At 64.1% G+C, this 41982-nt stretch carries 53 protein-coding genes and 3 tRNA genes (1 of these 56 only partly in view); 7 read left to right on the forward strand and 49 right to left on the reverse strand.

Annotated features, from left to right (window positions below; translation table 11 throughout):
* Positions 1–4, reverse strand: the beginning of a protein-coding gene (locus ACEN96_RS26480) for a branched-chain amino acid ABC transporter permease (protein ID WP_495585984.1). 1031 nt of this gene lie to the left of the window's left edge; 4 of the gene's 1035 nt are visible here — the first part of the coding sequence; its start codon is at positions 2–4; the stop codon falls past the left edge of the window.
* 168 nt (positions 5–172) lie between these two features.
* On the opposite strand from ACEN96_RS26480, the gene ACEN96_RS26485 reads away from it, so the two are divergent.
* Positions 173–931, forward strand: coding sequence for an enoyl-CoA hydratase/isomerase family protein (locus ACEN96_RS26485; protein ID WP_495585985.1), 759 nt, complete (start codon positions 173–175; stop codon positions 929–931).
* Between the two features lie 45 nt (positions 932–976).
* Here ACEN96_RS26485 and ACEN96_RS26490 read toward each other — a convergent pair whose 3' ends face one another.
* Entirely contained in the window at positions 977–1525 is a 549-nt protein-coding gene (locus tag ACEN96_RS26490; RefSeq protein ID WP_495585986.1) for a GAF domain-containing protein, read from the reverse strand.
* Between the two features lie 304 nt (positions 1526–1829).
* Between ACEN96_RS26490 and ACEN96_RS26495 the strand changes: the two genes are divergently transcribed.
* Positions 1830–2069 carry a hypothetical protein gene (locus tag ACEN96_RS26495; protein WP_091728029.1) on the forward strand — a complete coding sequence of 80 codons (240 nt, stop codon included), beginning with the start codon at positions 1830–1832 and terminating at the stop codon, positions 2067–2069.
* Positions 2070–2153: 84 nt separating this feature from the next.
* On the opposite strand, the gene ACEN96_RS26500 is transcribed toward ACEN96_RS26495, so the two are convergent.
* Positions 2154–2714 carry a thymidine kinase gene (locus ACEN96_RS26500; RefSeq protein WP_495585987.1) on the reverse strand — a complete coding sequence of 187 codons (561 nt, stop codon included), beginning with the start codon at positions 2712–2714 and terminating at the stop codon, positions 2154–2156.
* 201 nt (positions 2715–2915) lie between these two features.
* Between ACEN96_RS26500 and ACEN96_RS26505 the strand changes: the two genes are divergently transcribed.
* The 4 genes from ACEN96_RS26505 to selD all read left to right on the forward strand — a co-directional run bounded on the left by ACEN96_RS26505 (position 2916) and on the right by selD (position 5858).
* Positions 2916–3119, forward strand: coding sequence for a hypothetical protein (locus ACEN96_RS26505; protein WP_091728034.1), 204 nt, complete (start codon positions 2916–2918; stop codon positions 3117–3119).
* A 129-nt stretch (positions 3120–3248) separates the two neighbouring features.
* Complete coding sequence (locus ACEN96_RS26510) at positions 3249–4097, forward strand: ProQ/FINO family protein (RefSeq protein WP_495585988.1); 849 nt, start codon at positions 3249–3251, stop codon at positions 4095–4097.
* Between the two features lie 25 nt (positions 4098–4122).
* On the forward strand, positions 4123–4770 hold the full coding sequence (locus tag ACEN96_RS26515; RefSeq protein ID WP_495585989.1) for a tRNA-uridine aminocarboxypropyltransferase: 648 nt from the start codon (positions 4123–4125) through the stop codon (positions 4768–4770).
* Between the two features lie 11 nt (positions 4771–4781).
* Complete coding sequence (gene selD / locus ACEN96_RS26520; protein ID WP_495585990.1) at positions 4782–5858, forward strand: selenide, water dikinase SelD; 1077 nt, start codon at positions 4782–4784, stop codon at positions 5856–5858.
* 50 nt (positions 5859–5908) lie between these two features.
* Here the strand turns inward: selD and ACEN96_RS26525 are convergent.
* From ACEN96_RS26525 to rpsL, 37 genes are all read right to left on the reverse strand, one after another.
* Positions 5909–5985 (reverse strand) — tRNA-Met (locus ACEN96_RS26525).
* 125 nt (positions 5986–6110) lie between these two features.
* Positions 6111–6187 (reverse strand) — tRNA-Met (locus ACEN96_RS26530).
* A gap of 68 nt (positions 6188–6255) precedes the next feature.
* Positions 6256–8151, reverse strand: coding sequence for a protein-disulfide reductase DsbD (gene dsbD, locus ACEN96_RS26535; protein ID WP_495585991.1), 1896 nt, complete (start codon positions 8149–8151; stop codon positions 6256–6258).
* Between the two features lie 190 nt (positions 8152–8341).
* Positions 8342–8728, reverse strand: a complete 387-nt coding sequence (gene rplQ, locus ACEN96_RS26540; RefSeq protein WP_495585992.1) for a 50S ribosomal protein L17 — start codon at positions 8726–8728, stop codon at positions 8342–8344.
* A gap of 93 nt (positions 8729–8821) precedes the next feature.
* Entirely contained in the window at positions 8822–9814 is a 993-nt protein-coding gene (locus tag ACEN96_RS26545) for a DNA-directed RNA polymerase subunit alpha (RefSeq protein ID WP_067278809.1), read from the reverse strand.
* Positions 9815–9956: 142 nt separating this feature from the next.
* Complete coding sequence (gene rpsD, locus ACEN96_RS26550) at positions 9957–10580, reverse strand: 30S ribosomal protein S4 (protein WP_343642436.1); 624 nt, start codon at positions 10578–10580, stop codon at positions 9957–9959.
* A gap of 258 nt (positions 10581–10838) precedes the next feature.
* Positions 10839–11243: a 30S ribosomal protein S11 gene (gene rpsK, locus ACEN96_RS26555; RefSeq protein WP_056194196.1), complete on the reverse strand. Its 405-nt coding sequence runs from the start codon at positions 11241–11243 to the stop codon at positions 10839–10841.
* Positions 11244–11269: 26 nt separating this feature from the next.
* Positions 11270–11635: a 30S ribosomal protein S13 gene (gene rpsM, locus ACEN96_RS26560; protein WP_088404620.1), complete on the reverse strand. Its 366-nt coding sequence runs from the start codon at positions 11633–11635 to the stop codon at positions 11270–11272.
* 36 nt (positions 11636–11671) lie between these two features.
* Positions 11672–11785 (reverse strand): 50S ribosomal protein L36, encoded by a 114-nt coding sequence (gene rpmJ / locus ACEN96_RS26565; RefSeq protein ID WP_058933616.1) that lies wholly within the window; start codon positions 11783–11785, stop codon positions 11672–11674.
* A 62-nt stretch (positions 11786–11847) separates the two neighbouring features.
* On the reverse strand, positions 11848–12066 hold the full coding sequence (gene infA / locus ACEN96_RS26570; RefSeq protein ID WP_009855680.1) for a translation initiation factor IF-1: 219 nt from the start codon (positions 12064–12066) through the stop codon (positions 11848–11850).
* A gap of 51 nt (positions 12067–12117) precedes the next feature.
* A complete protein-coding gene (gene secY / locus ACEN96_RS26575; protein WP_495585993.1) occupies positions 12118–13428 on the reverse strand; it encodes a preprotein translocase subunit SecY in 1311 nt (436 codons plus the stop codon).
* Positions 13429–13454: 26 nt separating this feature from the next.
* Entirely contained in the window at positions 13455–13886 is a 432-nt protein-coding gene (gene rplO, locus ACEN96_RS26580; RefSeq protein WP_495585994.1) for a 50S ribosomal protein L15, read from the reverse strand.
* 25 nt (positions 13887–13911) lie between these two features.
* Positions 13912–14094 (reverse strand): 50S ribosomal protein L30, encoded by a 183-nt coding sequence (gene rpmD / locus ACEN96_RS26585; protein ID WP_088385516.1) that lies wholly within the window; start codon positions 14092–14094, stop codon positions 13912–13914.
* A gap of 16 nt (positions 14095–14110) precedes the next feature.
* Positions 14111–14629 (reverse strand): 30S ribosomal protein S5, encoded by a 519-nt coding sequence (gene rpsE / locus ACEN96_RS26590; RefSeq protein WP_343642433.1) that lies wholly within the window; start codon positions 14627–14629, stop codon positions 14111–14113.
* Positions 14630–14647: 18 nt separating this feature from the next.
* Entirely contained in the window at positions 14648–15007 is a 360-nt protein-coding gene (gene rplR, locus ACEN96_RS26595) for a 50S ribosomal protein L18 (RefSeq protein WP_279757533.1), read from the reverse strand.
* Positions 15008–15018: 11 nt separating this feature from the next.
* Positions 15019–15552: a 50S ribosomal protein L6 gene (rplF, locus tag ACEN96_RS26600; RefSeq protein WP_495585995.1), complete on the reverse strand. Its 534-nt coding sequence runs from the start codon at positions 15550–15552 to the stop codon at positions 15019–15021.
* Between the two features lie 18 nt (positions 15553–15570).
* Positions 15571–15966 carry a 30S ribosomal protein S8 gene (rpsH, locus tag ACEN96_RS26605; protein WP_058933609.1) on the reverse strand — a complete coding sequence of 132 codons (396 nt, stop codon included), beginning with the start codon at positions 15964–15966 and terminating at the stop codon, positions 15571–15573.
* Positions 15967–15989: 23 nt separating this feature from the next.
* Complete coding sequence (gene rpsN, locus ACEN96_RS26610; protein WP_067065192.1) at positions 15990–16295, reverse strand: 30S ribosomal protein S14; 306 nt, start codon at positions 16293–16295, stop codon at positions 15990–15992.
* An 8-nt stretch (positions 16296–16303) separates the two neighbouring features.
* Positions 16304–16843 (reverse strand): 50S ribosomal protein L5, encoded by a 540-nt coding sequence (gene rplE / locus ACEN96_RS26615; RefSeq protein WP_343642431.1) that lies wholly within the window; start codon positions 16841–16843, stop codon positions 16304–16306.
* Positions 16844–16853: 10 nt separating this feature from the next.
* The gene (rplX, locus tag ACEN96_RS26620) at positions 16854–17171 is read right to left on the reverse strand and encodes a 50S ribosomal protein L24 (protein ID WP_343642429.1); all 318 of its coding nucleotides are present in this window, start codon (positions 17169–17171) and stop codon (positions 16854–16856) included.
* A gap of 25 nt (positions 17172–17196) precedes the next feature.
* The gene (gene rplN, locus ACEN96_RS26625; RefSeq protein WP_088484485.1) at positions 17197–17565 is read right to left on the reverse strand and encodes a 50S ribosomal protein L14; all 369 of its coding nucleotides are present in this window, start codon (positions 17563–17565) and stop codon (positions 17197–17199) included.
* A gap of 258 nt (positions 17566–17823) precedes the next feature.
* On the reverse strand, positions 17824–18333 hold the full coding sequence (locus ACEN96_RS26630; RefSeq protein ID WP_495585996.1) for a peroxiredoxin: 510 nt from the start codon (positions 18331–18333) through the stop codon (positions 17824–17826).
* A gap of 150 nt (positions 18334–18483) precedes the next feature.
* Entirely contained in the window at positions 18484–18753 is a 270-nt protein-coding gene (gene rpsQ / locus ACEN96_RS26635) for a 30S ribosomal protein S17 (RefSeq protein WP_279757537.1), read from the reverse strand.
* A complete protein-coding gene (rpmC, locus tag ACEN96_RS26640) occupies positions 18750–18947 on the reverse strand; it encodes a 50S ribosomal protein L29 (protein WP_495585997.1) in 198 nt (65 codons plus the stop codon). The genes rpsQ and rpmC overlap by 4 nt, the downstream gene beginning before the upstream one ends.
* Before the next feature lie 14 nt (positions 18948–18961).
* Entirely contained in the window at positions 18962–19378 is a 417-nt protein-coding gene (gene rplP, locus ACEN96_RS26645) for a 50S ribosomal protein L16 (RefSeq protein WP_088385524.1), read from the reverse strand.
* A gap of 12 nt (positions 19379–19390) precedes the next feature.
* A complete protein-coding gene (gene rpsC, locus ACEN96_RS26650) occupies positions 19391–20200 on the reverse strand; it encodes a 30S ribosomal protein S3 (protein WP_067065181.1) in 810 nt (269 codons plus the stop codon).
* A gap of 15 nt (positions 20201–20215) precedes the next feature.
* Positions 20216–20545, reverse strand: a complete 330-nt coding sequence (rplV, locus tag ACEN96_RS26655) for a 50S ribosomal protein L22 (protein ID WP_058937144.1) — start codon at positions 20543–20545, stop codon at positions 20216–20218.
* 11 nt (positions 20546–20556) lie between these two features.
* Positions 20557–20835 carry a 30S ribosomal protein S19 gene (gene rpsS / locus ACEN96_RS26660; protein ID WP_343642423.1) on the reverse strand — a complete coding sequence of 93 codons (279 nt, stop codon included), beginning with the start codon at positions 20833–20835 and terminating at the stop codon, positions 20557–20559.
* Positions 20836–20848: 13 nt separating this feature from the next.
* Positions 20849–21673, reverse strand: a complete 825-nt coding sequence (rplB, locus tag ACEN96_RS26665) for a 50S ribosomal protein L2 (protein WP_495585998.1) — start codon at positions 21671–21673, stop codon at positions 20849–20851.
* Entirely contained in the window at positions 21673–21987 is a 315-nt protein-coding gene (rplW, locus tag ACEN96_RS26670; protein WP_495585999.1) for a 50S ribosomal protein L23, read from the reverse strand. Before rplW ends, rplB begins: the two co-directional genes overlap by 1 nt.
* A complete protein-coding gene (gene rplD, locus ACEN96_RS26675; RefSeq protein WP_495586000.1) occupies positions 21984–22604 on the reverse strand; it encodes a 50S ribosomal protein L4 in 621 nt (206 codons plus the stop codon). Before rplD ends, rplW begins: the two co-directional genes overlap by 4 nt.
* Positions 22604–23275: a 50S ribosomal protein L3 gene (gene rplC, locus ACEN96_RS26680; protein WP_495586001.1), complete on the reverse strand. Its 672-nt coding sequence runs from the start codon at positions 23273–23275 to the stop codon at positions 22604–22606. Before rplC ends, rplD begins: the two co-directional genes overlap by 1 nt.
* Before the next feature lie 312 nt (positions 23276–23587).
* Positions 23588–23902, reverse strand: coding sequence for a 30S ribosomal protein S10 (gene rpsJ, locus ACEN96_RS26685; RefSeq protein WP_067065169.1), 315 nt, complete (start codon positions 23900–23902; stop codon positions 23588–23590).
* A 133-nt stretch (positions 23903–24035) separates the two neighbouring features.
* On the reverse strand, positions 24036–25226 hold the full coding sequence (gene tuf / locus ACEN96_RS26690; protein ID WP_495586002.1) for an elongation factor Tu: 1191 nt from the start codon (positions 25224–25226) through the stop codon (positions 24036–24038).
* Positions 25227–25384: 158 nt separating this feature from the next.
* Positions 25385–27487: an elongation factor G gene (gene fusA, locus ACEN96_RS26695; RefSeq protein ID WP_495586003.1), complete on the reverse strand. Its 2103-nt coding sequence runs from the start codon at positions 27485–27487 to the stop codon at positions 25385–25387.
* A 69-nt stretch (positions 27488–27556) separates the two neighbouring features.
* The gene (gene rpsG / locus ACEN96_RS26700; protein WP_091728098.1) at positions 27557–28027 is read right to left on the reverse strand and encodes a 30S ribosomal protein S7; all 471 of its coding nucleotides are present in this window, start codon (positions 28025–28027) and stop codon (positions 27557–27559) included.
* Positions 28028–28181: 154 nt separating this feature from the next.
* Positions 28182–28559 carry a 30S ribosomal protein S12 gene (rpsL, locus tag ACEN96_RS26705; protein WP_058933591.1) on the reverse strand — a complete coding sequence of 126 codons (378 nt, stop codon included), beginning with the start codon at positions 28557–28559 and terminating at the stop codon, positions 28182–28184.
* Between the two features lie 234 nt (positions 28560–28793).
* Between rpsL and ACEN96_RS26710 the strand changes: the two genes are divergently transcribed.
* Positions 28794–29291 carry a PIN domain-containing protein gene (locus ACEN96_RS26710; RefSeq protein WP_495586004.1) on the forward strand — a complete coding sequence of 166 codons (498 nt, stop codon included), beginning with the start codon at positions 28794–28796 and terminating at the stop codon, positions 29289–29291.
* A 91-nt stretch (positions 29292–29382) separates the two neighbouring features.
* Here ACEN96_RS26710 and rpoC read toward each other — a convergent pair whose 3' ends face one another.
* The 9 genes from rpoC to ACEN96_RS26755 form a co-directional block, all read right to left on the reverse strand.
* Positions 29383–33606 carry a DNA-directed RNA polymerase subunit beta' gene (rpoC, locus tag ACEN96_RS26715; RefSeq protein WP_495586005.1) on the reverse strand — a complete coding sequence of 1408 codons (4224 nt, stop codon included), beginning with the start codon at positions 33604–33606 and terminating at the stop codon, positions 29383–29385.
* Between the two features lie 18 nt (positions 33607–33624).
* Entirely contained in the window at positions 33625–37746 is a 4122-nt protein-coding gene (gene rpoB / locus ACEN96_RS26720) for a DNA-directed RNA polymerase subunit beta (protein ID WP_495586006.1), read from the reverse strand.
* Between the two features lie 380 nt (positions 37747–38126).
* Entirely contained in the window at positions 38127–38507 is a 381-nt protein-coding gene (rplL, locus tag ACEN96_RS26725; RefSeq protein WP_091728117.1) for a 50S ribosomal protein L7/L12, read from the reverse strand.
* A 49-nt stretch (positions 38508–38556) separates the two neighbouring features.
* Positions 38557–39084: a 50S ribosomal protein L10 gene (gene rplJ / locus ACEN96_RS26730; protein ID WP_495586007.1), complete on the reverse strand. Its 528-nt coding sequence runs from the start codon at positions 39082–39084 to the stop codon at positions 38557–38559.
* 288 nt (positions 39085–39372) lie between these two features.
* Entirely contained in the window at positions 39373–40080 is a 708-nt protein-coding gene (rplA, locus tag ACEN96_RS26735) for a 50S ribosomal protein L1 (RefSeq protein WP_495586008.1), read from the reverse strand.
* A gap of 1 nt (position 40081) precedes the next feature.
* A complete protein-coding gene (gene rplK, locus ACEN96_RS26740; RefSeq protein WP_091728125.1) occupies positions 40082–40513 on the reverse strand; it encodes a 50S ribosomal protein L11 in 432 nt (143 codons plus the stop codon).
* 220 nt (positions 40514–40733) lie between these two features.
* Entirely contained in the window at positions 40734–41318 is a 585-nt protein-coding gene (gene nusG, locus ACEN96_RS26745; protein ID WP_091731642.1) for a transcription termination/antitermination protein NusG, read from the reverse strand.
* Positions 41319–41340: 22 nt separating this feature from the next.
* On the reverse strand, positions 41341–41724 hold the full coding sequence (gene secE / locus ACEN96_RS26750) for a preprotein translocase subunit SecE (RefSeq protein ID WP_495586009.1): 384 nt from the start codon (positions 41722–41724) through the stop codon (positions 41341–41343).
* 149 nt (positions 41725–41873) lie between these two features.
* Positions 41874–41949 (reverse strand) — tRNA-Trp (locus tag ACEN96_RS26755).
* Positions 41950–41982: the final 33 nt, after the last annotated feature.

The raw sequence follows: 41982 nt of genomic DNA on the forward strand, positions 1-41982 counted from the left end.
CCACCTTGTCTCCATCTCCGAGGTTGCGCGACCGACTCTAGCGGCAAGCCCTGGGCGTTCCGTCAGTGGATGCCGCATTGACAATTCGTCAGGGATTAAGCCGACCGGTCGGTCGAAGTTGAGCGCGTGACCGCGGTTCGTGGCCGGCGCGCCTTCGCTAGACTGCGCCGCCATGCCCCACCACCTCCCTTCGCTGACGATCGACGGCGCGCTCGCGACGGTCACGCTGCGCCGGCCGCATGTCGCCAACCGGCTCGAACTGATCGACCTGCAGACGCTGCAGGCCCATCTGCGCCAGATCGACGCGACGCCCGCCGTGCGCGTGCTGCTGCTGCGCGCCGAAGGCCGGCATTTCTGCAGCGGCTTCAACATCGACGCGGTGCCCGGCGTGGACGCGGGCGCGCTCTTCGAGGCGCTCGCCGATGCCTGGGAGCAGGCCAGGCCGGTGACCGTCGCGGCGATCCAAGGCGGCGTGTATGGCGGCGCCACCGACCTCGCGCTGGCCTGCGATTTCCGGCTCGGCGTGCGGCGCTGCGAGATGTTCGTGCCCGCGGCGCGGCTGGGGCTGCACTTCTATCGCGGCGGCATGGAGCGCTACGTCAACCGGCTGGGGCTGTCGATGGCCAAGCGGGTGCTGCTCGCCTGCGAGACCTTCGATGCCCAGGCGATGCGCGATGGCGGGTTCCTCGACCAGTTGCTGGAGGATGGCCCGGCGCTCGAGGCGGCGGTCGATGCGCTCTGCGAGCGGCTGTGCGGCTACGCGCCGCTCGCGCTGGCCGGCATGAAGAAGCACTTGAACGCGATCGCCAACGGGCGGCTCGACGTGCAGGCGCTGCGCGCGGACATCGCGGTGTCGAACGGGTCGGAGGATCTCGCCGAGGGCGTGCGCGCCTGGCAGGAGAAACGCGCGCCGAAGTTCGTCGGGCGCTGAATCGGAGAGGCGCCCTTCCCGCTGCAGGTCGTGGCAGCCAGCCGTTCAGACGGTTTCGAGTTCGTGTCGCAGGCCGTGCAGGTGCAGGCAGGCCTTGGCGGTGGCGCGGCGCAGGTCGAGCTCCTCGCGACGGGTCCAGACGCGGGCCTCGTCGCGCTGTCCCAGCGCGAGCACGCCCACGGTCCTTCCGTTGATCTGGCCGCTGACATCGAGCATCGCGCGCCAGGTCGGCGGCGAAGACAGCGCGCTCAAGCGCGGATCGACCCGCGCATCGGCGCAGTTGAAGACGCCCTCCTGCAGCAGCGCGTCGAAGTAGCCTTCATAGGCGCGTTGCTCGCAGACCGGGCTCTGATGACTGGGGCCGTCGGTCGCGTGCGCGCCCAGGCAGCGCAGCCGGTAATCACCGGGCTCGCCGTCCAGCAGCCAGAGGCTGGCGTGCGAGCAGCGGAAGTGCTCGCACAGGGCCTGGCTGACGGCACGGGCGTAGCCCTCGGCAACGGTCTCGAGGCCGCTGTCCCGGCTTTCGGTGGCTGGCCATGCCATGTCCTGGCTGGCCGCCCTCATGGTGGCAAACAGCCCGTCGATCCTGTCCATCGATGCGCTCGCTCCCTGATGTGTCTTTGTCATTGACGCCACCGTGAAACGGCGCGAAGGGCGGATTCTAGGTGTTTTCCCTAGATCACGCCAAACCACCCGAATGGGCGAGAGCGGGCGCCGCGGCAGGCGCTGAATGTCTCCTGCCGCCGATTTGGGCGACCTTCGCGCGAGGTCATTAGCGATGCCCCGGTACGAGGAGGGCTCGGCTTATAGGAAAATACGGGTTTCGCCGTCTGCCCCTGGGGGGAACTTGGGGTGGCCGGCGCGGCATTTCATACTCTTATTCAGGATCAGGATCAGCGTGGCCAAGGATACGACCAAGACGACCATCGAAGCCGATGGTTTGCGCTATCGCTCTAAAGCTCCCGGTTCGCCGTTCGCGGCGACCTCTTCGTTTGGCGCGGCGACCATGTCGTGCTTCCTCTGCGGCAAGCATCGCCCCCGCGCGCTGCTGAAGTCCCGCAAGCTGCTGGGCAAGTCCCAGCCAGTCTGCGCGCCGTCCTGCAAGGAACTGGAAGAGCAGCTGGCAACGAAGAAGTAAGCCCAGGCTCACACGGCGCCGGGCCAGGCCGCAGGGCATGGCTCCGGCGCCGCGTTCGTTTGAGCGTTCGCTGCGGAGACCGGGTCAGGACGCCCGGAAGCAGCGCCCACAGACCGCGCGGTAACGGGAGTTGCCGCCGATCTCCACTTGCGCGCCCTCGGTCAGCTTGCGGCCGGCAGCGTCGACGCGCATGTTCATCGTGGCCTTGCGGCCGCAGTCGCAGATGGTCTTCATCTCGTCCATCTCGTCGGCCAGCGCCAGCAACACCGCCGATCCGGTGAAGAGTTCCCCCCGGAAGTCGGTCCGCAGCCCGTAGCAGATGACGGGCACGTGGCGCATGTGGGCGATCTCGTGCAGCGACCACACCTGATCCTGGGTCAGGAACTGCGCCTCGTCGACCAGGATGCAGGCAATGGCCGGCGACTGCGTGATCAGCGCGCGGAAGTCCGTCTGGGCGTTGAACACCTCCGCCACCCGCTGCGGTCCCAGCCGCGAGGTGATGAAGCCCTTCCCATACCGGTCGTCGACCCCCGCCGTGAAGAGACGCACCGCATGGCCGCGCTCCTCATAGTTGTGCGCCACCTGCAGCAACGCGGTGGATTTGCCGGCATTCATCGCGGCATAGCGGAAAAACAGTTTGGCCATGGTCCTGGGACGCCCGAAGCGCCGGGCAAGCGGGCGATTGTCGGCGCAAACGCCGCCGTTCGTCGGGTGACGCTTTCACCCCCGGGCAAGCGATGTAGCGGGCGGTCACATGCCCCACCTAATATGGATCGAGAGGGAATCGAGGCGCCGCCGGGACACGACCCCGCCGGCGCGACCAAGAGCGCCAAGCGAAGCGAGACCATGAGCAAAGACACCAGCACCGCCGTTCGGGAAGACGGCCTGCGCTACGCCTCCAAGCTGGGAGGGTCGCCGTTCCAGGGCAGCGGCCAGACCCGTTCCTGCTTCAAGTGCGGACGCCACCGTCCCCCGAGCAGCCTGCAGTCCAAGCGCATCCTGGGCCGGACCGAACTGGTCTGCAAGCCCGCCTGCGAACCGAAGACCTGATTCCCCCTCACGGCGGGCGCCATCAGGCAGGACGGGCGCCCACCGTCGATCGGCGCGAATTGCCACGCCCGCGCGGCTATGGGCACAATCCCCCTTTTTCCCGAAGGCCGGCCCCGCGCCGCTTGATGCATGTCCTCCAGCACCCCGCCGCAAGGCGAAGTGACCTCCCCCCAGTCCCCCCATCCGAAGGCCCCCGCCGCCGAAGCCGTTGATGCGACGCCGGCCGACGTGGCGCCGGACGCCGCTTCGCCCGAGGCTGGCGAGTCGCCGATCGTGGCGGACACGGCCCCCACGCCGGCCAGCGCGACCGCGAAGGCCGACGGCCGCGTCGACGTCCAGGCGGTCGCCGCGAAGCTGAAGGAACTGTTCCCGGCGCTGTTCGGTGGCGGCGCCAAGCCGCTGAAGCTGCGCGTCCAGGCCGATATCCAGGAGCGCGCGCCCGGGCAATTCACCAAGGCCCAGTTGTCGGCCTTCCTGCGCCGCTACACCGGCGGCACCGGCTACCTGATCGCGCTGACACGCGCCAAGACCCGCTTCGACCTGGACGGCCAGCCGGCGGGCGAACTCAGCGACGAGCACCGCAACGCCGCCCAGGAAGAGCTGACCCGCCGCAGAGGCATCACCGAGGCCCGCCGCGCCGAGGAAGACCGCGGCCGCCTGGAACGCGCCCAGCTGCTGCGCGACTTCTCCCGCACGACGCTGACACCGGCGAATTTCTGCGCGCTGAAGGGCCTGACACAGGAAGCGCTGGACGCCCAGCTCAAGCTGGCCCGGGAGGAAGAAGCGCAGCAACCGCCCCGGCCCGAGCGAAACGACCGCCCGCCGCGTGGCGGTGACCATCGCCGCGGCGGCCCGCGCGGCGAAGGCCGGCCCGGCGGTCCGGGCCAAGGTCCGCGTGGCGATCGTGGCGACCAGCCCCGCCGCGAAGGCGCCGGCCGCCCCAACGACGGGCGCAAACCTCAACGTCCGCCTCGCTGACGTCACGCTGACCCAATCCCCCTTGATGACGGCCACCTCGATCAATCCCGGTGGCGGCACCCGCGGTCGACGGCCCCTTTGCGAGGGATGCCGTCGGCCGCTTTCTGCTTGCTGGTGCGCCTGCGTCCGGCTCGTCGAGAACCGGTCTCCGTTGCTGATCCTCCAGGATCCCGGCGAGGCGGAGCAGGCCAAGGGCACGGCCGCGCTGCTGGCCCGCTGTCTCGGCCAAGCCGAGTTGCGCGTCGGCGAACGATTCGAAGCCCCAGCGTCGGTGGAGGGCTTGGTCCTGCTGTATCCCGAAACGCCGGGGAACGTCACGCTTGCGACGCCAGCGCCCTGGCTTGCCGGCCCTTCGTCATCGGCCCGCGCGGTGACGCTGATCGCGCTCGATGGCACCTGGCGCCGCAGCCGGCGCCTGCTCCATCTCAACCCCTGGTTGCAGACCTTGCCTCGTCTGGCGCTGGATGCGCCGCCACCGTCCCGTTACCGGATCCGCAAGGCGCAAGCGCCCCTGCAGCGGAGCACGCTCGAGGCCTGTGCCCTTGCTTTGGCCGCGATCGACGGCGACGAGGCGCGCTATGCGCCGCTCTGGGACGCGATGGATGATTTCGTCGCCTTGCAGCAGCGCTTGGCCGACGCCCCTCCCCCGCGTGGAGGAGGCGGCGCGCGGTAAGCTGCGGCGCCATGAACACCCCCCTCGAATCCACTGCCTCAGGTACTGAACCGCGCCTGACCTCGCTGTCGCATGGTGGCGGTTGCGGCTGCAAGATCGCGCCCGGCGTGCTGTCCGAGATCCTCAAGGGCACCAGCGCGCTGCCGGTGCCGAAGGAGCTGCTCGTCGGCATCGAGACAGCCGACGACGCCGCCGTCTACCGCCTCAACGACGAGCAGGCACTGATCGCGACCACCGACTTCTTCATGCCGATCGTCGACGACCCGCATGACTTCGGCCGCATCGCCGCCACCAATGCCATCAGCGACGTCTACGCCATGGGCGGCACCCCCATCATGGCGCTCGCGCTGGTCGGCATGCCGATCTCGGTGCTGAGCACCGGCACGATCGGACGAATCCTCGAGGGCGGCGCGTCGGTCTGCCGCGAGGCGGGAATCCCCATCGCCGGCGGCCACACGATCGATTCCGTCGAGCCGATCTACGGGCTGGTCGCGCTCGGCCTGGTCCACCCTTCCCGCATCAAGCGCAATGCCGACGCCAAGCCCGGCGACGTGTTGGTGCTGGGCAAGGCGCTGGGCGTGGGGGTGATGTCGGCGGCGTTGAAGAAGGGTCAGCTCGACGATGCGTCCTATCGACGGATGCTCGCGACGACCACCCAGCTCAACACACCGGGGCCGGCGCTGGCCGCGCTGGACGGCGTGCATGCGCTCACGGATGTCACTGGCTTCGGGCTGGCAGGCCACGCCTTGGAGATCGCGCGTGGATCGGCCTGCACCGTGGAGATCGATTGGTCCGCGGTGCCGCTGCTGGAGGGCGTCCGCGCGCTGGCGGGCGAGGGATTCGTGACCGGCGCCTCCGGAAGGAACTGGGCCGCCTATGGCTCGGAGGTGGCGCTCGGGAGCGGCCTGCCACTGGAGGCTCAGGCGCTCCTGAGCGATCCGCAGACCAGCGGCGGCTTGCTGGTGTCCTGTGCGCCGGAAAGCGCGGACCAGGTGCTCGCCATCTTCAAGCAGCATGGCTTCGATGCGGCGAGCGTCGTGGGCCGCGTGGTCGCGCGGACCGGCGGGGAGAAGCTCCGCATCGCTTGAAGGCGACGCGCCAAAAACAAAGGGCCCTCGCGAGAGGGCCCTTGTTCGATTGGTTGCGGGGGCCGGATTTGAACCGACGACCTTTGGGTTATGAGCCCAACGAGCTACCAGACTGCTCCACCCCGCGGCTGTGTTTTCCGCGTAGATCGACTTGTGAGCCGATCCTGCTTTTCGTCGATCGCATCGCACGCGGCCAAGGCACTTCGTGTCGATCCGATCAACAACGCCGTCAGATGACGGCGTTCGATGTTCTGGTTGCGGGGGCCGGATTTGAACCGACGACCTTTGGGTTATGAGCCCAACGAGCTACCAGACTGCTCCACCCCGCGATCGAAGAAAGAGAGTGTAGCACGGAATGGGTCACTGTCTCAACTTCCGGCGACCGTCTTCATGAGAATCAGAGACCGGCCGCTTGCAGCGATTGCAGGAAGCGGTCCGCGTCCTGGAAACCGATCACCCGCACGCCGGCTAGTTCATCGCCCTTCGGGTCGAAGAAGATCGTCCCGGGCGGTCCGAACAGCTTGAAGCGCTTGAGCAGCTCGCGATCCTCGGCGTTGTTGGCCGTCACGTCGGCCTTGAGCAGCAACGCGCCGCCCAGCTTCGCTTGCACGCGCGCGTCGGTGAACGTGAAGCGCTCCATCTCCTTGCAGGACACGCACCAGTCGGCATAGAAGTCCAGCATCACCGGCCGGCCCGCGGAGCGCAACGCCTGGTCGAGTTCCGCCACGCTCGAGATCTTGCGGAAGCCGATCGCCGGCGTTTCCGACGCCGCGGCGGCCACGCCCGCCTTGCCGGGTCCGACCACGCCGGCCAACGGCTTCAGCGTGTCGGTTCCGCCGGCGGCGACGCCGATGAACTGCGCCACGCCAAACACCATCGCCGCGACGGCGGCACTCTTGCGCAGCCACACTCGCGGCGTGTTCGCGTCGGTGCGCTGGAACAAGCCCAGCAGCGCCGCCAGCGCGATCAGCAGCGCTCCCCACAGCAGTTGCGCGATCACCGGCGTCAGCACGGGCTGAACGATCCACAACGCCACGGACAGGAGCAGCAGACCGAAGAAGTACTTGACGGTCTCCATCCAAGGTCCGGCGCGCGGCAGCAGCGTGCCGGCCGACAGCCCCAGCAACAACAGCGGCACGCTCATGCCCCAGGCGAGCGCGAACAGCGCCAGGCCGCCGACGGCCACGTTGCCGGTTTGGCTGATGTAGAGCAACGCGCCAGCGAGCGGCGCGGCCACGCACGGGCTGACGATCAGCGCGGAGAGCCCGCCCATCACGAACACGCTGACGAACTTGCCGGCCGGCAGACGTTGTGTTGCATCGGACACGCCGCCGGTGAAGCGGCTGGGCAACTGGATCTCATAGACCCCGAACATCGACAGCGAGAAGCCCACCAGGAGCAGCGCGAAAAGCGTCAGCACCCAGGGTTTCTGCAAGTAGGCCGCCAGGCCGCCCCCCGCCAGCCCCGCGGCCACGCCCAGCGCGGTGTACAGGAGCGCCATGCCCAGCGAATAGCTGAACGCCAGGAAGAAGCCCCGAGCCCGCGACGGCGCCTGGCCCTGCCCGACGATGATCGACGAGAGGATCGGCAACATCGGTAGCACGCACGGCGTCAACGACAGCAGCATGCCGGCGGCGAAGAAGCCGCCGATGATCAGCCACAGACGGCCTGACGCCAGGACCGCGTCCAGGGGCGAGCCTGTGGAGCTCGCCGCCGTCGTCGGCGCAGCGTCCGGAGCTTTCGAGACTGCAGCCTCCGCGGGCGTCGACGCGACCGCGTTCGCCAGGCCGAAGCCGCTCAGCGCATCGGGCGCGGCGCCTATCTTCACCTCGCCGTTTCCACCGAAGCCCTTGAGGCCAAGCGTCAATTGGCTCTTCATGGGCGGGTAGCACAGCCCCTTGTCCGCGCAGCCCTGCCCCGTCAGCACCAGCTTCAGCGGCGCCGCCTCGAGCGCCTCGACCGGCACCTTGATGCTCAGATGCTCGCGATAGGTCTCGACTTCCTTCTGGAAGGTCTCGTCGAACTTGCGCTTGGGCGCCGGCCAGGCGATATCGCCGAGCTTGCCGCCGGCAGGCTCCAACTTGAACTGGTCCCGGTACATGTAATAGCCCGGCGCGATCGTGAAGTTCACCTGGAACTCACGATCCCCGGTCAACTGCACGTCGACCTTGAAGGCCTGTTCGGGATCGAGAAAGTCGTCGGCGCGGGCGGGACCGGCCGTCATGCCCGCCGCCAGGGTCAACAGAAGGAACAGCGCGGGCAACAGACGTCGCATCAGGGCAGGAAGGGTCATGAACGCGGGACGCCTGCGGGCTCGTGGCCCGGATCGTCTGAGGATCGGAAAGGCGCGAAGCTTAGCGCCAAGCGGGCAGCATGACATTCGACAGGCACGATCCCCGGCCTCTCGTGCGCGTATCGCGGATACACAAGAAAAAAGGCCAGCATCGCTGCTGGCCTTTTCAATGCGCGGGGCGCGTCGCCGATTACTCGGCGGCTTCGCCTTCGGCCGCTTCCGGACGATCCACCAGCTCGACGTACGCCATCGGGGCGTTGTCGCCGACGCGGAAGCCCATCTTCAGGATGCGCGTGTAGCCGCCCGGACGGGTGGCGAAACGGGGGCCCAGCTCGTTGAACAGCTTGACGACGATGTCACGATCGCGCAGGCGGTTGAACGCCAGACGACGGTTCGCGAGCGTCGGCTCCTTGGCCAGGGTGATCAGCGGCTCGACGATGCGGCGCAGTTCCTTGGCCTTGGGCAGCGTGGTCTTGATCGCTTCGTGTTGCAGCAGCGAAACCGCCATGTTGCGGAACATCGCGGCGCGGTGTTCGCTGGTACGGTTCAGCTTGCGAAGGCCATTACGGTGGCGCATGGTGCTTTCCTTTCCTTCAGTTATTGCCGGCAGCCGGATCAGGTACTGCCGGGGGCACCGGGCGAGTCGTCAGACCCGCCCTCTTTCAAAAAATCAACGCTTGTCGAGACCTTGGGGCGGCCAGTTCTCGAGACGCGAGCCCAGGGTCAGGCCGCGCGAGGCGAGCACTTCCTTGATCTCGTTGAGCGACTTGCGACCCAGGTTCGGGGTCTTCAGCAACTCGGTCTCGGTACGCTGGATCAGGTCACCGATGTAGTAGATGTTCTCGGCCTTCAGGCAGTTGGCCGAGCGCACGGTCAGTTCGAGCTCGTCGACCGGACGCAGCAGGATCGGATCGAAGCTGCTGGAGCGGGCCGCCGGAGCCTGGTCGAAGACGTCGACCAGATCCGTGCCTTGCAGTTGGGCGAAGACGGCCATCTGCTCGACCAGGATCTTGGCCGAGGCGCGGATCGCTTCCTCGGGGCTGATCGCACCGTTGGTCTCGATCTCCATGACCAGCTTGTCCAGGTCGGTACGCTGCTCGACGCGGGCATTCTCGACGGCGTAGCTGACGCGCTTGACCGGGCTGAACGAGGCGTCCAGCACGATGCGGCCGATGGCCTTGGTCGGCTCGTCGCCGTAGCGGCGCATGTTGCCGGGCACGTAGCCGCGGCCCTTCTCGACCTTGATCTGCATGTCCAGCTTGCCGCCTTGCGACAGGTGGGCGATGACATGATCAGGGTTGATGATCTCGACGTCGTGCGGGGTCTGGATGTCGGCGGCGGTGACCGGGCCTTCGCCTTCCTTGCGCAGGACTAGGGTCACTTCTTCACGGTTGTGCAGGCGGAACACCACGCCCTTGAGGTTCAGCATGATGTGAACCACGTCTTCCTGCACGCCGTCGATGGCGGAGTACTCGTGCAGCACGCCCGCGATCGTCACCTCCGTCGGCGCATAACCCACCATCGAGGACAGCAGCACACGGCGCAGGGCGTTGCCCAGGGTGTGGCCATAGCCGCGTTCGAACGGCTCCAGGATCACCTTGGCGCGATGACCGCCCAGGGGCTCCACAGTGATGGATTTGGGTTTGAGCAGATTCGTTTGCATGAGGTCTTTCTTTCAATACCCTCGGTTCGTTACACCGATAAGGCTGAGGGACCAACCAGGCGCGCCCCACAACAGCTGACGGCGCCCGGACGAGGAAAAGCCGAGCAGGCCCTTGCAGGGCCGCTCGGCAGGCAAGAAAGAATTAACGCGAGTACAACTCAACGATCAGCGACTCGTTGATCTCGGCGCCGAACTCGTCGCGGTCCGGGGTCTTCTTGAAGATGCCTTCCATCTTGGTGGCATCGACCGCCACCCAGGCCGGCAGGCCGATGGACTCGGCCAGCTTCAGGCTGTCGACGATGCGCAGCTGCTTCTTGGCCTTTTCGCGGACGGCGACCACGTCACCGGCCTTCACCAGGTAAGACGCGATGTTCACGACCTGGCCGTTCACCGTGATGCTCTTGTGCGAGACCAGTTGGCGGGCTTCCGCGCGGGTCGAGCCAAAGCCCATGCGATAGACGACGTTGTCCAGACGCGATTCCAGCAGGACCAGCAGGTTCACGCCGGTCGAGCCCTTGCGGCGCTCGGCTTCAGCGAAGTAGCGGCGGAACTGACGCTCCAGCACGCCATACATGCGCTTGACCTTCTGCTTCTCGCGCAGCTGCAGACCGAAGTCAGAGGTACGCTGGCCCGAGGTGCGGCCGTGCTGGCCAGGCTTCGTGTCGAACTTGGCCTTGTCGCTGATGGCGCGGCGGGCGCTCTTCAGGAACAGGTCAGTGCCTTCACGGCGGGAGAGTTTGGCCTTCGGGCCGAGATAACGTGCCACTTTGCGTGTCCTTCATCAATCTGACGCGCGCACGGAGAGATCCATGCAGCGCGCGAGTCCGGCCAGTGTTTTTGTAGGCTCGGACGGTGGGCTTCAAGAAGTCGGTGACTTCAGCGAGGCCAGCGTTGCCACTGGCTTCCTTGGAGACAGCGTTTCCGCCTGTCTCAGCAAAACGGCCGGCTGGCACTCACGTGCCAGCCGGCTCGATCTGAACGAATCGGAGATTATCGCACTACGCGATCGCTCAGCGCAAACCGCTTAGATGCGGCGGCGCTTTTGCGGACGGCAGCCGTTGTGCGGCACCGGCGTCACGTCGGAGATCGAGTTGATGCGGATACCGAGCGCAGCCAGGGCGCGCACCGACGATTCGCGACCCGGGCCCGGGCCCTTGATCTTGACGTCCAGGTTCTTGATGCCTTGTTCCTGAGCAGCGCGGCCGGCCACTTCCGCGGCCACCTGGGCAGCGAAGGGGGTCGACTTGCGCGAGCCCTTGAAGCCCTGACCGCCCGACGAGGCCCAGGACAGCGCACCACCCTGACGATCGGTGATCGTGATGATGGTGTTGTTGAACGAAGCGTGAACGTGGGCGATACCGTCGGCAACGTTCTTGCGAACCTTCTTGCGAACGCGCTGGGCAGCCGAGTTATTGGGTGCTTTTGCCATGGTTAGCTTTCTTCAGATGCCGCGGATTACTTCTTGCCGGTCGCCGCCGACTTGCGCGGACCCTTGCGGGTACGGGCATTCGTGCGGGTACGCTGGCCGCGCACCGGCAGGCCACGACGATGGCGGAAGCCACGATAGCAACCCAGGTCCATCAGACGCTTGATGTTGATGGACATCTCGCGACGCAGGTCGCCTTCGATGGTCAGACGGCCGACTTCCTCACGGATCTTTTCCAGATCGGAGTCATTCAGGTCCTTGACCTTCTTGTCCAGCGGAATGCCGCAGCTATTGCAGATCTTCTGCGCGGTCGTACGGCCAATGCCGTAGATCGAGGTCAGACCGATCTCGGTGTGCTTGTGCGGCGGAATGTTGATACCAGCAATACGTGCCATGTGCGTCCTCTAATTCGCTTGCAGTCGTGAGGCCAATCAGCCCTGGCGCTGCTTGTGGCGGGGATCGGTACAGATCACACGCACCACGCCGTTACGGCGGATGATCTTGCAATTGCGGCACATCTTCTTGACGGATGCCGAAACTTTCATGGTCTGCTCCTTGACCTACTCTGTTCGCTCAATCAGCGTTGATCCGGGGGTTGCTAAGAAGCTCACTTCGCCCGGAACACGATGCGAGCACGACTCAAATCGTACGGTGTCAATTCAACGGTCACCTTGTCACCAGGAAGGATGCGGATGTAGTGCATCCGCATCTTCCCGGAAATGTGACCTAGAACGACATGACCGTTCTCCAGCTTGACTCGGAAGGTTGCATTTGGGAGGTTCTCGAGAATCTCACCCTGCATTTGAATGACGTCATCTTTCGCCATACCTTCGTGACCGACTGGATTGGGTCCAAATAATCTCTTCAGCCTTGCGCGTCAGTTGGCCTTGAAACTGGCCTTCTTCAGCAGCGACTCGTACTGCTGACTCATCACATAGGACTGGACCTGCGCCCAGAAGTCCATGGTGACCACCACGATGATCAACAGCGACGTGCCACCGAAATAGAACGGGACGTTGTACTTCAGCGTCAGGAACTCCGGCAGCAGACACACACCGGTGATGTACACCGCGCCTGCCAGCGTCAGCCGGGACAGGATCTTGTCGATATGCCGGGCCGTTTGATCGCCAGGACGAATCCCAGGGATGAACGCGCCGCTCTTCTTCAGGTTGTCTGCCGTCTCACGGCTGTTGAAAACCAACGCCGTATAGAAGAAGCAGAAAAACACGATCGCAGCCGAGTACAGCAGCACATAGATCGGCTGTCCCGGGCGCAACGCATCAGCGATGTCCTTGAGCCAGCGCATGCTGTCACCGGTCGCGAACCAACTGACCAGGGTGGTGGGCAGCAGAATGATCGACGACGCGAAGATCGGCGGAATCACGCCCGACATATTCAGCTTCAGCGGCAGATGCGAGCTCTGACCACCGTAGACCTTGTTCCCGACCTGCCGCTTGGCGTAGTTCACCAGGATCTTGCGCTGACCGCGTTCGACGAACACCACCAGATAGGTCACGCCGATGACGATCGCGATCACGACCAGGCAGGAGATCACGCTCATCGCACCGGTGCGAACCAGCTCGAGCAGTCCCCCGATGGCGCCCGGCAGACCCGCGGCGATACCGCCGAAGATCAGGATCGAGATCCCGTTGCCCAGACCACGCTCGGTGATCTGCTCACCCAGCCACATCAGGAACATCGTCCCGGCCACCAGGCTGGTCACCGCAGTGATGCGGAAACCGAAACCCGGGCTCAGCACCAGCCCCGGAGAACTCTCCAGCGCGAAAGCGATGCTCAGGCTCTGGAAAATCGCCAAGCCCAAGGTGCCATAGCGCGTGTACTGCGTGATCTTCCGGCGGCCAGCCTCGCCCTCCTTCTTCAGCGCTTCCAGACTCGGCACCACGTACGTCATGAGCTGCATGACGATCGAGGCCGAGATGTAGGGCATGATGCCCAGCGCGAAGACGGTGAAGCGCGACAACGCCCCGCCCGAGAACATGTTGAACAGGCTCAGGATCCCGCCCTGCTGACCCTTGAACAGCTGCTGAAGCTGCGTCGGATCAATACCTGGCACCGGGATATGAGCCCCGATGCGGTAAACGACCAGCGCGAGCACCAGGAACATCAGCCGACGACGCAGGTCGCCGAACTTTCCGCTCTTGGCCAACTGGGATGCGTTGCTTGCCACTGCTGCCTAGTCCTGTGCTTGGCTGATTAAGCGACGGAGCCGCCAGCGGCTTCGATGGCCGCCTTCGCGCCGGCCGTCACGCCCAGGCCCTTGACGCTCACCTTGCGGGTGATCTCGCCGGACTTGATGACCTTGACGGACTTCGCCAGCTCGGACACCAGGCCCACGGCCTTCAGCGTCAGCAGATCGATCTCGTCACCGGCCAGCTGGTTCAGTTCCGACAGCGTCACTTCCGCATTGAACGGACGGGCCAGCGACTTGAAACCACGCTTGGGCAGACGACGCTGCAGCGGCATCTGGCCGCCTTCGAAGCCGACCTTGTGGAAGCCACCGGCGCGCGACTTCTGACCCTTGTGGCCACGGCCGGCGGTCTTACCCAGACCGGAGCCGATGCCACGGCCCACGCGACGCTTGGCGTGCTTCGCACCAGCGGCAGGCTTGATGGTATTGAGTTGCATCTTGTGTTCCTCGTCGATGCCGTGCTTACAGCACCTGCACCAGGTAGGCGATCTTGTTGATCATGCCGCGCACCGCGGGCGTGTCTTCCAGGGTCTTCGTGCTGTTCAGCTTGCGAAGACCCAGGCCGACGACCGTCGCGCGATGGTCTGCACGGCAGCCGATCGGGCTGCGGACCAGCTTGACCGTGAGCGTTTTCTTTTCAGACATCTCGATCTCCTGGCGCTCAGTTGAAGATTTCTTCAACCGTCTTGCCGCGCTTGGCCGCCACTTGGGACGGTGTGGAGCAGCGCTTGAGCGCGTCCAGCGTGGCACGAACCATGTTGTAGGGGTTGGTCGAACCGTGGCTCTTGGTCACGATGTCGGTCACGCCCATCACTTCGAAGACAGCACGCATCGGACCGCCGGCGATCACGCCGGTACCAGCCGGTGCCGGCGCCATGATCACGTGCGCCGCGCCGTGCTCACCCACCACGTTGTGCTGGATGGTGCCGTTGCGCAGGGCCACCTTGATCATGTTGCGGCGGGCCGATTCCATCGCCTTTTGAACAGCGACCGGCACTTCCTTGGCCTTGCCCTTGCCCATGCCGATGCGGCCATCGCCGTCACCGACCACGGTCAGCGCAGCGAAGGACAGCGTGCGGCCGCCCTTCACAACCTTCGTGACGCGGTTGACCGCGATCATCTTTTCCTTCAGGCCGTCGTCGTTGCCTTCGGTCTGAGCGCGGGGTTGAAACTTTGCCATTTCCTAATCCTTTGAGCGTCAGAACTGCAGGCCGGCTTCACGCGCGGCTTCAGCCAGGGCCTTGACACGGCCGTGGTAGGCGAAGCCGGAACGGTCAAAAGCGACCTTCTCGACGCCAGCAGCCTTCGCCTTCTCGGCGATGCGCTTGCCGATCAGCGTCGCGGCGGCGACGTTGCCACCCTTGCCCGACAGCTGCGTACGCACTTCCTTCTCGGCGGTCGAAGCGGAAGCCAGCACGCGCTGACCGTCTTCGGAAATGACCGAGGCGTAGATGTGCAGGTTCGAGCGGAAGACCGTCAGACGGGCCACGCGCTGGAGAGCGATGCGAGCACGCGTTTGACGCGAACGACGCAGGCGTTGTTCCTTCTTGTTCAGCATGGCGCGGCTCCTTACTTCTTCTTGGTCTCTTTGAGGGAGACCTTTTCGTCGGCGTAACGGATGCCCTTGCCCTTGTAGGGCTCCGGCGGACGGATCGCACGCACTTCAGCGGCGAGCTGGCCGACGACCTGGCGATCCGCACCCTTGATCAGGATCTCGGTCTGGGTGGGGCATTCAACCTTGATGCCAGCCGGCATGTCCTTGACGACCGGATGCGAGAAACCGATCTGCAGGTTCAGCTTCTGGCCTTGGGCTTGGGCACGGAAGCCCACGCCAACCAGGTTCAGCTTCTTCTCGAAGCCCTTGCTGACACCGTTGACCATGTTGTTCAGCAGCGCGCGCATCGTGCCGCTCATCGCATCGGCTTCAGCCGATTCGCTGGTCGGGACGAAGGTCAGCTTGCCGCCTTCCGACTTGACCGTCACCAGGGGGTTCACGGCCACGAACAGGGTGCCTTGGGCGCCCTTGACGCTGATCTTGTCAGCAGCGATCGCGACATCCACGCCTTGCGGGACGACGACCGGCATTTTTCCAACGCGGGACATTGTCTGTCTCTCCTTGGCTTAGGCGACGTAGCAAAGCACTTCGCCGCCGACACCGGCTTGACGCGCTTTGCGGTCGGTCATCACACCCTTGGGCGTGGTGACGATCGCCACACCCAGGCCATTCATGACCTGAGGAATATCGTGGCGGCCCTTGTAGATGCGCAGGCCAGGACGGCTCACGCGCTCGATGCGCTCGATCACCGGACGGCCGGCGTAATACTTCAGCGCGATCTCGAGCTCCGGGCGGGCTGCATCGCCGCGCACCGCGAAGTCGTCGATATAGCCTTCATCCTTCAGGACCTTGGCGATCGCGACCTTCAGCTTGGACGAAGGCATCACGACGCTGGCCTTCTCAACGCTTTGGGCGTTGCGAATGCGGGTCAGCATATCGGCGATAGGATCACTCATGCTCATACGAAATCTCCTAAACCTGCCGATTACCAGCTGGCCTTGACGACACCAGGGATGTCGCCCTTGAAGGCCAGCTCACGAATCTTGTTACGAGCCAGGCCGAACTTGCGGAACGTGCCGCGCGGGCGGCCTGTCAGTTCGCAGCGATTGCGCTGGCGGGTCGGGTTGGCGTTCCGGGGCAGCTTTTGCAGCTCCAGGCGAGCCAGATAGCGCTCTTCGTCCGACTTCTTGCTGTCGTCGATGATGGCCTTCAGTTCCGCGTACTTCTTCGCGTACTTGGCGACCAGTTGGGCGCGCTTCAGCTCACGCTGCTTGATCGAGAGTTTTGCCACGGGTCACCTCAGTTCTTGAACGGGAACTTGAACGCAGCCAGCAGAGCCTTGGCTTCGTCGTCCGTCTTGGCCGTCGTCGTGATGCTGATGTTCAGACCACGCAGAGCATCCACCTTGTCGTATTCGATTTCGGGGAAGATGATCTGTTCCTTGACGCCGATGTTGTAGTTGCCACGGCCGTCGAACGAACGGCCGGAAATGCCGCGGAAGTCACGCACGCGCGGCAGGGCCACGGTGACGAAACGGTCCAGGAATTCATACATCGTGGCGCCGCGCAGGGTCACCATGCAGCCGATAGGCACGCCGTCACGGATCTTGAAGCCGGCGATCGCCTTCTTCGACTTCGTGACCACGGGCTTCTGACCAGCGATCTTGGTCAGATCGCCAACAGCGTGATCCATGACCTTCTTGTCCGCCACGGCCTCGCTCACGCCCATGTTCAGCGTGATCTTGGTGATGCGCGGCACTTCCATCACGGACTTGTAGCCGAACTTCTCGGTCAGACCGGGGACGACCTTCTCGCGATAGAACTCTTGCAAACGAGACATGTCTTACCCCTTAGGCCTTGATCTCTTCGCCGGTCGACTTGAACACGCGCACCCGCTTGCCGTTGTCGCCGAGCTTGATGCCCACGCGATCGGCCTTGCCGGAGGCGGCGTTGAAGATCGCCACGTTGGATTGATGGATGGGCATGGACTTGTCCACGATGCCGCCAGTCGTGCCCTTCATCGGGTTCGGCTTGACGTGCTTCTTGACGACGTTGATGCCCTCGACCAGGACGTGGTCCTCGTCAACGCGCTGCGTCACGGTGCCGCGCTTACCCTTGTCGCGGCCGGTCAGAACGATGACCTCGTCGCCTGTGCGAATCTTGTTCATGGCAATACCTTTGTCTGAGCGGGGCTTAGAGCACCTCAGGCGCCAGCGACACGATCTTCATGAAGCGCTCGGTACGCAGTTCACGCGTCACCGGGCCGAAGATGCGGGTGCCGATGGGCTCCAGCTTGGCGTTCAGCAGCACGGCGGCATTGCCGTCGAACTTGACCAGGGAGCCGTCTTGACGACGCACGCCCTTGGCGGTGCGCACGACAACCGCGCTGTAGACCTCGCCCTTCTTGACGCGGCCGCGCGGCGCAGCTTCCTTGATGCTGACCTTGATGATGTCGCCAATGTGGGCATAACGACGCTTGGAACCACCAAGCACCTTGATGCACATGACGGACTTGGCGCCAGTGTTGTCCGCGACGTCGAGTCGCGATTGCATTTGGATCATGTCTGTCCCCAACTTTTCCCGCTCAGGCAACTGCGACCATCGCAGCCATCCAGAGAGCGGTCAGTCTTGGGCCCGTAAGCCAAGCACTTGTCACCTTGCGGAGACCCGCGTCTGGCCTTCATGGGCAAGAAACCTAGAACCGAAGGCGGCTGCCTCGTGCGCTGGTCACGAAGCCCGTCGGGAGACGGAACCACCTTTCGGCGAAGCTGCGGATTATGCGCGAGGCACAAGCCGCCTGTCAACTGAAGGTTTTAGCCGTCAGAGCGCCTTCGCCTGCGCGAGCAGCGTCGCGGCGTCGCTCACTTCGAACTTGCCGGGCGCTTCGATGTTCAGGGTCATGACGACGCCATCCTTGACGAGCATCGAGTAGCGCTGCGAGCGAAGCCCCATGCCGCGAGCAATCAGATCCAGCGACAAGCCGGTCGCTTGCGTGAAGGCCGCGCTACCGTCCGCCATCATGCGCACCTTCCCCGCCGTCTTCTGATCCCGGCCCCACGCCCCCATCACGAACGCATCGTTCACCGAAATGCACCAGATCTCGTCCACACCCGCCGCCTTGAAAGCGTCTGCGTTCGCGACATAGCCCGGCACGTGCTGCGCCGAGCATGTGGGCGTGAATGCACCAGGCAGAGCAAAGATCGCCAGCGTCTTGCCCGCGGCCAGCTTTTCGATATCAAAGGTGTTGGGGCCGAGCGAGCAGCCATTGCCCTCCACCTCGATGAATTCCTGCAGATTGCCGGCCGGCAGCCGATCGCCTACTTTCAGCATGTCACGCTCCTGTTGTCGTTGAAGGTTGGCGGCAGAGTGTGCCGCGAAAAACGGAAAAAGGCCGGGCACCGGGAATTCCGATGCTCCAGCCTTTTGATGAGCAGCGAGATGACTCGCTGCGGTCGCACCACCGCTGCGGTGGCACTTCGATCAGACCAGTTGAGCCTTCTCGACCAGGCGGGTCACGACCCAGCTCTTGGTTTTCGACAGCGGACGGCCTTCGGCGATCTCGACGATGTCGCCCATCTTGTACTCGCCCTTTTCATCATGGGCGTGGTACTTGCGCGAACGAGCAACGATCTTGCCGTAGAGCTCGTGCTTGGCACGGCGCTCGACCAGCACGGTCACCGTCTTCGCGCGCTTGTCGCTGACGACACGACCGACCAGGGTGCGCGTGTTCTTCTCTTGAGCTTGCGTCATTTCGCGGCTCCCTTCTTCTCGGCCAGGATGGTCTTGGCGCGGGCGATGTCGCGACGCGTCTTGCCCAGCACCGAGGTGTTGGTCAATTGTTGCGTCGCCTTTTGCATGCGCAGACCGAAGTGAGCCTTCAGCAGGGAGACGACCTCCTTCTTGAGGGACGCTTCGTCCTTGGCGCGCAGTTCAGATGCTTTCATGGGGTGTTCTCCAATCAGGCGCCGAGCTGGCGGGTCACGAAGGTGCAACGCAGCGGCAGCTTCGCAGCGGCCAGCGTGAACGCTTCGCGCGCCAGAGCCTCAGGCACGCCGTTGATCTCGTAGAGCACCTTGCCGGGCTGGATCTCAGCCACGTAGTACTCCGGGTTGCCCTTACCGTTACCCATACGGACTTCGGCGGGCTTCTGCGAGATCGGCTTGTCCGGGAAGATGCGGATGAAGATCCGGCCACCGCGCTTGATGTGACGCGAAATGGCACGACGAGCCGCTTCGATCTGGCGAGCCGTGATACGGCCGCGCTCGGTGGCCTTCAGACCGAAGTCACCGAAAGCGACGGTCGCGCCGCGGGTCGCAACACCAGTGTTGCGGCCCTTTTGCTCCTTGCGATATTTGCGACGAGCGGGTTGCAGCATGTTGAGTTCTCCTTACGCCTGGCCGCCGTCAGCGGCGGGCTTGCGCACCACACGCTTCGCAGCAGGCTTGTCGCCGCCTTCGGCAGGCTTGTCGCCACGACCACGGCCACCCGGAGCGCCCGGACGGGCGTTGCGGCGCGGACGGCGGTCATCCTCGGCACCCGGGGGGGTGTTGATCACGGGCGCCTCGCCATTGGCCAGGCGGTCACCGCGATACACCCACACCTTGACGCCGATCACGCCGTAGGTGGTCTTGGCTTCGGAGAAGCCGTAATCGATGTCGGCCTTCAGGGTGTGCAGGGGCACACGACCTTCGCGATACCACTCGGTGCGAGCGATTTCGATGCCGTTCAGACGGCCGGCAGACATGATCTTGATGCCCTGGGCGCCGAGACGCATCGCGTTCTGCATCGCACGCTTCATCGCGCGGCGGAACATGATGCGCTTCTCGAGCTGCTGGGTGATCGAGTCGGCGATCAGCTGGGCATCGATCTCGGGCTTGCGCACTTCTTCGATGTTGACCGCGACGGGCACGCCCAGACGCTTGGCCAGTTCGGCCTTCAGGTTCTCGATGTCCTCGCCCTTCTTGCCGATCACCACGCCCGGACGGGCCGAGAAGATCGTGATGCGAGCGTTCTTGGCAGGACGCTCGATCAGGATGCGCGACACCGCGGCGTTCTTCAGCTTGGCCTTCAGGAAGTCGCGAACTTGCAGATCTTCGGCCAGCATGCTGGCGAAGTTCTGGTTGTTCGCGTACCAGCGCGACGCCCAGTTACGGGTGACGGGCAGGCGGAAGCCAGTCGGATGAATTTTCTGTCCCATAGTCTTCCTTCAGGCTCAGTTGCCGACGGTCACGTAGATGTGGCAGGTCGGCTTGCTGATGCGGTTGCCACGGCCCTTGGCGCGCGCCGAGAACCGCTTCAGCGTGGTGCCCTGCTCCACGTAGATCGAAGTGACCTTCAGCTCGTCAATGTCGGCACCGTCGTTGTGCTCAGCATTGGCGATCGCCGATTCCAGCGCCTTCTTGATGATCAGCGCGGCCTTCTTCTGGGTGAACTCCAGGATGTTCAGCGCTTGATCCACCTTCTTGCCGCGGATCAGGTCCGCCACGAGGCGGCCCTTATCAAACGACAGGCGGACGCCACGAACGATTGCTTTGGTTTCCATCGTCGTCATCCTTACTTCTTACCGGCCTTCTTGTCGGCCGGGTGGCCCTTGAAGGTGCGGGTCAGAGCGAATTCACCCAGCTTGTGACCGACCATCTGGTCCGACACATAGACCGGCACGTGCTGCTTGCCGTTGTGCACGGCGATCGTCAGACCGATGAACTCGGGCAGGATCGTCGAGCGACGCGACCAGGTCTTGATGGGCTTCTTGTCCTTGATGGCAACAGCCTTGTCGACTTTTGCCAGCAGGTGGTGATCCACAAAGGGACCCTTCTTGAGGGAACGAGCCATGTTGGTCTACCCCTTACTTCTTGCGACGCGAGACGATGAAAGTCTGCGTGCGCTTGTTGTTGCGAGTGCGGTAGCCCTTCGTCAGGGTGTTCCACGGCGACACAGGGGCCTGACCTTCACCCGTACGACCCTCACCACCACCGTGCGGGTGGTCGACCGGGTTCATGGCGGTACCACGCACGGTCGGGCGGATGCCCTTCCAGCGGATGGCGCCGGCCTTGCCGTACTGGCGCAGGCTGTGCTCTTCGTTGCTCACTTCACCGATGGTGGCGCGGCAATCGATGTGAACGCGACGAACTTCGCCCGAGCGCAGACGAATCTGCGCGTAGGAGCCGTCACGGGCCATCAGCACCACCGAGGTGCCAGCCGAACGGGCGATCTGGGCACCCTTGCTCGGCAGCAGCTCCACGCAGTGGATCGTCGAACCCACGGGGATGTTGCGGATGGGCAGCGTATTGCCGACCTTGATCGGGGCTTCCGCGCCGCTCAGGATCGAGGAACCCACTTCCAGGTTGCGCGGCGCAATGATGTAGCGACGCTCACCGTCGGCGTAGCACACCAGAGCGATGTGGGCCGTGCGGTTGGGGTCGTACTCGATGCGCTCAACCTTCGCCGGAATGCCGTCCTTGTTGCGACGGAAGTCCACCACGCGGTAGTGGTGCTTGTGACCACCGCCCTTGTGGCGCATCGTGATGTGACCGTTGTTGTTACGGCCAGACTTTTGCTTCTGCGGCTCGAGCAGCGAAGCCTCGGGAGCGCCCTTGTGGAGGTGCTTGTGCACCACCTTCACCACGCCACGACGGCCAGGCGAAGTCGGCTTGACTTTAACGACGGCCATTACGCAGCCTCCCCGGAGAAGTTGAGCTCCTGGCCGGCCTTCAGCGACACATACGCCTTCTTGACGTGGTCGCGACGGCCCACACGGCCACCGAAGCGCTTGGTCTTGCCCTTGACGTTGACGACGTTCACGGCTTCGACTTCGACCTTGAACATCTGTTCAACAGCGGCCTTGATCTCAAGCTTCGTCGCATCGCGCAAGACCTTGAACAGGACTTGGTTGTGCTTTTCGCCAGCCATCGTGGCCTTCTCGGACACGATCGGAGCGAGCAGCACCTTGGCCAGACGGCCTTCAGCAAACTTGGGCGCGCTCATGCCAGCATCTCCTTCAGTTGCTCGATGGCCGCCTTCGTCACCAGGATCTTCTTGTAGAAGACCAGCGACAGCGGATCGACGTAGCGCGGCTCGACGACCAGCACGTTCGGCAGGTTGCGCGACGCCAGCAGCAGGTTGTCATCGACCTGGTCGGAGATGACCATGACGTGATCCAGACCCATCGCCTTCAGCTTGGCAGCCAGCAGCTTCGTCTTCGGGGCGTCGACCGAGATCGAATCCACCACAGCCAGACGGCCTTCGCGAGCCAGTTGCGAGAGGATGGCGGCCATGCCGGCGCGATACATCTTCTTGTTCAGCTTGTGCGAGAAGTTCTCGTCAGGCTTGTTCGGGAAGATGCGACCGCCCCCGCGCCACAGCGGCGACGAGGTCATACCAGCACGCGCGTTGCCAGTGCCCTTCTGACGGAACGGCTTCTTCGTCGAGTGACGGACTTCAGCGCGGGTCAGCTGAGCGCGGGTACCTTGGCGGGCGTTGGCCTGGTAGGCCACGACCACCTGGTGCACCAGGGCTTCGTTGTAATCACGAGCGAAAAGGGTGTCGGGAGCGTCGACCTTCGACGTCGCCTGACCCTGCTCATTCAGGAGCTCGAGTTGCATCAGTTGGCTCCCTTCTTGACCTTGACCTTGACGGCCGGACGGATCACGACGAATCCTTCCTTCGCGCCAGGAACGGCACCACGAACCAGCACCAGCTGGCGAGCTTCGTCGATGCGGACGACATCCAGGTTCTGGACGGTCACGGTGACGTCGCCGAGGTGGCCCGACATCTTCTTGCCCGGAAACACGCGACCCGGATCCTGGGCCATCGAGATGGAGCCAGGAACGTTGTGCGAGCGGCTGTTACCGTGCGAGGCGCGCTGCGAACCGAAGTTGTGGCGCTTGATGGTGCCTGCGAAGCCCTTGCCGATCGAGGTGCCCTGCACGTCGACCAGTTGGCCGGCGGCGAACAGCGTCACGGGGACTTGAGCGCCGGCCTTGTATTCAGCGGCGACCGCGGCATCCACGCGGAATTCTTTGATGATTTCGCCGGCTTCGACGCCAGCCTTGGCGAGGTGACCCGCTTCAGGCCTGGTGACGCGGGACGCCTTGCGCGCGCCGTAGGTCACCTGGATGGCGCTGTAGCCGTCGGTATCTTCGGTCTTGACCTGGGTCACGCGGTTGTTGGACACGTCCAGCACGGTCACGGGGACGGTATCGCCGTCGACCGTGAACACACGCATCATGCCAACCTTGCGGCCCAGCAATCCGAGACGATTGCTAAGACTCATGGTTTTCTCCTGACCCCGAACGCGCCGACGGAGACACCGCCCCGCGCCTGAAGTCATTTCACACACCCGACATCGATTGGCCGGGCCGACAATCACCGCGCATTTGGGAGGCCAGGAGTAAAGGTCCCGACCGCCCCGCATCACGCGATGCAACGAACCGCACCAGGGAGTCCTGGCGCGGAAAAGCTGGCGAGTATAGCGCCAACCCTGACAAACCCGCAAGCGGAGCGATCCGCGAGCCAATGAAAAAGGCGACCCGAAGGTCGCCTTCAAGAGCGCGCCCGGATCGCTCCGGCGCCACCCGAGCTGCAATTACTGCAGCTTGATCTCGACGTCCACGCCGGCCGGCAGGTCCAGCTTCATCAGCGCGTCGACCGTCTTGTCGGTCGGATCGACGATGTCCATCAGACGCTGGTGGGTGCGGATTTCAAACTGGTCGCGCGACGTCTTGTTGACGTGCGGCGAACGCAGGATGTCGAAACGCTCCTTGCGCGTCGGCAGGGGCACCGGACCCTTGACGATCGCGCCGGTACGCTTGGCGGTGTCCACGATTTCCAGGGCCGATTGGTCGATCAGCTTGTAATCGAAGGCCTTCAGCCGGATGCGGATCTTTTGCTTGGTAGACATGACTTTTCCTTCAAAGAGCGACGCAACGCCTCAGGCGCCGCGGTGAGAGCAGTGACACCACCGGCCGGCGATGCCGCCACCCGACGAATCAGGCAGCGGCCTCGACGGTACCCGGTGGGTACCAGCAAAAGATTTACTCGATGATGGTGGCCACGACGCCCGAGCCGACGGTACGACCGCCTTCACGGATGGCGAAGCGCAGACCTTCTTCCATGGCGATCGGAGCGATCAGCTTCACGGTGATGCTGACGTTGTCGCCCGGCATGACCATTTCCTTGTCCTTCGGCAGCTCCACGGCACCGGTCACGTCCGTCGTGCGGAAGTAGAACTGGGGACGGTAGTTGTTGAAGAACGGGGTGTGGCGGCCGCCTTCTTCCTTGCTCAGCACGTAGATCTCAGCAGTGAAGTGCGTGTGCGGCTTGATCGTGCCCGGCTTGGCCAGCACCTGGCCGCGCTCGACGTCTTCACGCTTGGTGCCGCGCAGCAGGATGCCCACGTTGTCGCCAGCCTGACCTTGGTCCAGCAGCTTGCGGAACATTTCCACGCCCGTGACGGTGGTCTTCTGCAGATCGCGGATACCCACGATCTCGATTTCCTCGCCGACCTTGACGATGCCGCGCTCCACGCGACCCGTCACCACCGTGCCGCGGCCCGAGATCGAGAACACGTCTTCCACCGGCAGCAGGAACGCGCCGTCCACCGCGCGCTCAGGCGTGGGGATGTAGCTGTCCAGCGCGTCGGCCAGCGCCATGATCGCGCCTTCGCCCAGCTCGCCCTTGTCGCCTTCCAGCGCCAGCTTGGCCGAACCCTTGATGATCGGGGTGTCGTCGCCCGGGAAGTCGTACTTGCTCAGCAGCTCGCGGACTTCCATTTCCACCAGCTCCAGCAGCTCGGCGTCGTCCACCATGTCGCACTTGTTCAGGAAGACGATGATGTACTTCACGCCCACCTGACGCGCCAGCAGGATGTGCTCGCGGGTCTGGGGCATCGGGCCGTCAGCGGCCGAGCACACCAGGATCGCGCCGTCCATCTGCGCCGCGCCCGTGATCATGTTCTTCACGTAGTCGGCGTGCCCCGGGCAGTCCACGTGCGCGTAGTGACGGTTGGCCGTCTCGTACTCCACGTGCGCCGTGTTGATCGTGATGCCGCGCGCCTTTTCTTCAGGAGCCGCGTCGATCTGGTCGTAGGCCTTGGCTTCGCCGCCGAACTTGGAGGCCAGCACGGTCGCGATCGCGGCCGTCAGCGTCGTCTTGCCATGGTCAACGTGACCAATCGTGCCCACGTTCACGTGCGGCTTGGTACGTTCAAACTTACCCTTTGCCATTTCAATTCTCCAAAAAGAGCATTCGCCCGGTCTGTTGGTTTAGCGTTTCCGCAGCATCCTGATTCCCCGGCGACCGGCAACCGAGGGGACTTGCTGCGAAGACGATTCGATGATCGAGAAACAAATGAGCCGGCGCTCGAAAGCACCGGCTCAGGTCATCACTTCGCGCGAGCGGTGACGATCGCGTCGGCGACGTTCTTCGGAGCTTCGCTGTAGTGCTTGAACTCCATCGTGTACGTCGCGCGGCCTTGCGTGGCCGAACGCAGCGAGGTCGAGTAGCCGAACATTTCAGACAGAGGCACTTCCGCCTTGATGATCTTGCCACCGCCGACCATATCGTCCATGCCCTGCACCATGCCGCGGCGGCTGGACAGGTCGCCCATCACCGTACCAGCATAGTCTTCCGGCGTTTCGACTTCCACGGCCATCATCGGCTCGAGGATGACCGGGCTGGCGCGACGGCAGGCTTCCTTGAAGCCCATCGAGGCCGCCATCTTGAACGCGTTTTCGTTCGAGTCCACGTCGTGGTACGAACCGAAGGTCAGCGTGACCTTCACGTCCACGACCGGGTAGCCGGCCAGGACGCCGTTCGGCAGGCTGTCGACGACACCCTTCTCGACCGCGGGAATGAACTCGCGCGGCACCACGCCGCCCTTGATCGCGTCGACGAACTCGAAGCCCTTGCCGGCTTCCTGCGGCTCGACCGAGAACACGACGTGACCGTACTGGCCCTTGCCGCCGGACTGACGCACGAACTTGCCTTCGACGTCGGTCACCGACTTGCGGATCGTTTCGCGGTAGGCCACCTGCGGCTTGCCCACGTTGGCCTCGACGCCGAACTCGCGCTTCATGCGGTCGACGATGATTTCCAGGTGGAGCTCGCCCATGCCGGAAATGATGGTCTGGCCGGACTCTTCGTCGGTGCGCAGGCGGAAGGACGGATCTTCGGCAGCCAGACGGCCCAGCGCGATACCCATCTTTTCCTGGTCGGCCTTGGTCTTGGGCTCGACGGCCTGCGAGATCACCGGCTCGGGGAAGACCATGCGCTCCAGCGTGATGATGCTGTCGGGGTCGCACAGGGTTTCGCCCGTGGTGACGTCCTTCAGGCCCACGCAGGCGGCGATGTCACCCGCCAGGATTTCCTTGATTTCTTCACGCTGGTTGGCGTGCATCTGCAGGATCCGGCCGATGCGCTCCTTCTTGCCGCGGACCGGGTTGTAGACGGTCGCGCCCGACTGCAGCACGCCCGAGTACACCCGCACGAAGGTCAGCTGGCCGACATACGGGTCGGTCATCAGCTTGAAGGCCAGCGCGGAGAACTTTTCCTCGTCGGTACGCATGCGCGTGACCGGCTGGTCGTCTTCGTCCGTGCCCGCGACCGGCGGAATGTCCAGCGGCGACGGCAGGAAGTCGATGACGGCGTCCAGCATGCGCTGCACGCCCTTGTTCTTGAAGGCGGTGCCGCAGAGCATCGGCTGGATCTCGGTCGCGATGGTGCGCTTGCGGATCGCGAGCTTGATCTCTTCCTCGGTCAGGTCGCCCGTCTCGAGGTACTTGTTCATCAGCTCTTCGGTGGCCTCGGCGGCGGCCTCGACCATCTTCTCGCGCCATTCCTGGGCCACTTCGACCAGGTCGGCGGGGATGTCTTCGAAGGTGAACTTCATGCCCTGGGACGCTTCGTCCCAGATGATGGCCTTCATCTTGAAGAGGTCCACCACGCCCTTGAAGTCTTCTTCCGCGCCGATGGGGATGACCACGGGCACCGGGTTCGCCTTCAGGCGGGTCTTCATCTGGTCGACGACCTTGAAGAAGTTCGCGCCGGTCCGGTCCATCTTGTTGACGAACGCGAGACGGGGCACCTTGTACTTGTTGGCCTGGCGCCAGACGGTTTCCGACTGGGGCTGCACGCCACCCACGGCGCAATAGACCATGCAGGCGCCGTCCAGGACGCGCATGGAACGCTCCACCTCGATGGTGAAGTCCACGTGCCCCGGGGTGTCGATGATGTTGAAGCGATGCTCGGGGTAGGACATGTCCATGCCCTTCCAGAAGCAGGTCGTCGCGGCCGACGTGATCGTGATGCCGCGCTCTTGCTCCTGCTCCATCCAGTCCATCGTGGCGGCGCCGTCGTGCACTTCACCGATCTTGTGGTTCACACCGGTGTAGTACAGGATGCGTTCGGTCGTCGTGGTCTTACCGGCATCGATGTGCGCCGAGATACCGATGTTGCGGTAGCGCTCGATGGGGGTCTTGCGGGACATGGTGTCACTCCAAATGCATGGAGCCGCCATCGGGTCAGTAGTAACCCGAGGCGGCCAGAGAGGTCTTGATTAGAAGCGGAAGTGCGAGAACGCCTTGTTGGCGTCTGCCATGCGGTGGACTTCATCGCGCTTCTTCATCGCGCCACCACGGCCTTCCGAGGCCTCCAGCAGTTCGTTGGCCAGACGTTGGGCCATCGACTTCTCACCGCGCTTGCGCGCGCTTTCCTTCAACCAGCGCATGGCCAGAGCCAGACGGCGGACGGGGCGAACTTCCACGGGAACTTGGTAGTTCGCGCCGCCAACGCGACGGGACTTCACTTCGACCATGGGCTTCACGTTGTTGATCGCGATCATGAAGACCTCGAGCGGATCCTTGCCGGACTTCTGCTCGACCTGCTCCAGGGCGCCGTAAATGATGCGCTCTGCGACGGCCTTCTTGCCCGATTCCATGATGACGTTCATGAACTTGGACAGATCAACGCTACCGAACTTCGGGTCCGGCAGGATCTCGCGCTTGGGTACTTCGCGACGACGTGGCATGGGATTCTTCCTTCAATGCTTCAGTTGGTCAGGGCTCTCGCCCCGCCGCGGATCTCCACCGACATCTGGGGGGATCCACTTACTCGGCTGCCGGTGCACATGCACTCGGGCCGCAAAAATCGATGACCTCTCGGCCACCAAGACCGTTGGCTGATTAGGCCTTCTTCGGACGCTTCGCGCCGTACTTGGAACGCGACTGCTTGCGATCCTTGACGCCCTGCAGGTCCAGCGAACCGCGGACGATGTGATAACGCACACCCGGCAAGTCCTTGACACGGCCGCCGCGCACCAGCACGACGCTGTGCTCTTGCAGGTTGTGGCCTTCACCGCCGATGTACGAGATGACCTCGAAACCGTTGGTCAGGCGCACCTTGGCGACCTTGCGAAGTGCCGAGTTCGGCTTCTTCGGAGTGGTGGTGTACACGCGGGTGCAGACGCCACGACGTTGCGGGCACGACTGCATGGCCGGCGACTTGGATTTCGTCACCTCGGTCTCACGACCGTGGCGAACGAGCTGATTGATGGTTGGCATAAGTAACTTGTTCCCGTTTGAAGTCACAACCCCAGCCGGTCTCGGCCTTGCGGAACCGCGCGAGATCGAGGCGTTCCACAAGCGACAAAAGCGCAGCGCCTTGCGGCACCACGCTCGGATCAACCCCGCGTCCGGTTCGAAACCTGGACTCGGGACGCATCAAGACATGCTGGAGAGCCGGCGATTGTAGGCGAGTTCGATGAAAACGCACAAGGCGCTATGCTTCCGAACCCTATGAACGACGCTGATTCCCCCGCAATTGCGCAGCATTCCGGCAACGCTGACGCCCCCATCCCGCTCCTGATCCTGGACACGCAGGTCGTCATGGATTGGCTGGTGTTCGATGAGCCGAGCCTGTTGCCCCTCATCGCCGCGCTGGAGAGCAGGCGCCTGCATTGGATCGCCACGGAGGCGATGAAGGCGGAGCTCCTGCATGTCATCGGGAGAGGTGTCGCGGCCCGTTATTCCCCAGACACGTCGCGCATCCACGCGGCCTTCGAGCGTCATTGCCGCCTGGTGGATGCGCCGGCACTCGGGATCGCGCGACCGCGCTGCAGCGATCCCGACGATCAGAAGTTCATCGACCTTGGCCTCTCGTGCGCCGCCTTGCAGCCCACCTGGCTGATTTCACGCGACCGCGCCGTGCTGAAGGTGGGCAAGCGTGCCGCCAGGTTCGGGCTTCCCATCCTGTCCCCGTCCGCCTGGCTGAAGCTCAACGTCCCGAACGGCTGAGCGCCTTCCGCAAAGAAAAAGGCTGCCGCCCTTTCGGGACGGCAGCCTCGCGCTTGCCACCAGGCCGCAAGCGGCCTGGCCGAAGCCTGACTTACTCGGAGGTGCCGGCGTCGCTGGCCGCGTCGAGCGCGGACAGCTGCACGGCGGCCATCTCCTCGGCCTCCTGGATCGCGATGGAACGGCGCTCGGCGTCGTCCATCTCTTCCTTGGCGCGGCGGGCCTGGTGGAAGGCCATGCCGGTACCGGCCGGGATCAGACGACCCACGATCACGTTCTCCTTCAGACCGCGGAGTTCGTCGCGCTTGCCCATGATCGCGGCTTCGGTCAGCACGCGGGTCGTTTCCTGGAACGACGCCGCCGAGATGAACGAGTCCGTCGACAGCGAGGCCTTCGTGATGCCCAGCAGCACATCGGCGTGCGTGGCGGTCATCTTGCCCTCGCCGCGCAGGCGATCGTTGGTGTCCAGCAGCTCCGAACGCTCCACCTGCTCGCCGGCGATGTACGACGAATCGCCCGGGTTCGTGATCTGCACCCGACGCAGCATCTGGCGAACGATCACCTCGATGTGCTTGTCGTTGATCTTCACGCCCTGGAGTCGATACACGTCCTGGACCTCGTCGACGATGTAGCGGGCCAGTTCCTCGATGCCCAGCAGGCGCAGGATGTCCTGCGGATCCGCCGGACCGTCGACGACCAGTTCGCCGCGATTCACCACCTGGCCTTCGTGCACCAGGATGTTCTTCTCCTTGGGCACCAGCAGCTCGTGCTTGCGGCCTTCCGGATCGGTGATCTCGAGGCGGACCTTGCCCTTGGTCTCCTTGCCGAACGAGACCGTGCCGGTCTGTTCCGCCAGGAAGCCGGCGTCCTTCGGCGAACGGGCTTCGAAGAGCTCGGCCACACGCGGCAGACCGCCGGTAATGTCGCGGGTCTTCTGACCTTCCACCGGGATGCGGGCGAGGACTTCACCGGGCGCCAGGTCCTGGCCGTCACGGATCTGCACCAGCGAGCCGACCTGGAAGCCGATCGTCACCGAGTGATCGGTGCCGGGGATCTTCACTTCCTGGCCATTGGCGTCCAGCAGCTTGACCTGCGGGCGGACGACCTTGGCGGCGCCGCGACGCTTCGGGTCGATCACGACCAGCGTCGACAGACCCGTCACCTCGTCGACCTGCTTGGCCACGGTGACGCCTTCCTCGACGTTCTCGAACTTCGCCTGGCCGGCGAATTCCGTGATGATCGGGCGGGTCAGCGGGTCCCAGTTCGCCAGGATCGTGCCGGCCTTGATGGTCTGGTCGGCCTTGATGTTCAGCAGGGCACCGTACGGCACCTTGTGACGCTCGCGCTCGCGGCCGTGCGGGTCGGTGATGATGATTTCGCCGGAACGCGAGATCACCACCAGTTCGCCCTTGCCGTTCGTGACGTAGCGCATCGTGGCGTTGAAGCCGATGATGCCGTCCGACTTGGCTTCCACGCTCGAGGCCACCGCCGCACGCGACGCCGCGCCACCGATGTGGAAGGTCCGCATCGTCAGCTGCGTGCCCGGCTCGCCGATCGACTGCGCGGCGATCACGCCCACGGCCTCACCGGTGTTGACCATGCCGCCGCGACCCAGGTCACGGCCGTAGCACTTGGCGCACAGGCCGAAGCGCGTGCCGCAGGTCAGCGGCGTGCGGACCTTGACCTCGTCGACGCCGGCGGCTTCCAGCACGTCCAGCGTGTCCTCGTCGAGCATGTTGCCCGCGGTCAGCAGGACGGCCTGCGTTTCCGGGTGCATCACGTCGATCGCGGCCACGCGGCCCAGGATGCGGTCGCGCAGCGACTCGATCACCTCACCGCCTTCCACCAGGGCGCGCATGTTGATGCCGTTGTCGGTGCCGCAATCGGGCTCGGTCACGACCAGATCCTGCGTGACGTCCACCAGGCGGCGCGTCAGGTAGCCGGAGTTCGCGGTCTTCAGCGCCGTGTCCGCCAGGCCCTTCCGGGCGCCGTGGGTGGAGATGAAGTACTGCAGAACGTTCAGGCCTTCACGGAAGTTCGCCGTGATCGGCGTCTCGATGATGGAGCCGTCCGGCTTGGCCATCAGGCCGCGCATGCCGGCCAGCTGGCGGATCTGCGCCGCGGAACCCCGCGCGCCCGAGTCGGCCATCATGTAGATGGAGTTGAAGGACTCCTGCTCCACTTCCTTGCCGTTGCGGTCCAGGATCTTCTCCTTGGACAGCTGCGACATCATGACCTTGCCGACTTCGTCACCGGTCTTGCCCCAGATGTCGACGACCTTGTTGTAGCGCTCGCCGGCGGTCACCAGACCCGAGACGTACTGCTGCTCGATCTCCTTGACTTCCTTCTCGGCGCGGTCGATCAGCTCGGCCTTCTGCTTGGGCACCAGCATGTCGTCGATGGCGATCGAGATGCCGGCGCGCGTGGCCAGCTTGAAACCGGACTGCAGCAGCTTGTCCGCCAGCACCACGGTTTCCTTCAGGCCGCACTTGCGGAAGGACGTGTTGATCAGGCGCGAGATTTCCTTCTTCTTCAGCGCCTTGTTGATGTTGCTGAACGGCAGGCCCTTGGGCAGGATCTCCGACAGCAGCGCGCGGCCGACGGTCGTGTCCACGAGCTTGGTCTCGGGGATCCACTCGCCCGTGTCCTTGTGCTTCGCGTACTCGGTCAGGCGGACGCTGATCTTGGCGGTGATCTCCACCGCGCCGTTCTCCAGCGCGCGGATCATCTCGGGGATGTCCGAGAAGACCATGCCCTCGCCCTTGCCGTTGGTGCGCTCGCGGGTCGCGTAGTACAGCCCCAGCACCACGTCCTGCGACGGCACGATCGACGGCTCGCCCGAGGCCGGGAACAGCACGTTGTTCGAGGCCAGCATCAGCACGCGGGCTTCCATCTGCGCTTCGATCGACAGCGGCACGTGGACGGCCATCTGGTCACCGTCGAAGTCGGCGTTGAACGCCGCGCAGACCAGCGGATGCAGCTGGATCGCCTTGCCTTCGATCAGCACCGGCTCGAACGCCTGGATGCCCAGGCGGTGCAGCGTCGGCGCGCGGTTCAGCAGGACCGGGTGCTCCTTGATGACCTCTTCCAGGATGTCCCAGACGACCGGGGTGCCGCTCTCGACTTCCTTCTTCGCGGCCTTGATCGTGGTCGCGATGCCCATCGCTTCCAGGCGCGAGAAGATGAAGGGCTTGAACAGCTCCAGCGCCATCAGCTTGGGCAGGCCGCACTGATGCAGCTTGAGCGTCGGGCCCACGGTGATGACCGAACGGCCCGAGTAGTCGACGCGCTTGCCCAGCAGGTTCTGGCGGAAGCGGCCGCTCTTGCCCTTGATCATGTCGGCCAGCGACTTCAGGGCACGCTTGTTCGCGCCGGTCATCGCCTTGCCGCGGCGGCCGTTGTCCAGCAGCGAGTCGACGGCTTCCTGCAGCATGCGCTTTTCATTGCGCACGATGATTTCAGGGGCCTTCAGCTCGAGCAGACGGGCCAGGCGGTTGTTGCGGTTGATGACGCGACGGTAGAGGTCGTTCAGGTCGGAGGTCGCGAAGCGGCCGCCGTCCAGCGGCACCAGCGGACGCAGGTCCGGCGGCAGCACCGGCAGCACTTCCATGACCATCCAGTTCGGCTTGATGCCCGAACGCTTGAAGGCCTCCATCACCTTGAGGCGCTTGGAGTTCTTCTTGACCTTCAGCTCGGAGCCGGTCATGTCGTTGCGCAGGCGATCGATCTCGACGTCGAGATCCATCTCGGCCAGCAGCTTCTGGATGCCTTCGGCGCCCATCAGCGCGATGAACTCGTCACCGTACTCGGCGCGCTTGGCGTCGTAGTCGTCCTCGGACATGATGCTGAACTTCTTCAGCGGGGTCATGCCGGGGTCCACCACCACGTACGCCTCGAAGTACAGCACGCGCTCGATGTCGCGCAGCGTCATGTCGAGCACCAGGCCCAGGCGCGACGGCAGCGACTTCAGGAACCAGATGTGGGCGCAAGGCGCGGCCAGCTCGATGTGGCCCATGCGCTCGCGGCGCACCTTGGTCTGGGTCACTTCGACGCCGCACTTCTCGCAGATCACGCCGCGGTGCTTCAGGCGCTTGTACTTGCCGCACAGGCACTCGTAGTCCTTGATCGGGCCGAAGATCTTGGCGCAGAAGAGGCCATCGCGCTCCGGCTTGAACGTCCGGTAGTTGATGGTCTCGGGCTTCTTCACTTCACCGAACGACCACGAGCGGATCTTCTCGGGCGAGGCCAGCCCGATCTTGATCGCGTCGAAATGCTCGTCCGGCGTGAATTGCTTGAACAGGTCCAACAAACCCTTCATACGATTCTCCTGTTCCCTTTAGTTGCGCTCGAGCTCGATGTCGATGCCCAGCGAACGGATTTCCTTCACCAGCACATTGAACGACTCGGGCATGCCGGCTTCGATCGAATGCTCGCCCTTGACGATGGACTCGTACACCTTGGTGCGGCCGTTCACGTCGTCGGACTTCACCGTCAGCATTTCCTGCAGGATGTACGAGGCGCCGTAGGCTTCCAGCGCCCAGACTTCCATCTCACCGAAACGCTGGCCGCCGAACTGCGCCTTGCCGCCCAGCGGCTGCTGGGTGACGAGCGAGTACGGACCGGTCGAACGGGCGTGCATCTTGTCGTCCACCAGGTGATGCAGCTTCAGCACGTGCATGTAGCCGATGGTGGTCGGGCGCTCGAACTGCTCGCCGGTGCGGCCGTCATACAGGAAGGCCTGCGTGCGGCTGGGCGTGAGGCCCTTCTTCGCGGCGATGTCGTCCGGATAGGCCAGCTTCAGCATCGCGCGGATTTCCTGCTCCTTCGCGCCGTCGAAGACGGGGGTCGCGAAGGTCGCGCCATGCTGCAGGTTGCGGGCCATGCCCAGCACTTCCTCGTCGCTCAGTTGCGCCAGGTCCTCGGACTTGCCGCCGTTCTGGTTGAACAGCTGGTCCATGAAGTCGCGCAGCTCGGCCACGCGGGCTTCGCGCTGGAGCATGTCGCCGATGCGCTGGCCGATGCCCTTGCCGGCCCAGCCCAGGTGCACTTCCAGCACCTGGCCCACGTTCATCCGCGACGGGACGCCCAGCGGGTTCAGCACGATGTCGGCGGGCGTGCCGTCGGCCATGTAGGGCATGTCCTCGATCGGGGTGATCTTGGACACGACACCCTTGTTGCCGTGACGGCCGGCCATCTTGTCGCCAGGTTGCAGGCGGCGCTTGACGGCCAGGTACACCTTGACCATCTTCAGCACGCCGGCCGGCAGCTCGTCGCCCTGCGTCAGCTTCTTGCGCTTCTCGTCATAGGCGAGGTCGAAGCTGTGACGGGTCTGCTCCAGCGAGTTCTTGATCGACTCCAGCTGGTTGGCGATGTCATCCTCGGCGGGACGGACGTCGAACCAGTGGAACTTCTCGACCTCGGCCAGATAGTCCTTGGTGATGACGGTGCCCTTGGTGATCTTCTTCGGACCCCCATTGGCGACCTTGCCGGTCAGCAGCTTCTCGACGCGGTCGAACGCGTCGGCTTCCACGATGCGCAGCTGGTCGTTCAGGTCCAGGCGGAAGCGCTTCAGCTCGTCGTCGATGATCTGCTGGGCGCGCTTGTCGCGCTGGATGCCTTCACGGGTGAACACCTGCACGTCGATGACGGTGCCGTTGGTGCCCTGGTCCACGCGCAGCGACGTGTCCTTCACGTCCGAGGCCTTCTCGCCGAAGATCGCGCGCAGCAGCTTCTCTTCCGGCGTCAGCGTGGTCTCGCCCTTGGGCGTGACCTTGCCGACCAGCACGTCGCCCGGGTTCACCTCGGCACCGATGTACACGATGCCGGATTCGTCCAGACGAGCCAGTTGCTGTTCGCTCAGGTTCGGGATGTCGCGGGTGATTTCCTCGGAACCCAGCTTCGTGTCACGCGCCATGACCACCAGTTCCTCGATGTGGATCGAGGTGTAGCGGTCTTCGGCCACCACGCGTTCGGAGATCAGGATCGAGTCTTCGAAGTTGTAGCCGTTCCACGGCATGAACGCGACCAGCATGTTCTGGCCCAGCGCCAGTTCACCCAGGTCGGTCGAGGCGCCGTCGGCGATGATGTCTTCCGCGGCGACGCGGTCGCCCCGCTTGACGATCGGACGCTGATGGATGTTGGTGTTCTGGTTGCTACGCTGATACTTGATCAGGTTGTAGATGTCGACACCGACTTCACCGGCCACGGTCTCGTCATCGTTCACGCGGATCACGATGCGGTTCGTGTCGACGTAGTCGACCACGCCGCCGCGGCGCGCGGCCACCACCGTGCCCGAGTCCTTCGCGGCCACGCGCTCGACGCCCGTGCCCACGAAAGCCTTTTCCGGACGCAGGGTCGGAACGGCCTGACGCTGCATGTTGGCGCCCATCAGCGCGCGGTTCGCGTCGTCGTGCTCCAGGAACGGCACCAGCGAGGCCGCCACCGACACGATCTGCGTCGGCGCCACGTCCATGTACTGGATGCGCTCGGGCGAGGTCAGCACCGATTCGCCGTTCTCACGCGCGGAGACCAGCTCGTCGACCAGTTGACCGCTCTCGTTCAGCGACGCGTTCGCCTGGGCGATCACGTACTTGCCTTCCTCGATGGCCGACAGGTAGTCGATCTGGTTGGTGACCTTCGAGTCGACCACGCGGCGATACGGCGTCTCCAGGAAGCCGTACTCGTTCAGGCGCGCATACAGCGCCAGCGAGTTGATCAGACCGATGTTCGGGCCTTCCGGCGTTTCGATCGGGCAGACGCGGCCATAGTGGGTCGGGTGCACGTCGCGGACTTCGAAGCCGGCGCGCTCGCGGGTCAGACCGCCCGGGCCCAGGGCCGAGACACGACGCTTGTGCGTGATCTCGGACAGCGGGTTGGTCTGGTCCATGAACTGCGACAGCTGCGACGCACCGAAGAACTCCTTCAGCGCCGCGGAGATCGGCTTGGAGTTGATCAGGTCGTGCGGCATCAGGGCTTCGGTCTCGGCCTGGCCCAGACGCTCCTTGACGGCCTTCTCGATCCGGGCCAGACCCGAGCGGTACTGGTTCTCGGCCAGTTCGCCGACGCAACGCACCCGGCGGTTGCCCAGGTGGTCGATGTCATCGACCTCGCCGCGGCCATTGCGCAGTTCGACCAGGATCTTGACGACGTCCAGGATGTCCTCGTTCGACAGGGTCATCGCACCGGTCGGGATGTCGCGGCCCACGCGGGCGTTGAACTTCATCCGGCCGACGCGCGACAGGTCGTACGTGTCGTCGCTGTAGAACAGGCGGTTGAACAGCGCTTCGACGGCGTCTTCCGTCGGCGGCTCGCCGGGGCGCATCATGCGATAGATCGCCACGCGCGCGGCCAGCTGGTCGGCGGTCTCGTCCGAGGCCAGCGTCTGGCTGATGTACGCGCCTTCATCCAGTTCGTTCGTGAACAGGCACTGGATGTCCTTGATGCCGGCGCCGCGCAGCTTCTTCAGCAGCGAGTCGGTCAACTCGTCGTTGGCCTTCGCGATGATCTCGCCGGTGTCCGGGTCGACCATGTTCTTCGCCAGGACGCGGCCCAGCAGGAAGTCTTCCGGCACGGTCACGTGCTGCGTGCCGGACTGCTCCAGCTGGCGCACGTGGCGGGCGGTGATGCGCTTGTCCTTCTCGACCAGCACGTTGCCGCTCTTGTCGGTGATGTCGAAGCGCGCGACCTCCCCCTTCAGGCGTTCGGCCACGAACTCCATCTGGGCGCCCGAATCCATCAGGCGGAAATTGTCGAACACGAAGAAGTGCGCCAGGATCTGCCCGGGATTCAGGCCGATGGCCTTGAGCAGGATCGTGACCGGCATCTTGCGGCGGCGGTCGACGCGGAAGTACAGGATGTCCTTCGGGTCGAACTCGAAGTCCAGCCACGAGCCGCGATACGGAATGATGCGGGCCGAGAACAGCAGCTTGCCGGACGAGTGGGTCTTGCCCTTGTCGTGCTCGAAGAACACGCCGGGCGAGCGGTGCAGCTGCGACACGATGACACGCTCGGTGCCATTGATGATGAACGAGCCGTAGTCGGTCATGAGCGGCACTTCGCCCATGTAGACCTCTTGCTCCTTGATCTCCTTGACCGTCTTCGGCTGCGGGCTTTCCCGGTCGTAGATGATCATCTGCAGCTTCGCGCGCACGGCGGCGGCGAAGGTCAGGCCGCGCTGCTGGCATTCGCGCACGTCGAACGGCGGCTTGGCGATGTTGAATTCGAGGAACTTCATTTCCACGAACCCGTTGTGCGACACGATCGGGAACGTGGACAGGAATGCCGCTTGCAGGCCTTCCGGTTTGCGCTTCAGGGGAGCGACATCCTTCTGCAGGAAGTCGACATACGACTCCTTCTGCATCGTCAACAGGTACGGAACGTTGAGCACGCTCACGCGCTTGCCGAAGCTCTTGCGGATGCGCTTGCGCTCGGTGTAGCTGTAGGGGGTTGCTTGCGCCATAAAGACTCCGTGTCGAGCGCGCCCCTGGCCTGGAGGCGCGCTGCGTCGGCGACTGGCTGTTCGGGCGTTGCACCCGAAGCTTGGTGGTTGGCCACTACCAACCGCTGGCGGACAACCCCGATCACCGGGCGGCACGGAGGGCGTTGCACCCCACGCGTGACGCCGCGGCTGAACCGCGGTCCGACCAAACCGTTCTCTGCAGTCGGATCAGAGAACACTCGAAAGAACCGTGCATGATACAGCACGATGCTTTCGATTGCTCTTTGTCAACCGGAACCTGACGGGGACATACCCTGAAACGAGGAAAGGGGAGGCCCTGGCGGGCCACCCCTCTCGCGGTGCGAGACCGGATGAACAGGTCATCCGATCCCAACAAGGTCTTACTTGAGTTCGACCTTGGCGCCGGCTTCTTCCAGCTTCTTCTTGGCAGCTTCGGCGTCGGCCTTGGCGATGCCTTCCTTGACGGGCTTCGGAGCGCCGTCGACCAGGTCCTTGGCTTCCTTCAGGCCCAGGCCGGTGATTTCGCGAACGGCCTTGATGACCGAGACCTTGTTGGCGCCGGCGTCCGTCAGGACGACGTTGAACTCGGTCTTTTCTTCAGCGGCGGCAGCGCCACCAGCGGCAGCGCCGCCAGCGGCCGGAGCGGCCATCGAAGCGGCGGACACGCCGAACTTCTCTTCAATCGCCTTGACCAGGTCGTTCAGTTCCAGAACGGTCATGCTGTCCAGGGCAGCCAGGAAAGCGTCTTTGTCGAATGCCATGATAGGTTCCTAAATACAGAGAGATTTGATTGCGCGAATGCAGCGTCGATCAGGCCGCGGCAGGAGCTTCTTCGGCTGCGGCTTCGGCGCCGCCGCCCTTCTGCTGAGCCAGGGCAGCCAGCACGGCCGCGGTGCGTTGCACCGGCGACTTGAGCAGGCCGGCGATCTGCGACAGCAGGACTTCCTTGGTCGGGACAGCCGCCAGCGCTTTCACGCCGTTGACGTCCAGAGCCTTGCCGCCGTAGGCACCGCCCTTGATGACGAGCTTGTCGTTGGTCTTGGCAAAGTCGGCGAGGACTTTGGCAGCCGCGACAGCGTCTTCCGAAAAGCCGTAGATCAGCGGGCCGACCATGGCGTCCGTTGCAGCCTCGAACGAGGTGCCGGCGACGGCGCGACGGGCCAGGGTGTTCTTCAGCACGTGAAGATACACACCCTTGGCACGCGCATCGACGCGCAGCTTGTTCAGGGCTTCAACGGTGAGGCCACGGTACTCAGCCAGCGCCAGCGTCTGGGACTTGGCGGCTTGCGCTGCCACGTCGGACACGACGGCTGCTTTCTCGTTGCGATTGAGACTCAAGGTCTACTCCTCACATTTCGCCCTCGATGCGATGGATGACCATCGCGTCTCGGGCACCGGAATCAGCGACCTTCTGTCAGGAACCCATCGCGACGAATCGCGATTCGAATCCTTTCAGCGGGACCGCCATCTGCGCTGGCTGGAAGCCGGAGCCTCCGATTAAGCGAGCTCCCCGAACTGCGGGAACTCTCGCCAGCGGTCTTGGATGACCTGGCCGGGTTTCCCCGGCCAGCCCACCAATTCATCGGCGCACGCCAGACTCGCGTGACGCCTCAATTGAATGAAGCCTCAGGCGGCCGCTGCGGCGTTGATCGTGCCGACGTCCACGCGGGCGCCAACGCCCATCGTCGACGAGACAGCGATCTTGCGCAGGTAGATGCCCTTGCTCGAGGCCGGCTTGGCCTTGTTCAGGGCTTCAACCAGCGCGCGCAGGTTGCCTTCCAGCTTGTCGGTGTCGAACGAGCGACGGCCGATCGTGCCGTGGATGATGCCGGCCTTGTCGACGCGGAACTGGACTTGACCAGCCTTGGCGTTCTTGACGGCGGTGGCGACGTCCGGGGTCACGGTGCCGACCTTCGGGTTTGGCATCAGGCCGCGCGGGCCCAGGATCTGACCCAGGGTACCGACGATGCGCATCGTGTCCGGCGAGGCGATCACGACGTCGAAGGGCATGTCACCCGCCTTGACGCGCTCGGCCAGGTCTTCCATGCCGACGACGTCGGCGCCGGCGGCCTTGGCTTCTTCAGCCTTGGCGCCTTGTGCGAACACGGCGACGCGCTTGGTCTTGCCGATGCCGTTGGGCATCACGACGGCGCCGCGAACCACCTGGTCCGACTTCTTCGCGTCGACGCCCAGCTGGATCGACACGTCGATGGCTTCATCGAACTTGGCGGTCGCGCATTCCTTGACGAGGTTCAGCGCGTCGGTCAGCGCGTACAGCTTGGTCGACTCGACCTTGCCCTGCAGGGCTTGTTGACGCTTGGTCAGCTTGGCCATGTCAGACACCCTCCACGATGATGCCCATCGAACGGGCGGAGCCGGCGATGGTACGGACTGCGGCATCCATGTCGGCGGCCGTCAGGTCCTTCTGCTTGGTCTTGGCGATCTCTTCCAGCTGGGCGCGGGTCAGCTTGCCGACCTTGTCCAGATGGGGGCGCTGCGAGCCCTTGTCGATCTTGGCAGCCTTCTTCAGCAGCACGGTCGCCGGGGGCGACTTGATGATGAAGGTGAAGCTCTTGTCCGCGAAGGCGGTGATCACGACGGGCAGCTTGAGGCCCGGCTCATAGCTCTGCGTCTGGGCGTTGAACGCCTTACAGAATTCCATGATGTTCAGACCACGCTGACCCAGCGCGGGACCGACGGGAGGCGACGGGTTCGCCTTGCCGGCCGGGATTTGCAGCTTGATGTAGCCGACAATCTTCTTGGCCATGATTTCTCCTGATGGCAACGCGACGGCCACGCCGTGTCGCCTGAGTGCTAACGCAAGGGACTCGCCGGAATCGGCTTACCCTTGCTCCTCTTGCCCGCCTCTCGTTGCGGACTGGTCACGGCAGATTGCGCCGGCTTTCGCCGTCGAGCATCTGCGAGCTCTTGTACTTGCGCCGGAATGAGCAATGGCGGCCAGTAGCCGCCACGCCGATTCCGGACGATCAGACCTTCTCGACCTGGGCGAAGTCCAGCTCGACAGGCGTCGCGCGCCCGAAGATCGTCACCGACACGCGCAACTTCGACTTGTCGTAGTTGACTTCCTCGATGCTGCCGTTGAAGTCGGTGAACGGGCCTTCCTTGACCCGGACAATCTCGCCGACGATCCATTCGACCTTCGGCTTCGGCTTGTCCACGCCTTCCTGCATCTGGTTGACGATCTTCATCACCTCGGCTTCCGAAATCGGCGCCGGGCGGTTCTTCGCGCCACCGACGAAACCGGTGACCTTCGACGTGTGCTTGACCAGGTGCCAGCTGTCATCGTCCATGACCATCTCGACCAGGACATAGCCCGGGAAGAAACGGCGCTCGGTGACAGCCTTCTTGCCGTTCTTCAATTCGACGACTTCTTCGGTCGGCACCAGGATGCGACCGAACTTGTCCTGCATGCCCGCGCGGTCGATGCGCTCACGCAGGTTGCGCTCCACGGCCTTCTCCATGCCGGAGTAGGCGTGCACGACATACCAGCGCTTGGCCGGACCCGCGGGGGCGGTCGACTCGGTGGCAACGACGTTTTGATCTTCGCTCATCTCGGTCCCTATCCGTTGCCGCTCAGCGCTTCCAACCCAGGATCAGGTCGTACAGCGCCCATTCCAGTGTCTTGTCGGTCAGCCACAGGAACAGCGCCATCACGACGACGAACGCGAACACATACAGCGTCATCTGGCCGGCTTCCTTGCGGGTCGGCCAGACTACCTTGCCCACTTCCTTGATCGAATCCTGACCGTAGGCGATCAGCGACTTGCCGGATTCGGAGGTGAAGAACGCAGCCACCGCCGCTGCCAGCAACACGATCAGCGCGCCCCACTGGACCCACGGACCTTGCTTGCTCAGCACGTAGAACGCCACGATCGCCGCGACCAGCAGCAATACTGCGCCAGCCAGCTTGACCTTGTCGGCGCCCGTCGTGACGGTTTCGACTTGAGGATTGGACATTGAACTCACTTCCGTGCCGCGATTCTGCGTCGCGGCCATTGTTCGCTTGAAAACATATTCAGCGAACCCACCAGCAGCAAAGCCCGCCGAGATGACTCCCGCGGGCTTGCCTTGACCACCAGGACCAACGTTCGCTTATCGCTGATCGTTGGCAGGGGCAGAGGGTCTCGAACCCCCAACCTTCGGTTTTGGAGACCGACGCTCTGCCAATTGAGCTATGCCCCTGTGGCCTTTGACTTGAATTACTCGATGATCGTC

This window comes from Roseateles sp. Mitsp63 (genome assembly GCF_059491535.1).

Coding starts and splice junctions, on each gene's coding strand:
- ACEN96_RS26485 (WP_495585985.1), top strand. CDS start 173: ATGCCCCACCACCTCCCTTCGCTGACGATCGACGGCGCGCTCGCGACG.
- ACEN96_RS26490 (WP_495585986.1), bottom strand. CDS start 1,525: ATGGACAGGATCGACGGGCTGTTTGCCACCATGAGGGCGGCCAGCCAG.
- ACEN96_RS26500 (WP_495585987.1), bottom strand. CDS start 2,714: ATGGCCAAACTGTTTTTCCGCTATGCCGCGATGAATGCCGGCAAATCC.
- ACEN96_RS26505 (WP_091728034.1), top strand. CDS start 2,916: ATGAGCAAAGACACCAGCACCGCCGTTCGGGAAGACGGCCTGCGCTAC.
- ACEN96_RS26510 (WP_495585988.1), top strand. CDS start 3,249: ATGTCCTCCAGCACCCCGCCGCAAGGCGAAGTGACCTCCCCCCAGTCC.
- ACEN96_RS26515 (WP_495585989.1), top strand. CDS start 4,123: ATGACGGCCACCTCGATCAATCCCGGTGGCGGCACCCGCGGTCGACGG.
- selD (WP_495585990.1), top strand. CDS start 4,782: ATGAACACCCCCCTCGAATCCACTGCCTCAGGTACTGAACCGCGCCTG.
- dsbD (WP_495585991.1), bottom strand. CDS start 8,151: ATGACCCTTCCTGCCCTGATGCGACGTCTGTTGCCCGCGCTGTTCCTT.
- rplQ (WP_495585992.1), bottom strand. CDS start 8,728: ATGCGCCACCGTAATGGCCTTCGCAAGCTGAACCGTACCAGCGAACAC.
- ACEN96_RS26545 (WP_067278809.1), bottom strand. CDS start 9,814: ATGCAAACGAATCTGCTCAAACCCAAATCCATCACTGTGGAGCCCCTG.
- rpsK (WP_056194196.1), bottom strand. CDS start 11,243: ATGGCAAAAGCACCCAATAACTCGGCTGCCCAGCGCGTTCGCAAGAAG.
- rpsM (WP_088404620.1), bottom strand. CDS start 11,635: ATGGCACGTATTGCTGGTATCAACATTCCGCCGCACAAGCACACCGAG.
- rpmJ (WP_058933616.1), bottom strand. CDS start 11,785: ATGAAAGTTTCGGCATCCGTCAAGAAGATGTGCCGCAATTGCAAGATC.
- infA (WP_009855680.1), bottom strand. CDS start 12,066: ATGGCGAAAGATGACGTCATTCAAATGCAGGGTGAGATTCTCGAGAAC.
- rplO (WP_495585994.1), bottom strand. CDS start 13,886: ATGCAACTCAATACCATCAAGCCTGCCGCTGGTGCGAAGCACGCCAAG.
- rpmD (WP_088385516.1), bottom strand. CDS start 14,094: ATGTCTGAAAAGAAAACGCTCACGGTCAAGCTGGTCCGCAGCCCGATC.
- rpsE (WP_343642433.1), bottom strand. CDS start 14,629: ATGGCAAAGTTTCAACCCCGCGCTCAGACCGAAGGCAACGACGACGGC.
- rplR (WP_279757533.1), bottom strand. CDS start 15,007: ATGCTGAACAAGAAGGAACAACGCCTGCGTCGTTCGCGTCAAACGCGT.
- rplF (WP_495585995.1), bottom strand. CDS start 15,552: ATGTCCCGCGTTGGAAAAATGCCGGTCGTCGTCCCGCAAGGCGTGGAT.
- rpsH (WP_058933609.1), bottom strand. CDS start 15,966: ATGAGCATGAGTGATCCTATCGCCGATATGCTGACCCGCATTCGCAAC.
- rplE (WP_343642431.1), bottom strand. CDS start 16,843: ATGTCTCGTTTGCAAGAGTTCTATCGCGAGAAGGTCGTCCCCGGTCTG.
- rplX (WP_343642429.1), bottom strand. CDS start 17,171: ATGAACAAGATTCGCACAGGCGACGAGGTCATCGTTCTGACCGGCCGC.
- rplN (WP_088484485.1), bottom strand. CDS start 17,565: ATGATCCAAATGCAATCGCGACTCGACGTCGCGGACAACACTGGCGCC.
- ACEN96_RS26630 (WP_495585996.1), bottom strand. CDS start 18,333: ATGCTGAAAGTAGGCGATCGGCTGCCGGCCGGCAATCTGCAGGAATTC.
- rpsQ (WP_279757537.1), bottom strand. CDS start 18,753: ATGACGCAAGCTCAAGAGAAGAACACGCGCACCCTGGTCGGTCGTGTC.
- rpmC (WP_495585997.1), bottom strand. CDS start 18,947: ATGAAAGCATCTGAACTGCGCGCCAAGGACGAAGCGTCCCTCAAGAAG.
- rplP (WP_088385524.1), bottom strand. CDS start 19,378: ATGCTGCAACCCGCTCGTCGCAAATATCGCAAGGAGCAAAAGGGCCGC.
- rpsC (WP_067065181.1), bottom strand. CDS start 20,200: ATGGGACAGAAAATTCATCCGACTGGCTTCCGCCTGCCCGTCACCCGT.
- rplV (WP_058937144.1), bottom strand. CDS start 20,545: ATGGAAACCAAAGCAATCGTTCGTGGCGTCCGCCTGTCGTTTGATAAG.
- rpsS (WP_343642423.1), bottom strand. CDS start 20,835: ATGGCTCGTTCCCTCAAGAAGGGTCCCTTTGTGGATCACCACCTGCTG.
- rplB (WP_495585998.1), bottom strand. CDS start 21,673: ATGGCCGTCGTTAAAGTCAAGCCGACTTCGCCTGGCCGTCGTGGCGTG.
- rplW (WP_495585999.1), bottom strand. CDS start 21,987: ATGAGCGCGCCCAAGTTTGCTGAAGGCCGTCTGGCCAAGGTGCTGCTC.
- rplD (WP_495586000.1), bottom strand. CDS start 22,604: ATGCAACTCGAGCTCCTGAATGAGCAGGGTCAGGCGACGTCGAAGGTC.
- rplC (WP_495586001.1), bottom strand. CDS start 23,275: ATGAGTCTTAGCAATCGTCTCGGATTGCTGGGCCGCAAGGTTGGCATG.
- rpsJ (WP_067065169.1), bottom strand. CDS start 23,902: ATGTCTACCAAGCAAAAGATCCGCATCCGGCTGAAGGCCTTCGATTAC.
- tuf (WP_495586002.1), bottom strand. CDS start 25,226: ATGGCAAAGGGTAAGTTTGAACGTACCAAGCCGCACGTGAACGTGGGC.
- fusA (WP_495586003.1), bottom strand. CDS start 27,487: ATGTCCCGCAAGACCCCCATCGAGCGCTACCGCAACATCGGTATCTCG.
- rpsG (WP_091728098.1), bottom strand. CDS start 28,027: ATGCCACGTCGTCGCGAAGTACCCAAGCGCGAGATCCTGCCGGACCCG.
- rpsL (WP_058933591.1), bottom strand. CDS start 28,559: ATGCCAACCATCAATCAGCTCGTTCGCCACGGTCGTGAGACCGAGGTG.
- ACEN96_RS26710 (WP_495586004.1), top strand. CDS start 28,794: ATGAACGACGCTGATTCCCCCGCAATTGCGCAGCATTCCGGCAACGCT.
- rpoC (WP_495586005.1), bottom strand. CDS start 33,606: ATGAAGGGTTTGTTGGACCTGTTCAAGCAATTCACGCCGGACGAGCAT.
- rpoB (WP_495586006.1), bottom strand. CDS start 37,746: ATGGCGCAAGCAACCCCCTACAGCTACACCGAGCGCAAGCGCATCCGC.
- rplL (WP_091728117.1), bottom strand. CDS start 38,507: ATGGCATTCGACAAAGACGCTTTCCTGGCTGCCCTGGACAGCATGACC.
- rplA (WP_495586008.1), bottom strand. CDS start 40,080: ATGGCCAAGCTGACCAAGCGTCAACAAGCCCTGCAGGGCAAGGTCGAG.
- rplK (WP_091728125.1), bottom strand. CDS start 40,513: ATGGCCAAGAAGATTGTCGGCTACATCAAGCTGCAAATCCCGGCCGGC.
- nusG (WP_091731642.1), bottom strand. CDS start 41,318: ATGAGCGAAGATCAAAACGTCGTTGCCACCGAGTCGACCGCCCCCGCG.
- secE (WP_495586009.1), bottom strand. CDS start 41,724: ATGTCCAATCCTCAAGTCGAAACCGTCACGACGGGCGCCGACAAGGTC.